The sequence below is a fragment of the Bacillus sp. YBWC18 genome, assembly GCF_002998775.1.
Classification (GTDB): domain Bacteria; phylum Bacillota; class Bacilli; order Bacillales; family Bacillaceae; genus Bacillus.
Genome location: NZ_PVRI01000007.1, coordinates 1 through 55,940 on the forward strand (window position 1 = coordinate 1; position 55,940 = coordinate 55,940).

The following is a 55,940-nucleotide window of genomic DNA, read 5'->3' on the forward strand; positions in this document are numbered from 1 at the left end:
AGAAATAACCGGTTCCTCCCTAGTGTGGAAGGAAAACCGGCTGACTTTAGAGCTCTAGCTCACCCATACGCAGAAGCTCGACGACGGCCTGTGAACGACCTTTGACTCCTAGCTTTTGCATGGCATTTGTTATGCATACCTTTTACAAACGAGTATAACTTACATGATCATTTAAATCTATAATGGAAATTCATTTTCCCGTTTGGATGGATCACAATATGATCAATGAGCTTATCAAACACATGCTTCAAATCGTTCTCTTTGTCTTCAAGCTCTCGAAGAACCGCTTGCATTTCCATCATTGAACTTTTCTCATCATGGACCTGCTGTAGGGAAAATAAACTCTGTTCAAGTTTTATTATTTTAGCTTGAATGTCATTTCGCTTCATTTGAAATTCTGATTTGGTAATCATTTGATCTTCTAAATAAAGTTCAAGTAACCTTTTATTTTTCGCTTCTAGAGATTTCAACTCTGCTTTAATAGACTTTATTTGTTTTTCTTTTTGCTCAAATGCATTTTTTTTGTAGTCGTGTGATATATCCCTAGAGAATTCGATGAGATTTTCAATCACTAAATCTCGGACCTCTTCATAAGTGATGGGAACATGGTTCACACAGCCTTCGGGACCAGATCTCCTGTAATTACTGCATTTAACATATTTCCAATAAGTTTTCTCTCCGTTTTTTTTAGCTCTGCTGGTTTGGATAATGACCATATTAGATCCGCATTTCCCGCAAATAAGCAGTTGTCTAAGCTCATTCCATGGTGTGAATTTAGTTTTTTTATTAACTGTTGGTTTATTATTTGCTTTCTCCCACTCTTCTCTTGAGACAATCGGCGGGCAAAAGTCTTCATAAATGTTCCATTTTTCAGGTGGATTTCTTATAAATTTTTTTCTGCCATCAACTTTGATCGTGGTATGTCTATTAGCAATGTGCACACCACAATAAATTGGGTTTTTTAATATGGTTTGAACTGTTGTAAGCTGCCAATTTCTTGTTGTTCTAGGAGGAGGTATTTCACCAATTTTGCACTTTTCTTGCAATGCATATGTAACTCTTTTCTGACCTAGCCCCTCGTTATTATAAAGGTGGAAAATCATCCTAATTACTTGAGCTTCACTTTCGTTAATTACAAGGTGTTTACCATCTTTCGTATAACCATATGGTACACGCCCAGAGTGCTCCCCACGGCGTGCTTTTGCTGCAAGTACACCGCTTATATTTACTGACATAGACTTAGGTAACTGCTCAGCAAAAAGAGCAGACATTTCAAATTTCATTGACGCTTTACTTTCATATAAGCTGTCGTAGTCCTCTTCAAGAGTCACTACTCGAACCCCATTAGACACCAAAATTTCTCTGATATATAAAGCATCTTTCAGATCGCGGGCAAGACGTGTGATGGACTTGAAAATGACCATTTTTATATCTTTCTTTTCCGCCAATGAAAAAATGTATTTCATTGCTGCCCTGTCTTCAAGGACGGTTCCACTGATACCATCGTCTAACAAAACAGAACGGTCATCCCATTCATAGTTGTGTTGCTCGATCCAATATCGACAAACGTCAATTTGGTTTTCCTTAGAACTTATTTGCTCGTCGCGGTCTGTCGAAACCCTTGTATAGACTTTATAAGGGTAATCGTCATATTTGATGATCTCTTCAACTGATGATTCTTTGCGGAAATGCATTTAACACACCCCAATTGTGAATTGTTCTTACTAAATTATAACATCTTGATTGTCAATTCCGTAATATTCTTAATTTGGAAAAAACATTATTTATCCTCTTTCCCATCGAATAATATGATAGACTTATTTGGAAAATATTTGTTTTGGAGGGTCTATATTGAATCTTATTAAAACTTTTCTCCTTTTAATTTTATGTACCTTATTCATATCTGCTTGTGGCAAAGCAGAAAACACATCCACAAATAACTCTAGTAAAAAAGAAGAAAGCATTGAAACTAAAGAAAAATTAAATGTAAAGATCACTTTGGATAAAGAGATCACAAACAATAAAATTATTATCCTTAGTGGGAAAAGTAACTTACCTAAAGATACGAAACTAAGGATTCGTCTTGAACAAAAAAATTCCCATAAAAACTCAATAGTTAATACAGCTGTTCAAAAGGATGGATCTTTCGAGTATAAATTCTTTAATGAAGATGACAAAGTATTTGATGATGGGAAATATTTTATATATGTCGAAACACTACCCGTTCTTGAACAAACTGAAGTTATTCAAGAAATTTTTGGAGATAAGGGATCTAACCTCACTGGTTCTCAGATTGGCGGTGACTCAGAACTAAAAGCTACTGCTGAAGTAAATTTAAAAATAAATAATTCTGAAGTTATATCTGAGGAGGAAACTTTGCCTAAAGATAAAGATGCAGAGGAAGAGAAAAATGAAGCTTATACCTCAGAAGAAGTTGAAGATAACAGTAAAGAAGATGAGATAGATATGTTAAAAAATGATGCAGAAATAGCAATCAAAACAATTATTGAAGAGAACTATAAAACCACATCGATTGAAAAAATTGAAATTAACGAAGATATGGGTTCGAGTGAGAAGAATAAGTTAATTGCTCTTGTTTACTTGTCTTTTGATGCATTGAACACAAGTAAGACAGCTTATAACATGGTTGAAATGTATAGTGATGACTTAGCTGCAAACATTGGCAAAGATAGTGATACAGTCAATCAGATAGCTGTATTTTGGAAAGTTCCTTATATAGATGAAGATGAAACAGTGGCTAAATTCTCGTATGAACGTTCTGGAGAACAAATGAAAATTACCGATAAAGTATCTTCTTTAAAATGACCCTTCAAGTTGAAGGGTTTTTTATTAACATTTATAATCGAACATATATTCTTTTTACAGGAGGTTACGCCGTGACCGATCTTGAAAGGAAGCTTTACCGAATCATCTACAATATGAGTAGATTTCGAAAGAATCCCTCGATGGATGACCTTAAAAGGAGAACGGGCAAGGATGAGCCGACGATCCGTAAGGCTGTTAAAAATCTAATGTCCCGAAAAGAGCTTGAATGGAATAAGGAGAAGAAGGAATGGCGTTTTAAATAAAAGATAAAAGCCGCCCGAATGGACGCCCACATTTTTCATCTGAGGTATTTACGTTATTAGATTGCTTTTTATGGGATATTTAGTAAAATGAAATTAATAATTACGGTAACAGGAGGGAAATCATGATTAATATTAAACCATGTGCAGACAAGACATTCTCTTATGTCATTGAATCATTAGATAGAGAAACAGGGGAAAGAAAAAGGATAGTTCGAAAAGGGTTTTCTTCAAAAGCCGAAGCGATGAAGGCAGCTGAAGCAAAAGCAAAAGAATTGTAGATTCACCGATTTTCAAACAATGATAAATAATGCTCAAATAAAAAGCCCCTCCCAACGGAAGGGCTTTTCATCAGCCAATTACAGTGCTATCTTGTACACCATAGGCATCAATTTGTATACGCCAAATGACGTCACCTTTGTAAAATTTACTTGACACCTTGTTTACTTGTCCAGTCCAAGTGAAAACATTTCTTGAACCTTTTTGTGATTTATAAGTTTTTGAATCGTAATCACTGGTTCCATCTGTAACAGCAGCAGTGAAGTATTCAGTTGACTTGTATTTCACTTTATTGTCTTTGCATTTTTCGTAAATAATGTTTGTTTTTAGTGTCAAAACTGTGGTTCCACCATAGTAAAAAGTAGCTCTAACGGCCTTCGCACCTGTACCACAGAAACTATCTGCTTTTGTACTAATAGGACTGGTGTCTTCCACAGTTGTAACCACTTTTACACCATTGCTGTATGTCTTTTCGGTTTTACCTTCAAAATCAGCTGATGGAATATCAGTAGTCATCACCTCTTCAGTAATCAGACTACTTAAAAATGGTACTTCTTCTTTTTTTGTTTCTTTCTGAGCTGCAAAACTAGACGATGGAGTGGCTAAACCTAAAATCAAAACAACGGCAGACAATAACATAAAGATTTTGGCTTTCATTTTGTTTCTCCTTTCCGTTTTACATTTAAATACATAGCAAGTATAATCATACATAAATAGATATGTAAATGTGTACAATGAGTTTTAAGGAAGAATTAAGAAAGGTGGGTTTAGTAATGAATGTCGAGGCAGATTTAATGCGGACTATTGCACCACTTATCGGTTTGGTATCTCTTGGAGTCACACTTCTTACTTTTGGTGCCTTTATTTTTTTGGGATCAAACATAGTGAAGAAGGTTTTCAGAAAAACGTCTCCTGAAAAATAAACATTAAAAAAAAGCCCCTCCATTTTGGAAGGGCTTTTGATTTTACTTTTGTTTTACCAGAACATATTTAGATGCAGCAGTGATATAAAGACCTGATTTCAGCTTGTACATTTTCGATCCGTTTACGTTGACGGTCTTATCAATCGTAAACGCTTCACCAGGCTTTACTTTTTTGTGCTTCGCTGACCAGTTTGGCTTATCATAGACCCATAGCCACCCGTCAGCATTCGGCTTCACTACAGCCATTTTAACGCCCTTTGGTGTCGTTTCTTTTTTCGGGCTTGTTTTAGATGAAGAAGATACCTTTTTTAAACCGACGGCCGCCGCGATCCCATCTGCGTGCCCCTCGGCCAATAGATTCAGAAACGAATCTTGTTTCAGCAGCGCAGCATCTTCTTTACGGTCGATGAAAAGGTTCTCTGTCAAAATTGCTGGCATTTTTGTTTCTCTTAAGACAGCTAGATTTTTAGACTTGGTTCCGCGGTCCCCTGCCTTACCCTTAATTTTTCTATAGATCGCATCATGTACGATCTTTTGCTGCTTGCCAGTGCTGGATGCTGCAGAGAGTTTATCAAAACGGAACGTCTCAAAACCCGTTCCTCCGCCAGCATTTATGTGAATAGATGCAAAATAAGCAGCGCCCCAATTATTTGCTAACCTTGCTCTTTGAGACAGATCAACGTAAACGTCAGTTGATCGTGTGAGTTTGACCGTTGCCCCGTACACCTTTTCAAGAATCGCTTTTGTTTTCTTTGCGATAGTTAGTACAAGATCTTTTTCTTTTAATCCGTTTGCTGCTGCACCCGGATCGTGTCCGCCGTGTCCCGGATCAAGCATAATTTTCTTTGTCATGTTCATCTACTCCTTAATTTGTTTTTATATAGAAAAAAGCCGCCGATTACTCAGCAGCTTTCTTTTCTGTTTCTTCTTCTTGACTGTCGGATTCGATCACGTGAAGTCGGTCTGTAATAGAAGCCGGGATTTTAACGCCGATCTGTGCAAGGTTTTCTGTGATAGAAAGCCCTTCATTTGCAATATAGAAAAGCACTGTCCCGAAGGTCAGCACTCCGTTTAGTCCCATGATCTGATCAATGATGTTGGCCACAATCACGACAACAAAACTAAGCATTTTTCGCACGTAACCAAACCAAGCCGTGCGACTGCGCAGCTTACCGATCTTCCATGCTTTAATGATTCCTGTTAAAACGTCGATGACGCTTAGCAGCAAGAGCAAGTCCAAAAATTTCACTCCGCCAAATAGGTATGTTCGTGCAAGGTCTAAAGTTTCAAAGTTTATAAACACTATCGTTTCCTCCATTTCTTTAATCACCTCCTTTCGAAGGCAAAATAAAAAGCACCTGTTAAGATGCTGTGGTTCCTAAATCTGCAGAAGCAGCTGGCTTGTCGAATGCGACGCCTGTGATCTGCTTAAACTCTTCTTTTGTTATTACTTCTAATGCGACATACTCCCGCATGATCTCAAGAGTGTAAACGCCCCAATCCCAAAATACTTTTATGTCGGCCGCCGTTGGATAAATCATGATGACCCGCCTCTCTGCAGCTGCGTAACTTGCAATGTGAGTAAAGCCGCCTGTTTTTTAAGAGTGGTTATATCATTAGGTAAAGGCGGTTTAGGCTGCAAGCTCTCTATATACTCTTCGGATGCTGATTCAAACCACATTCTTTTTTTCTCGTCATACACGGGAAGATATAACCCCTTTTGCGGTCGTACATCCGTAGCATTTTCCGGCAGCTCGTCATAATCAATTACATCTTCGCCTTGATATTTAAACTTCTCATCGAAGTAATAAATGTGCATATATCTTACCTCCTTTACCATAACGGAATAGATTCATTTATTTCAAACCTGCTTACAAAAGAATTATCGTTAGCGGACATCCCATCAAAACGTAAAGAACCGTCTTTCTCTAATGTAAATCTAGCAGACCCATAAGAACCTACCGTTGCGCCTAAAAACGCAGTTTTTGCTGACGGTTTTTGAGCAAAACGTGCAATGACAGTATCGTTCGCCGGGACTCCCTCAAACGATCCTCGAATGCGTAAGTCATTTTGACGTATGGAGAATTGGAGAGGGTTTCCCGCAAATTGTTTTACTGTTCCTGCGACTAACGTTACTTGATTCCATGTGCTGCTTAAATCATTATCCGTCAGCATCCGTCTCCATCCTCTAAATGATCCGTCCGTATGAATCGTGCCGAACCAATGTAAATTATCGCCACTTCTAACAATATGAAAGTATTTACGGTTGTTACTGTTATCAATAACGTAAATATTGAACCAAGATGAATCGGTTTTACTCGGCATATTGACGACATTTGTCCCAACGGCATAGTAACAACCGGAAGGCAGCGTTAAAATGTCCGTACCGTTAGGAAGCAACTGGCTTTGTCCAGTTTCAGACAACAAATTATGATTGGAGAGTCTAGCCCACCCACTCCACACATTGTTGTTTAAATAGTTGGTGTAGATGTTATTTACATAGTCTGTTGCGTAAACCCAACCAAACGTACCCTTTCCGTTTGTCGCATCCGTCATGTGGAAAAAGCCTCTGAATGAACGTTTATTCGGAAGGTCTTTTGAACCTGCTATAGCATAAAACGTTCCTTGTCCTAGCCCATTATTGATGACAGCGTCTAGGATGCTAACGGACGTGTCTTTAATTGAAATCAATGGCATACCTGAATCAGTTGTAATTTTCTTTTGCTGAAAACCCGCAACAAGGTCTTTAGCCATTTTCAAAGCGCCTACGGGAGTCTCCGCATAATCCTCCGTATATTTTTTAGCAGCTGCAAGCGCTTCGGCTACTTTAGCTTTTGCGCCTTGTTTTGTTTCGATCTTTTCCAAGTCCTCGAACTTGGCCTTCAATTCATCAATCGTTAGGATCGCTTCATCGTACATCTCATTTATCTTTGCTCTTAAAGTCTCGAACTCGTCCACATAGTATTCTGTGATTGGGACAATATCTTGATCAATGAGGGACTTTGAAATGTTAAAAGAGAACTGATGCACGGACAAAGATTGATCATTTGCATAGTACAAATTCAGCTCAGCTTGTACTATGCCGTAGTGCTTAATCTCTTTGTCTGACAAGATATACTCGGCGTGACCGTTCACTCTATCAACTATCGTTACGTCTCTAATGAATCGGCTGCCATCTGACATAACTAATACAAGTTTTCCCATGACAGCTGCTAGAGGCAAAGGGACTCCATCTTTAGTGAGTTTGAAAATGAGCCTTGCTGTCTGACGGTCCTGCGTCCAAAAATTTATGCTGGTTGATACGCTTGAACTGGTATATGCGTTTACATCAAAATCAAGTGGACCATTTTTGCGAATCATGTTATCACCTCTCTCATGTTACATTTTCAAATGATTTAATAGGATCAACGCTGTTGTCTTTCAAAGAACCTTCTGCGCCAGCTCCTTTTAGTCGATTGCCGAAATGCTGAATACGAGAACACTTGCTAGTAAAATACATCGCGTATCTGCATTTTTTTCCACGCACTTTGTTGAATCTTGCTGCCGAATCTGTGACTCCATCCATGAAGATAATTCCGTAATACGGGTTTGATGAAGAGGTTCTTTTACCTGCATTCTGAATATCGCTGAAATCAACGTTTATGTCCTCTGAATCTCCTGAAACAGAAATCCCCGAATATCCAACTTCACGTAAAGTTGTGTTTGTGACATCAATGTTCTTACACCCTAATTCTACGCGTACACCGTTCCCCTCGATGTCTCGTCCAACGCTTGATTCGACTTTGCCATTACTGCAGCGTGTTAAGAGCACCCCATGATGTTTAATGTCTCTAAATTGATTACGAGACACCAAAAAGCCATCCACATCTGATAAATGGATTGCGTGCTTGACCTTTACGCCATTGATTTTATTACCGGAAACATCCACATCGTCAATTCTTTGAATCCCTTTACGGCCATATACCTGAATGGCATGACGTTCTTTGATATTAGTGAAAGTGTTATCTTTGACTGAAAGACGCTTTACCTTGTTGACCCTGTTCGTAGGATTGCCGTTTGCGTCTTGCGTGTAGACCGATTCAACGCTTGGAATCATGAGTCTTACGCCGGATGCACAATTTTTAAATCGGTTTCGGCTTATTAAAACGTCTTCCCATTTGTTCCCTGAAATTGCGTACTCGGTCGTATCTTCAAAATCGTTGTTTTCGATACGAATATCAGAATACCAAAAGCCATCAGTGCTGGTGTGAGAATCTATCCCCCGCGCATATCCTCCTAAATTCTCGGATCTGCTAAAATAGCAGTCTCGAATAGTGACATGCTTGCTCACGGTTTGGTCATAAGCTCCAAATGCGCCGAAGTTGCCCGCCGATCTCATTAAGTCCAGCTGAATCGCAGCAGAAAACCATCTGTCGCCTTTATAATCAGCGAAACCTTTATACCAGACATTTTCAATTAAGACATGCTTATTACCTGCACAGTCAAAGGCATGACCGCCGCACACATCCTTGATAGTGATATCCCGTATGATAATGCGCTCAGCATGTGCAAAACCTATTACTGAACATTGTTCTTTGATCTCTCCCCCTGCGCTATCAAACACCCCTTGACCGTCAATCAGTATATTTCCGTGGCCGTCATAGCCCTTGGTTCGGTCGTCTTTATCACCATTTACAAGCATTGATCCTACAAATCCGCGCCTTATAACGGCACCAGCTTGTAAGGTTAAGTGAGTGTTTTTATAGATGCGTGCAGTCTCCATTAGTTTGTATTGTCCTTGAGGAACAACAATGTGCACAGGATATAATTTGGCAAGACTAAGAGCTGCCTTGAATCCTGCCGTAAAACTTCCGTACTTTTTAATAAACCTTTTTAGATTCAGGGAAACGGCAGCGTCTTCTATTTCTTGCTCAAGAATTTGAAAGTCATAGTCTAATCTATCTTTTGCTGTGGGATGAATAGATGCATCCCTAGCGACTCGAATGTCTACAACTTCTTTTACATCATTCCCGTCATGGTTGAGAATGAGGTTTGTCAATCTAGCCCACATGTTGTCAATCCTATTGGCAACGGTGAACAAACCGTGCATAATCTGACTAGACAAGTGAGCTTTTTTACTGCCCTTGTGAGACTGTAATTCAGTAGCATTTTTATTAAGTTCATTCTCGACCGTTTGCATATCCCCACGCAATTGGGATTCATAGACCGAGTTACGGGTTGTGTCATAATACTTTTTAAGCCGGACCAATCTATTCACTCCTTTCAATTCCAAAAGAAAAAACGCTCTTAATTGAGCGTTCTCATCAACTGATCTATATATCTTTTTTGCTGCTTAATCTGCCGCGCCTGGCTCACTTGATAGTCCTGGATGTCTTTCCTAAAGTTAGCGAAAGTCATTTTAGGGCTGTCATACGGGTTGAGGGGATTATAAGTGACAGACACTAGCCTTACATCGTCCTCAAACGTGATCCCGTTTGCCGTATCAGCAATGACATGTATCGTGTCACCCTTCCAAAAATCCTCTTCTATTCCTTGTAGTGCTGGTTCATAGATATACTGATACTCTGCCTCAACGACCACGTCAGGATATGGATTTACATGCTTTTTCAAAGCAGATACCATGTTGCTTGCTTTTTTTACTGTGTCATCTCTTATCGGCTCACCCCAGCGCGGCTTACCCTCAATCAAAAATTTATCTTCATCAGGATGAATGTATAGGATAGGCTCGAATTCATATTCAGGCTCTTTTTCCTTTTCATCCTCGTTCGTTTTTGTATCAGTTGATTTAGTATCACTTTTCTTAGCCTTCTTCTCTGCTCCGTAACCCCAAGCTCTTGTGGATGTGTTTTGGTCATTGATCTTCAATTTAAAGCCTGGCATATTGTATCGGCTGTCGAAAGTGTAATCTACTACTCTTCCCATCTTTTTATATACATAGATGACGTAGTTGTTTACATCAAGCTCTATTTCATAGTCATCAACGATCTGATCCATTAATTCGATTCTATTCTTTTCTCCGAAGCCGTCTTGATCGACGATATCAAATGCTGATTCTTTTTCTTTCAGGACATATTGAAAGGGTGTATCAGCAAGTGCAATGTCTAGGGCTTCTTTGATGTTGAGTTTCTTTGACGTTTTTTCCTCGACTCTGTTATTTACAAGAAGTACAGTATACACATGATTGGCCGTTACTTTTTTCTGCAGCACGTTTTTCCTGCTCTGATCAAGCTCAATATCTGTAATGTAATACTTTTGATGGTTGTATACTTTCTCGTCTAAATACAGTATGTTCCCTGGAACAAGCAAATCAAATTCCGCCCCATTATCCTCAGTCCGTAAAAGTGTGAATGTAAAACTCTTCTTACCTGTTGTATCGTCTTGCAGTTCCAACACAGCGCCTACAATCTCTACAAGGTCCTTGCCGTCCTTGGTTGAGACATGCAGCTGCCTGAAATCAATGTCAGTGGGCAGCCCGTCATTTAATTCTACGTCCTTACCTTGGTATTCCTTGCTTGGGTAGGACGGTTTAGCTGGTGTTTCAGGTGGTTCACTCGGTTCATCCGGCACATCATCTAAGGTGTCATATTGCGTAAGTTTGTAAGTAAAAATGATGCTGTTTAATTTTGTTGCATAATTTATGTCGGTAGCATATCCGGCTTTTGAAACTGATGCAGTAGCCTTTTTATAATCTTTTTCACCTACCACATCTTTATATCGACTCAAACGAGTGTACAAACTTCCTAAATCCGCGAGACTCTCAGCATATGATGGATACTTTCTAAATTTCGCTTGTATCCTAGTAACGTTTCCCTTTTTGTCCTGCTCACTAGTCCACATTAATACGTATTTGCCGTTATAAGTTCCTTTGATTCCAAATAGATTGTTGGCTTGTTGAGAAAGACCACTGGATCCGAAACCACTTTCTAGGCACCCCTGAGCGATGACTAGGCTCGCAAGGACATTATATTTTTTATAGACTTTCTGCGCCCCTGGTGCTAGTTTTTTTATAAAATCCGCTGCAGCCATGACATCCCCCTTTTACGGAAAATAAAATCTTGTATCGAATACAATTTCAAAATCATTGGTGTTCTGTATCTCAAACTCATTCATGCCTTTATCTAAGGAAGGTAGCCTTCCAGACGTTTTCAATCTTTTATTACCAACAACGGTATACTGTTTCAGGTTCCTGACTTGCTGTGACTTTTTCAGTTCAGCTTCAATTTTCAACCTCTCATTGTTCGTGTGGTTGATTATAGTCACGTTTTTTCCCTTTGCGTTTAGCAGCACATTGTAATCATGCTGCAGTGGGTTAATAGGTAAGCCAGGATTAAATACGCTGAAACGCTTTTTGTTTTTAAAACGGTATTGCAGATCGTCGCGCCTTTGAATTCCCATTCCTGAAAACCATCTTTCATTAGAAAAGTTCTGCGCGCTTAAAGACGTGCCTTTTGACTCTGCCAGCCCTGTGATATTGTTAAAATCCACTTGGAAGGATACCTGGTTTTTTTGCTTGTCTTTGGGTATTTGAAACCCTCCGTCACACGTAACCGCAAAACGCCTCCCAGGAAGCAGATCACATGAGATGTAATACCAGAAGGGCTGAACAACGAGATCATAAAACTCATGTCTGTACTGATAAAAGTTTGCCGCGATTTTAGCATCAAGCAATATCTCAACCTTGATAGACCTTTCTTTGTACACTATGTCGCGCGGATGCTGCGTCGGTACAAGTCCATTAAACCTGGTCATCTGTACTAGCTCCCTATCAGTGCTTGGCGCGTCAGGTGCAAAGCTAAGCAACTTAAAATAGGGCAGTAACCCCGATAAAGGCTGCTCCCCCATTCCGTCTCTGAAATCAAAATACAGATCCATTATCTTTTCAGCCCTCCTTTATAAGCATTCTGTTCGTATTTTTGAGCGCTCTTTTTATCCAGTATGGATGTGTCACCTTGTTCAAAAACGATGTCTGCTAAATGCTGGCCGCCAATAATGACAGGCGCAGGATGTATTCTGATTGTTTGTCCTGCAGCACTTACGCTTTCATTGTTCGTTTGTAAATTGTTTGATAGAAGACTAATAAGGGCATCTAGCTTTTGGTTTAATACAGGCGTATCAATCTCATTTCTCACAGTCAGTTCAGCGCGCATCGTATTTATTTCATCTGCTGCCCCCTGGATGTTAAACGCCATTCTATTAATTTCAGATTTAAAGGACGTCATAGCACCTTGCGCCATAGCTACTGTGCTCTTTTTCACGTCCTGCGCTTTTTCTCCAAGCCCAATGATAAACCCATCGCCAAAGTTCACACCTTCTGCAATGGTCTTCTTTGCAGGTGATTTTGATTGTATGGAATCTTTCAGCGAACGTATTGCAACTTTACCGATGGCCCAGGCAGCTTTCCATATCGTACCGCCAGTGCCTCCCATGCTGCGAATACCGTTAGCAAAACCTTTAGAAAAATCAGCACCTGTGCCAGTTGTTTTCACGCTTGATAAGCCTTGTTTTCCTGATTGTGCTACGGTGCTACCTGAATTACTAGCGTTCCCCGCTTGGCTACGAATGCCGGATGCGAATTGACTCCCTGCTTTTTGTCCGCCTCCGCCATCGGTTGTTTTAGCAAGCTGGGCTGTTGCTGTCGCGCTCACCGAAGATGCTGCAGACGTATTGGCGCCCTTTGTGCTTGTTATTCCCGCGCTATGGCTTTTACCTTTTGTTACACCTGCTTGTGTGGCTTGAGTGGTATTTTTGTTTAGGTTTGATAACGCTGTTTGGTTTACGCTGCTTGTTGCAGTGCTTGTGCTGCCTTTTGTTGAGCTTATACCCGCGCTAAATGATTGGCCTTTTTGTGAGCCGAATGTTTTAGCACCTGCATTGCCTTCACTTAACTTTTGTTTTAGTGCTTGCTGCAGAACTGTACCACTGTTAGATACGTTAACTTTTGTCGAACTAATACCATCGCTAAATGATTGACCTTTTTCACGTCCTGCAATTCTAGGGATGCCGTTTTCCTCTCGCAGTTTTTGATCAAGTGACTGCTTAAGGATCGTACCACTCGCTAACGTGTTAGGCGTGGCAGCTGTTAAGCCGTCTGCAAATTCATCGCCCATTTTCTTTCCTGATTCACGGGCAGATGTTGCGCGGTTGAATTCATTTTCAGCATTTATGATTGCTTCGTTTGCTTTGCTCGCCGATTCTTCTGCAGAAAAGCCTAGACCCTCGTTAAACTCAATGAGAGCTTGTTTCGTTTTTTCTAAGGCTTCTTCTTTGCTGTCTCCAAGTTTTTGTAAGAAAGCAACCTGTTTTTCAGCCCAGCGTGCTTGGTATTTTGCATCGCTCTCTTCCATTTCAATGAAGATCCCCATTGAATTACTGGAATACTCTTTTTGTTTTTCCAGGGCTTTTCCCGTTTCCAAGTCCAGCAACTTACCATCTTGCGACATCTGATCAAACAAAGCTTTGGAACTGTTTTTGTAAGCCTCTAGGTTTTCAGCAAGAGCCTTTTGATAATCGGCATTACTTTTAGCTTTTAGTGCTTTGTGCTGCGCTGCTGATATCGCTTCTTTTGCAAGGGCCTCGTCTAAAACTTTATTTCTGTAATCGCGATCTTCTTTAGCAGCCTTCTGTCCCTCTTTATAAATGCCGCTGATTTGATCGTTGTAGCTTTTGGCATTTTTGAAAGAGAGTTTTGTTTGACTCTCTGAAACTCTCTGTTGAATGGCTAAAGCGTCCTTTTGGTTTGCGGCAAATTTACTTGTTGACTGTTGAAAGAATGAAATTATATCCTCAAATGTTTTCTTTTGAGAAGCATTCATTTTTGATGTCATTAAACCTGTTTCATCTTTCAATTTTTCTAACTGCCGCATCTTCTCACGTACTTTTTGAACGTCTTTGTCAATGTCTCCGACCAGCTGATCGGACCAATCTTCTCCGATTTTCTTTGTTTCTTTTTCTTGGTCCTCAAAAAGACCTTTTAGAACGGCGATTGCATCTGTCTTAAATCCTTCCAGCTCTTTAATAAGAGAAGAAGACATTTTTTGATAAGTAGACAATAGATTACTGGCCATCTTCTCGGCTTCTTTTCCTGAAACCTGCGTCAGTTGGAACAGTTGTGATGTAGCTTTTTCACGAAGATTCACGTATGATCCGGCAGCTTTTTGAGTTGCCTTTGAAACGCCCTCACCATATAGAAGCGCTGATTCTTTTGCTTCCTCCTGGCGTTTCTTTTGATTTTTCAGCTGCTCATTATACGCATAGGTTGCTACGGCAATACCACCTAGTAAAGCTGTTCCCCCAACTATTGCAAGGCCCACTGGACCCGTAAATGCTAAAAGCGCACCAATACCCATTGTGAGCGTTGCGACTGCTGTTGTGGCGCCTAAAACACCCGTAGCAAACAATGCTGTTTTAGCAACCGTTTGGGCTGTGGCAGAATCCATTTTGTTAAACATGGAAACGATGTCTGCACCTTTTTCAGCAAGGTTACCAAGCGCAGGAAGTAAACTTTCAGTAAGCTTAATCTTTGCCCCTTCAACTGCAGACTGGAAAGCAATGATACTGCCCCGCGCATTATCAAGCATTGTGTCAGCCATTTTTTTAGCCGCACCGTCTGATTCTTTTAGCGCTTTAGTATTTTCTTTCAATGCCTTGCTGCCCTTTTGCAGAAGAACTGCCCAATGTTTATAAGATTCAGCGCCTACAATGGTTTTTAAGGTTGCGGCTTGTTGCTCTTTCGTCATGCCCTTCATGCCCCGCTCCATTTCGGCCACAACTTCGGGCATACTCTTCATGTTTCCTGCTGCATCAAAAAATGAAAATCCTAACTTATCAATTACCTTCTGCGCCTTTCTAGCTGGCGTCGCTAACCTGATCAAAGACGTACCAAACGCCTGACCCGCGATTGAACCTTGTAAACCTGCGTCACCAAACGCCATGACTGCGGCCGCTGACTCTTCTAGTCCCCATCCTAATGAATTGGCGTTAGGCGCAAGGAACTTCATGGCCTCTCCCATTTGCTCCACGTTCGTGTTTGCGTTTGCTGCTCCGTATGCAATTACGTCCGATGCGTGCCCAGCTTCCGATGCTTTCATAGCAAAAGCCTGCATCATATTAGAAGAAATGTCGGCGGCGGCGGCTAAATCTAGTTGACCTGCAGCTGCTAAATTCAGCATGCCTGGCATAGCTGCGTAAATGTCGTTTGCTTTAAATCCGGCCATTGCCAGGAAGCTTTGTGCGTCTGCTGCTTGACTAGCAGTAAATACGGTTGTTGCCCCCAACTCTTTAGCCTGGTTTTTCAGCTTTTCGACTTCTGCAGCTGTTCCCCCTGAAATAGCTTTAACTTTGCTCATTTGTGTTTCAAATGACATACCAACTTCTACGGCATCTTTCAGTGGGAGGGCCAAGCTAGCAAAAGCAACTCCTGAAGTCATCGCTACCGAAGCACCCGTACTTCTCATTTTGTTGCCAACTGTATTCATTCTTTGGCCCATCTTATAAAGCGATGAGGATGTTCTTTTTATCTCAGCTTCCATCCTCTGAATTTTGTTGGTCGTTTGTGTTAACGCATTTTGCGTCTTATTCATTTCAGCTGTTGCATAGTTCAACCGGCGGGCTAGGGTTTGCGTTGATTCCGCATCCTTTCCCTTCTTGATGGCTGAATCTGCATAAGCTCTTTCAAGTGCTTTGACCTTCATTTTATGCTGGTCTAATTGCTGTGAAAGGGTTCTGACTTTCGTTTGTGAGGTTTTCAGCTCATTACCCCACACACCAACTGCAGTCCGATTCTTTTCAAATTCAGACTTTATGTTCTTCATTTGAACGGCGATTGCTTTCATTTCCCCGTTAAATTGGGACGAATTAGAATACAGCTTTACTTTAATGTCTTTGCTCAATCCCTCACCACCTTTTTACAGTCCAGGTATCTGATCAATGTATAAAGGCTTATCCGATGCTGCAGCGTTCTTACTTGGCTTTTCCTTGCTTGCTTCTTTCCTGCGTGCAAGACGTTTTAGATGATAGACAATGTCCATTTCGTCTATCTGATTTTGAGTAAAGCCAATGTCCTCTAATGCGTTATACATATCAAGGACAGCATCGGACAAACTTACTCCCCCGGCTCTGCTTCCTCTCCGGTTTCAGGATTCAGGATTTTGCTCGCTTCAACGATATTCCCAATGACATAGTTTGCGGTTGCGTAGATTGTTCTATATAAAAGTCGTGAATCAATGCCTTGTTCAAATTCTTCTGCAGTGAATTTGTTTCCGAACACTTCACAAATAAACTCTGATTGTCTACTTGTATAAATTCTTTCAGGATCATTCGATTCAAGGTCTTCTGTTATTTCTGCCGCGGTCCTAAATAAAGCTCCAGTGATAAAGCTAGGTGTGGAAAATTTCTTTTTCTTACCGTTTAAATGCAAGGTGATTGTCAATGCTTCCATGTTATTGCCTCCCGATTACAAAATAAAAAAGAGCGTTATTAAACGCCCTTTCCGATGTCTACTGAACTTGTGGAATCCTCTGTATCTTTTCCTTTTGCAAACGACGCCCCGTCGTATACAACTTGTTTAAACCATTCATCCGGGTCAAAGCCTTCGTCGAATTCAGCTTGAGCCTTCCAGCGGTTTTTCCCCTTCTTATTTTGTAAAGTCATAAAGCCCGCCTTGAATTTTGCTGTTTCAGGGTCTGCTTTACCCTCTGTCGTTTTGTTTTCATTGGCCATCAATTCAGGAAGTCCCTTTAAAAACCAATAAAACCTATGTCCGCCTGTAGATGTTTTCGCTCTAAACCCGAAAGCCAAGAAAATGGCCTTGTCATCAGAACTGGCAAAAGAAATCCCATTTTCGACCTTGTGGCCGAAAATCTTGTTTTGCACCTCTATAGGTAAATCTGCTAGTTCAGCTTCAAGGTCAATGTCACCCATGTTGTTAAATGAATCAAACACGCCGTTATCAGCCCAAAATTTAGACTGCTCTGATTTAGGATCGACTTTGACGTTTACAGCTCCTGGCAGTCTTTCAGGCTTTGCATATTCAAGTCCTTTATCGTCGTCTTGAATCAGCTCAGCATAATGGAACATGTCTAATCCGTAGATTGTTTTACCCATCTGTTTTCCTCCTAGAAAAATGTTTTGACGTACCTCATGCCCCGATGAAAGATTTTTGTATCTGTTTCGTAAAGGTCGACGGAATCATATCTTCCGTAACCTAAATCTTTCATAAGACGGTCTATTTGTTTCGCTATTTCTGTTTCGTTTTTCCGTGTGTCTGCTTTTGAAAATATGCTTAACTGGAATCGAACCTCACTTGCTGCCGAATGGTTGTCTCTGTACTCTTGATCCCTATTTGTAATCTCTGAAAATACAACCCTGGGGAATGCGGCCACATCATCGGCCACAAGATTATGAAAACCACCCGTGACAAGCTGCTTTAATTCATTGTTTTTTAATAACGCTGCACTCAATTCCTTCTTTGCATCAAAGCTCATTTAATAGGCGCCGTGATAATTCTTTCCATGATCTTCACAGCTTGTCCCTCCCCTTCAATTGCGCTTTTTTCAATGAATGGATGCGGCGGCATTTTAGACGTGCCCCACTCTAAAAATCGCCCTCTGTAAGCGACTTTTCTATTCGGCCCAACCGAAACAAACAGCTCACCGTCTTTGGATTCTCTTGCAGCTGAAACCGTGATGTTATCCACCATATGAGGTTGATTCTTTGAACTCTTATTCACGTTACGTTTTTGATGCTCGGCTATTACCTCGCCCCCAGCTTTAAGGGCAATCTTTTCAGCTTTTTCGACGTCGTCACCTATCTTGTTGAAAAATCTCGTTAGATCATCAAATCCTTCAATATCCATATCAGCCATTTATGCCAACCTCATTGCATGTGACTTCAAGCCGCTTCTTTTTATTTTCAACGTCGTTAAAATCCATTACGTCGAAAGTGCGGTATATTGGCTCTCCTGCATCATCGGTTCCCGTTTGATGAAGGATTCGCATGTCTTGTTTAACGTCTTCACGATATCTAATTGTAATTTTCTTCGGTGACTTGACTCCTAGCGCGCCAGCCACAAGCGTGTCTGACTTTGAGCCGGAAAATCCTTCAATTGAACCCCATGTCTCAAAAACATTTTCATAAGATTCATTCCATTTCATCTCATCGTCCTGCACCCTTTTCTTTACTTGAAAAGTTAAACGACGATTCAACTCGCTTATCTTCTTCATCCTCTTCTACCTCCACATAGCGAAGTTGAGTTAGTTGATCCCGAATAGTAAAAGGGATGGATGAGCCGGAAACGCCTGACTCATACACCCCTCGATTTTCGTACCAATGAGCAACAAGCATGCCTGTTACCAGTGCATACTGCTCGTTACCTTCAACATAACGCCCTATACCATTTTTGATATATCCCTTTGCTGCAGTAATTAAGGATTTAAGCAAGGCGTCATCTTGGTCGGTATCAACCTTTAAATATTCATCTTTCAGCATTTTTAAATCCATAGAAGACCGCCTACTTATTCAGTTTTTGGTTTTTCTAAAGCTTCGACTCTAGTTTGTAATTCGGTAATCGTTTCTTTTACAGCTGAATTGAGATTTTCCCACATGACGCTGCCAGTACCGATAGTACGAGAGTTGACAGATTTATCAGCTAAATGATCATTTTTAATAGACCCCGTTTCAATTACTGCAGGATCTCCTTTGTCACCTTTTGGGCCTTGCTCTCCTGGATCGCCTTTTTTTCCTTTCGGACCTTGTGGGCCTTGTTCACCTGGATCACCCTTTAATCCCTTCACATAAAGTGGATTTTCTTCGCTATTGTCTTTCACCGTAACTGCTGTGATAGGTTTACCATCAGGGCCCGCCTCCGCGGACGTGAATACTCCATTACTTTCGTTTAGATAATCTTTTGCCATGTTAGATCAATTCCTTTCCAATGTTTATTCTTTGCTCATTTTGCTTTGCAGCTCTTTTATTTCGTCTTCCATTCCCTTGAGTCTAGTTTCAATAGACGAATTAAGATGCTCCGGCATAACGCTTCCCGTCCCGATGTTTACCGAACGAACCGCTTTTTCGGCCAGTATTTCATGTGTCACGCTTCCTGGTGCAGCTGATCCGCCGCCACCTAGACTCACTTCCTCGCCGTCTTTGACGATTTTTCCGCCTGCAAACTCTAATACACCACCGATGACAGTTCGATCCCCGCCATCAGTGGTGTAATTTTTCGTCACTCTCATGACTTTTTCACCTCTTCTTCTTTTACTTCTTTTACTTCTTTTATTGATAATTGGCCGTATACTACGGCTTCTTCGTCCCATTTCCGGACGTCTTCTCGTTCAATTGCACGCACTTTTGTTGTGTTCGTTTCAAATGATCCTGCTGCAAGATTCGTATAGTCGATAGACTGTTGCTGTCGATCAAATAAAACAACTGCCTCTTTTAAATCCCCAACGATTACAGGTGCTTTCCCTGCTTTTGTTTTCAAGACTTTGTTTGAGATCACCACCACGCGGCGACCAAACAGCATTTTATTTGTCGGTTCGGAAGGAATATCCTTGAGTAGATATTTACCGTCCGCATCTTTCAATTGATCAAGATAGTTAAACCCGTCTTGGTTTGTCATGATGATCGCACCAGCTGAAATGGCGGTATCTAGCGTAACGTTTAAAGTCTTTTTAATGTCATCCAGGCCTTTAAATTCTACCTTTTTCAAATCGTCAAGGATTTTCAGGATGAGTGCATTTCTTGTTGCGACTGATTTTTTAACGAACCATTTCGCGACATATGTCATGATCGCTTGATCTGTATCTTGCAGCAATGTATTGGAAAGTGGCAAAAGCCCAGCATAGTCAGTAATGCTATATGATAGTTTTGTAAACTTAGGCTGGTCTGTTTCTGGAATGTTTCCCATTTCCTCGATGTCTTGGAATGGTGTCATGTCTCCGTTTTTTTCAAGCATACGGCTACCTGATCTTGTTGCCACAGGCTCGACTGTTACATATTGCTCAAGTTGATGTAGTTGCTCCCGCTTTAACTCTTTAATAGTTCTTGAAATATCTTCGGGGATCAGGATTCCGCCATCTTCTTCATTTTTTCCTGACATCGCTCTGAATTCAGGGTTTTCTAGGAATTCACGTTCTTCATGTGTTAAGGATTTACCTCGAAGAGACTTCATGAACAACTTGGTGAATTTCTTTTGACGTTCTTCCTTATCCCCTTCGGCTCCTTTTCGTCCCTCCGGGTTACGTTCTAGCTCCGGCACAAAATTTTCACCGCCAGGTAAATCAGGCACGTTCAGTGAGCGTCCTTCTACCATCAATTCAATTTGATTCTTAAGCTCTTTCACTTCATCGAGTAGCTGGCGCGCTTCCTCTGTTTTTCCTTCTGCTAGTGCTTTATCAGCATCTTCTTTCTTTCGTGTAAACTGCTGACGCAGTTCAATTTCTTTTTTTGTCATCTTTATTTTTCCTCCTCATAGAACGCAAAAAAGCCTTATTCGGGAAGATCAAGGCTTAATAGTTCCAATTCAATTTTTAAATTTTCATCTGTTGGTGCACTTCGTTGTTCTTTCATTTCTTCTACTTTCTCTAAGCTGCGGGCTCCTACCACAGCTTCGGTATCGCTATATGCTGGTGTCGTTACTAGAGATATGTCATAAATGCGGTGAATTCTGTTTATTCTTCGTTCGTATATATCCTCGTTTTCGTTAATTCTCCATTCGTCGGGTTCGTCTCCGTTGTAATCCAACGAAAAGGCAAAAGAACATTGATTAATAACGCCGCTGCGTATATTCTCCTTGAGATCGCGCGCATATGACGTGTCTGACGGTTTAAATCTGAATTTAAGACCTATGCCATCTATTTCTAATTCAAGCCGTCCTGATTCCCCTGAAACGGTGTTTCTTGCTAGAGGAAAATCTTCTCGATGATTGAACAGTGCAACGACGTTTGATAGATCGGTAGATTCTAAAGCGTTCCTGCTTATGATTTCCTTGAACCACCCCAAACGCTCGGACCATTTTTCAAATTTCAAGGCATATCCTTCCACATATTCGGCTTGTCCTTCACCGTCGGAACGTATCTCAATTGGCGTCGTGAGCAGCCGCACTTCTTTTTCTTTACTCATTCTTGCTGTCACCTCCCTTCATGGCTGAACCAGCTTTAAGCCGCTGGTATTCTTCCATAAAGTCAAGGAACACATAGTTCAAGCTAGATAGATATTTTTCACCATGTTCAATAGGGTTTCTTTCAATCAAGTCGCGAATCTCATTTTTATTTAAAAGACCCGCTTCACTCATCGTCTTAAAATACTCTGCTTGAGTTTTACTGTCGCCGCGCAGCTCACTATCAACATTGAATTTTACATAATGGCCCGCTTTTTGATCATTGTCAGTAAACAATTTAATATTTAACTCCTGTTCAAAATTCACGATCCACGGTTGCAATGTGTTTTTTACGTATTCCAGGGATTGATGCTCAATGTTTGAAAATGTGGCTTTATCAAGCTCATTGAGTTTATGCAACGGAACTTTATAAATCATTGCAATTTGTGCTTTATTGAATTTCATAGATTCTACAAACTGCGCTTCTTGCAAAGGCATAGCAATTGATTGATATTCAAGACCATTATCAATAATCGCTATGTTTTCACCCTGGTTGACCCGCAGCCATTCTTTTCTTACGTTCTCTTTTGGTTTTTCATCCAAGAAAGAAGGTACTTTTAGAATGCCTCGCGGCGTGGCTTCGTTTTTATATAGTTTTGCGTTATATTTTGTTGCAGCTGCTTGAGCGCCTATATGCTCTCTCACTACCCCAATAGGCGACTTACCGTGAATGCCATCCGTTGATAAACCTTTAAAATGCAACACTTGGTGTTCATATAGTTCCATCGTTCTTCCGTTAACGGTGGTTTGGTACCATAGCCTCCCTGAGTCGGGATGGATGTATGCTTTTGTTGCATCCGGCCGCAACGGGTAAAGATTTTCAGGGAAACCGTGAGCCCCAAACTCAATCATTGAATAGGCATTTCCCCATGTGAGTACATGCGTCATCATCAGCTTTTTCCACACATAAGCAGTCATGTATGGATTCGGCCTTGCGTAGATTGCATAGGCAGATGGATGATTAGGGTTTCTGTTGACTCCTTGACTCTCTTTTTTAAAAGTGTGTATCGGTAGCTTTGCGATGTCATCAGACAGTACGTTGACACATGCGAAAATGTCAGGCTGCTCAAATGAATTACTTTCACTGACTCTTTCACCACTTGCCGTTTCTCTACCTCCAAACAGATTGATCAACTGGCTGAAACCGTCTAACGTTTTTGAGCCGGATCGTTTTTCAAAAAACTTGTCTATAAACATTTATTTTCACCTCTCTTTCTGCCGCACGTGACTAGACAGCAGGTAGGCATAAAACATAAAAAATACACCCGTCAGAAATAGACCGATGTTTGTATTTACCCGATACGCTGCCAGCAGAATAAAGGTGCACCCTCCAATAAACAGCAAGTCGTTTAGTATTGATTTCAGAAGTACAATAAATTTTTTCACTCTCTCACATCCTAAAAACTGAAATTTCCTGAAAAATGTTTGTTTAAGTCAACGTTTGCGCCCGTATCGTGATACATGGCCCTAGCAAAAGCATTCATCACCGCTGCAGCTGGATCTATTCTTTGAGGTGATTTCGCTTTGTCTAGCATGATGTTTTCTTGCGGATCTTGTTTAAGGATTGCATTATTATACGCAAAAGTGAGCAATGGGTCATTCGCATGAATGACCTTGCCCTCGTATACCTTTTGTCTGTAGTCTTTTGTTGGTAAAGAAAGATGCTGAATCTTTTGCGGCATCTCAACCATATTAAATCCCTTACTCTCAAGCCGTTGTGCAAGGTGCAGCGCATTCCATTTGTCGTAAGCAGCTTCAATGACCCTTAATTTGTTGACGTGTGCAAATTCAATGATCCACCTTTCGACAAATTGATAGTCAACTGCCTCCCCTGGTGTGAATGTCATCCAACCTTGATCGCGCCATAAATCATAAGGCACTTTATCAGTAGCCATTTTCTCTTTTGCTTTTTCCTCTGGAATGAAAGAATGCTGGCCGACATAATAAAAGCCATCAAGGACGCCAACCCACCCGACAGAAGTCAAATCCGTTGTCATTGATAAATCTATGCCAAGATAGATGGCCATTTCTTTTAGATCGGGTATTTCACCATGACAGGCCCGCCATTTTGACATTTTCATATAGCCATTGTCTTTTTGGTCGACCCAGCGATCCATATTTTTTGTAAGAAAACTTCGCATTTTTTCAGGGACTTCGAGAGCCGTTTCTAAATCTGATCTTAGAGACGTCATGCCTTCTTCATAAGTTGCAACGATTGGGTTTGCTTTAATCCAGTTAGATTCATCTTTAACATCATCGCTAGTATCAAGCTCACAAATCAATGCAAAATAATCATCTTTTTTTGTATCTACATCAGGGTCAAGTATTTTACTTGTATATTGATACTCTTTAAAACAGGGGCCGTTTAAGTTATACCCAGCAGTTGTAATAATTACCATAAGGGGGCTTCGTCTCGCTACCATTCCACTATTGAGCACGTCATAAATCTCACTTGTTTCATGTGCGTGATATTCGTCTACAATTCCTAAAGATGGGTTTTTCCCGTCTCCTACCTTTCGGGCTTCCCTTGAAAGAGGTTGAATAATGGAATTTGTTTTGTGTTTCTTAATCTTTCCGTTGGCATCCGTATATTTCCCCTCTAAAATTGGCGCGTGATTTAGTTGTTCAAGAATTGCTTGATAGACTTCATCTGATTGATCTCGCGACCAACCTGCAATAAACACACGATGTTTTTCTTGAGTTGGGAAGATCTCATACGAAGCCATTATAGCCAGTAGTTGCGATTTTGCATTTTTCCTAGCTAACTGAATATATACTTTTCTGAATCGTCTAGCGTCATTCTCTTTTCTGTAAAAGCCGTAGATATTAGCAGCAATGAATAATTGAAAGTCTGTAAGTTCAATTGGCTTACCTGCTAATATCCCTTCGACATGATTAAATTGCTTGGCCCATTCATAGAAATCAAGGACTGCTTCCGCGTCAAAATAATACGGACAGTCTTCATCTGCTAACCGCTCTACGTCTTTAATGAACCTCTGAACAGCCCACTTGTGCTTCTTTCCTGCTTTTATTTCGCCCGCTTGGATCTTTTCGCAATATGACCAAACTCGCTCAATTAAAAGCTCCGCGGTCATTTCTTGCGTTAGCATTACATGCGCCCTCCAAAGCGTTCTTCTTCTTTTGTCTTAGGCTTGTCATCTTTCTTTGGGATAACGAGTTTACAGCGTGAGGAAATGGTTAAGCCTAAATCACTTGATGCTTGTCTGCATTGTTTAAATAACTTATCTTGATTTATAAGAAGATCACTGTAGGCAGCATTCGCAATTTCAAACTTTTCTCCCTCTGAATTTTCAGCAAGGGTTGTGATCGGTGTCTCTAATATGATTTCTGTTATTTCTAAATATTGTTTTCTTGCAAATAAAAAACGGGCAAGCGCGTCTACATCTAAATTTGTGATAATTCCGATGTTTTTGAGCTCGTCCGCTATCTTTTTGAATTCTCTTTTTAAGTCTTTTGGTAAGTAAGAAGGAGCTTTCACTTTGTCATCTGGTGCCTTTATTTCTTGCTCTCTTCTTTCTTTAATCTCTTTCTTGGTAAGGTTTTTCTTACCCTTTACCAACAATAAATCTACAGGTTGTCTAGGCCTCGCCATCCTCTCACCTCCTTTCAAAATTTCATTTAGGGAATTTCTCGCGATGTTGAGGGAGACGCGGTCTACAACAAATCGTTTCTAGGGATTTAAGGTAGGGGGGCCTTCAACTTCAATGCGAAGCTGATTCATGTCTCTTTCTAAATCTGCTCGTATCGAATCTACTTTCTTATAATGTTGATCAAGTAGGCTTTTGTTCGTCGTCATTCGAATCGCAGTGTAATCCTACTGATTTTACTTTGCTGCTTTCTGATTTCCGCGTTTGTGTAGTAAGATGTGTACTCAGCCTTACACCTCGGACACACTAGCAGATGACGTTTGATTCCGCGTCCGATCTTCATAATCCTAGAACAGTATTTAACTATGAAGATTGTTCCGCATTGATCACATGTACATTTTTTATAATCCATTTCCAAACCCTCCATCTTCTTTAGCGGTCTTCCTACTGTGACAGGACGCACACAACGGCTGCCAGTTAGAAGAATCCCAAAATAATTTTTTATCTCCCTTATGCGGTTTGATGTGATCCACTACCGTAGCAGCAATTCGTTTGCCTTGTAACATACAAGACTGACACAAAGGATGTTTTGCTAGATAACCTTCACGCGCTTTACGCCATTGGCTGTTATACCCACGGCGTGACGATGAATCACGGAACAGATCATATGAAGGCTTCGATGTCTTATGCTGCTGGCAATACCCTTCACGCGTTAGTTGAGGACATCCAGGTTCATTGCATGGTTTCAATGGCTTTTTCATTCACGTTCTTTCTCCCCTCTAAAAAATAAAAAACCTTTCTTAAAAGAAAGGTTAATGATAAACGTTTTGTAGCTTAAAAATATATGTGGTGTTCTCACTTAATTTGATATTAATTCATTTGCTTTTTCAGTATATATTGCTTCAACTTCTTTATCGGTCAAAACTTTTCCATTCTGTATTTCTTGCTTAGTTCGACTCCATTCTGATTTTAATATTACTTGCTGAAGCGATATTATTTTTTTTTGATTTTGCTGTGCAACACTTTTATCAAATTCATCATGTTTTACAAGAAACAAGAGAACATTATTGACTTCATCAATAAGTTTTTTCGCATACTCCTCTGACGGATTGACCAGTAAACTAATATTATTTTGTAATCTCCTTATTGTTGCGATACTCTCAACAAAGTTGAAATCATCCTTCCATTCTTTCTCTTCTTGTGTACGCCTCAAGAATGAATTCAGTTTAACAATATGTATAAATATTAAGTCATTAAATTCCACAAAATTATCTCTCATTTTATTAACCCATTCAATTCTTTGACTACTTATAGTGTCCACTATAGACGTCCTTCTTGCATTCTTCACTTGAATCACAATGGTTATAATACCAGTAACAACTGAAACAAAACCTGCAATAATTGCAGCGGTTATAACTTCATTCATTAAATCTCTCCCCCTTTATACAATATTTCAAATTCTATTTCTTATATTAATCAAGTATTAATTTGCTGTTGTACTACTTTATCATAATCTACTATACACTCTTCCAATAAAACCAAGGTCGCATATAACCTTCCAATGGATTTATGCCGTTTTGTATAAATACAAGTCCAAAAAATCATCAAAACCAAAAAAGGCACAGCAGCACTTACTAACACATATTGAATTACAGGTTTAAAACTAGATAGAGAGTTAAACAACTCGTTAAAATTAATCTTTTTAATATCTTGACTGTCTAAATATTTACCAAAGATATTACTCATAAGTGACATAAAACTTGATACCATTGCCATTGATGCTGACACCATAACAGTTATCATAACAAGTATTATTGAAAAAGGCTGACTGTATAAAGTTTGAGTGTCTTTCTCTACTTCTATAGAAGCTTCAATTCTTTTTAACATCATGTTTAATTCATCTTTATCATGATCTAAGATAATGTCTTTTTGTAATTTAACATCTTCGTTATAAGTTGTTTTTAATATTTTTTTATACTTTTTTTTATAACGACCTTTTAAATATTTTGTAACATCTTTAGATTCTCCAAGTTTCCTAGTCATATATGATCACCTCAGATGATATATCGACCTGTCATGTGAAAATTTTATTATTCGCAAATTTTGTCGAACGAAAAAACGACCTCCGTAATGGAAGTCGCCCCCAATTTATCACCTAATACCATATTAACCGCTCTCAGACAAAACGCTTTGCCAAGATTCTGCCAAAAGTGTGCCAAATTAAAAATATTGTGGTGGAACTCCCTTAATATAGTTTACGTCGACTAATTTTACTTCATTATCTGTAATAGTAGCTCCACTTTCTCTTAAGTAAGATAAAATATACTTTATTTCATTCATATTGAAAGAATCGTAAACACTATCGAGAAAGATACTAAATTCTATCCTAGCATTCTTTGGAAATGTTCTTTTAACCCACTTCCTAAATTCATAAATAGCTTTCTTTTTTTCATTACTACTACCTTCTATTAATCTTTTAGTATCTAAGTCTATCAACTGACCGTTAAGTTCTTTTAATTTCTCATTTAATTTTAAGTTAAATTCTTCTAGTTTTTCTTGAGTCATCGTGCCCTGTGTTTCAGAATTTTCTTTTATTAGCCTCTCTGTATAGTTTTGTAATTCAACTGTATTATTTTTCATAATACTTTTGATTTCGTCAAGTTCACTCATAGCTCTTAACAATTCCGTTATTTTGTCTTGCGCTAATTCTTGAAATTCCATTAATTTCTCAGCAGTTTCTTTGATTTCAATAATTGATTGCCTTTGACCAGCAACATCTACTAGAGTCATTAATATTGCAATTACAGCTAGAACAACAGAAATACCAGTAGCCATAACATTCATCTGGTTCCCAGCATCTTTATTCCCACCAAATGCAATTGCCAATGTAAACGTAATAATTAAGAGTGCAATAATACAACCATATACTAAATGTACAACACCTATTTTTTTATCTTTCACCATAAATCTCCAATCCGTTTTTAAGAACATTATATATCTAGTATAGTTATTTATCCACATAATCCACCAATTCACCATATCTATTATTGTGTCTAACTCAGGGAATTGCTAAATCCTTTGCCCCTGTTGCTGTTCAGTCATTTCCTTAAAATGAGTTGGACATTTTCTCGTTATGGTGAGTTGATGAAAATAATCTCAAAAAAAGCCCACGTTTAATATCGAGGACTTTCAACTAACTCTATACACCTATTTCAATTTGATATGGTGCTTAGAATCCCATTCTCAAAATATAAATACTTATTCCCTTTATAAATCCACTGCTCCATAGTATGATCTGCTGTTTGAGTTTTGTTTATCTTTTCAGGCTTCCCCCATCCTTCAATTAATACTTCTTCTTTAGACATACCAACAGAAACACTTTGATGACTATTAGTTCTCTCTTCTATCACAGTTGCTCTTTCCCTTATAGCAGAATACTTTTCTGCTTCTTCTATTTCCTTAATATTTTCTTGAATTTGATCATCTTTATCATTTTGCAAAGCATCTATGTGTTTTTTATTATTTTCTTGAGTTTGAAGAAAATCTAAATCTGCATGACTGTTTTTGTATTTTACTTTATCTAACATTGCATCAACATAAGTATAATCATCATAATTATCTAAACTCACTTTAGCACCTTTTAACTGTTCTAACTTTTTGTAAGCAGAAGCTATAAAGTAATAATCTTTTTTAAATTCATTTTGTAATTCCCCAGTCTCTTTAATAACATGATCAAATTCTTTATTTTTAATAAGATTAATGATTTTTTTGTCTTCACTAGAAAGATTATGCTGCTTTTTAGTCTCTTTTTCTTCACTTGATACTTCTTTTTTGTTATTACTACTAGACTTAGAACTACTCGAAACACTTTGATTAGAGCAACCAAATAATGTAACTATAAGTACAGATAAAACAAGAAATAATCTTTTCATTTGAAATCTCCCTATTATTTAAATTCAATTAAAACTAAATAAACCTTATTTAAAACTGGTTTTAGCTGCCGATAAATATTTAACACACAGATAAGATCGTTAGAAAAAGTATAACGATGGATGCTTTATTTCGTGAATATAAATCTATAAATCATTTATATATTACCTCCATCTTTCTATCGACAGAAAACAAATAAATGAAATGGTTTGCAAAATTTGTCGAACAAAAAACGCGCTTTCGTTTGAACAGATGAGCCTATAAGCCGAAATCGTCCATTGTTTTATCCATTGTGTCTTGTGTGATCCCGATATATCTCAGTGTAATATCCGGGCTTGAATGGTTGAATATTTCTTGCAGCAAGGCTACATCCTTGAATTTCTTATAATGCCAGTAACCGAAGGTTTTTCGAAGTGTATGCGTCCCTATACTATCAAGTCCAACATACTCCGCCGCCTCTCTCAAAATAATGTATGCACTGCTGCGACTGATGGGCTTGTTTAGTCCCTCTCTGCTTCTAAATACATACTCTTGATCATCACGATCTTTAATATATTGATCTAGTGCTTTCCGAAGTGTCTTGTTTATCTTGATTCTTTTTTCTTTGCCTGTCTTCTTCTCCCTTAAAGACACATATTGTTTCTTAACATCTTTAACACGTAATTGAAGAAGATCAGATATTCTCAAGCCTAAATTGATTCCGGCCACAAAAAGTAGTAAGTTCCTTTTGTTCCGCTCTCCAAGATATTTCTTTATATAATGGATCTGATCAAGATCCCTTATCGGCTGAACAAAATTCATGATTTATCCCCCTGCTTGTACACTTCTTCTCTCAAAGCAAAGGCTAGTCTATAATATGCTTTATTTTTAACACGATAATAATTCCTTTGGCTGAGGCCCATTTCAGCGTAAATCTCGTAATCATACATTTCTTCATCTTGCATATAGAGCATAACTAAAATACGGCGCTCTTTTTGCGTAAGACGATTGATTGCACGCTGAATCCGTTTCATGAATTGATCACGCTTGATTTCCCAGTCCATTTTTTTAAGGGCTGCATCCTCGGTCGATGAATGAAACTGATTGGAGAAACTCGGCGGCGTTATGGTATATGTTGTTGTGATCTTTGGAAGAAAGTCTTCCGGCGTTTGCAACCTAAGTATTTTATATTTTTCCATCATTTTTTCCATTTTGAATCTTGTTTTTTCTTCGTCGATCTGCGGAATGTCTAAAAGTGTTTGATTCAAGATAATTCCCCCTTTATTTTCTGCGCATTGCCCCGCCTTTGACTCGCTTTAATCGTTGCATGTTTTGCCCCATAAGCTCTCTTAAATCTCTGTCAGTGAGCTTCTGCGGCTGTTTTTTTGGTTTATCCTTCTTCATGTTCATCCTCCGTTCAGACAAATAAAAAACGGACACCAACCAGCACCCTTAAAAGGTGTTGATCAGTGTCCGCAGGCTCTCCGTCTTGGACTTATTTTTTCCTAAGAAGAAATTTTATCACTATCATTATCATGAGAGAAATCACAGCAGATGTTGTTAAGAAAATTAATAAATTAATAGGAGTATCATCCTTAATAAAGTTAAGGTTTTGATTTAGAATATCTAAAACAATCGTTGTAAAAAGAAAAGCGATAGCTGAACCAGTTACAAAACTAAAAAGTGAATGAATACTTTTTTCATTCTCATCACTAGCTTCATTATTGGAATTATTCGAAAGGTTCGAATTCAGACTAGATTCTTTTAAATCTAATAACTCTTCGGATATTTTTGATTTTTGAGAACTCGGTAGAAAACTCGTTTCAAAAATCTCTCTAATGAGACGATTAATTACATTCTCTAAATTATTAATATCTTTACTCTTTATTTTGTATGATTTTGAATATGCCATACACAGTGTTTTTATAAGGGAAACACTCGGGATTTCGCCTTCTGAGATATAATTTTTCAGCGTCTTGTTTAACTCTGAATTTGCAATTTCAACTCTGTTTTTATATTCTTTTCGATCTAACAATCTCATAATAAGGCTATTAATTACTGTAAAAATTAAACCAAAAATAAAAGTAGTCAACCAGTACATCCAAAACAATCCTTTTTGATTTAATTATATAACATTCACAAAATAAATGCTTTTTATTTCACCTCGAAAGCTGGTGTATAGATATGCCCCTTAACGCCTGTCCAATTACTGTTTTTGTAGATTGTCATTTTGATCCGATGCGTGCCGGATGTGTGATTGACGATGTAAAACTCTTTTGCAGGTGTGGCGGTCTTAAACGATCCAACGAGACTAAACCGTTGATCTTTCCATTTGCCGCTCACCTTCTTTTGTAACGTGAAGCGGTAGTATACTGTCTCATTGCCCGTTTTACGTGCTGTCACGTCGATTGATTTAGCTCTCGGCGTGTAAGAATTAGCATCCGTTGATACGCTGACTGTATGCCCTCCGATTGTTTTATATCCGCTAGTTACCGCTTGAGCAGACGGCGCATAAAGCACCGCCGCAATAATAATAGTTAGTGTGATTAGTAGTTTTTTCACTTCATTGGCCCCTTTTTAATTTAATGAGAATGATGGAACTGCTTCAAACGCTATTTCTTTACGCTGTCTTGACCAACCGTTTATAAATGGTTTTGAATTTCTGTAAAGTATCTCCCATTTTTCCTTGCAAATATCTCTATGAAACTTCCATACCATTACATCCTCATTGAGTGATCCTTCAATATCGTCACGTTCCCACAAGCCCCAATTGTCCCAAGCATCACTTTCTAGCCAATGTTCTATATCATAATCTGATCCAAAAACGAAGAAAGGACCGTCATCAATCGAATACAATAAAAACAATTCATCGTTCCAGTTATCTTCCTCCATAGATTCTAATACTCTACCAGGATTAATTTTCAATGAGATTTCTCTTGCTTCTGTTCTTTCAGCATCAGTTTTTTTCAGTTCGTCTTTTATAAATTCAACCGCTTCCCTAAGCGTTTCAAATTCCTTTAACACATGTTCACTCATTCCGTTTCCTCCTGCTTAACATATTGGTTAAACTCAGATAGCTTCTTGAAACAATCCTTACAAAAGCGTGTGCTGGTTTGATTTCCCTTAACTTCGATAACTTCATCGTAAGGATATTGAACCCAACTTCTTCCGTAGATTGTGGCTCTGTCGCAATAATTACAAGAACCTGCTTCTTTTCTTTTTTCAATTCGAATTTCCACAGATATTCCTCCTAAGCCGCTAGGCTTGTTAGTTTGCTTTGCTATAATATTTGTTCATGTGTTCAGGTACACATAATTCAGGTAAATTCGCCCTGACCAGCTGCTCTGCGAATTGCGGCGGAACACTATTCCCCACCCTGCGTATTTGATCCGATTTATTACCGATGTTAAATGTATACCCAGGCGGGAAACCCTGCCCTGCAAATAGTTCGTTAGGTTGCAACATACGCAATCCGATGTCTGCAATCCTCTGACCATTTGTGCAAACTGTTGTTAATGCGAAACGGTCTTTGGTTGTAATTGTATGCAATGGCTCGTCTAATCGCTGTCCTACTCCTTGACCGTAATACTTAGTCAAAAATGCAACGGTCACTAACCCGAATCTATTGCCGCCAGCTGTGATTGTGTGTAATGGACGATCAAGCGAAAGGCCTCTTACATCCTTTTCTGATTGCTCTGTGTAATAGCTGATTAAGAATGCCACTTTGCTCTTATCCGGCACCATTACAGGACTTGGATTGTTCACAATGAATTTATCAATGCCTCGTTTGATTCGCTTCATTGTATTTTCAACTAGTGGCCGTTTCCTACTGAATATACTAGGGACCCCTATGGACCAATCTATAATTTCGTAAGACGATCGCCACGGCTTGAGCTTTCCTGTTTGAACAAGAAGACTTTTAGGATCACCATGTGTTGGCTTCGGCCATACGATTTCTTTTCCGTCACATCTTGCAACCATGAAGAATCTTTTTCTTATGGTTGGCGCTCCATAGTCGCAGGCTGTTAACTCTCTGAACTGCACTTCATATCCAAGTGATTCAAGCGTTTTAACGAATGATTGAAATGTTTGCCCCTTTTGCTCTTTGATCGGTTTACCTTCTTTAGAGATAGGCCCCCAATCTTTGAATTCCTCAACGTTCTCAAGCATGATGACGCGTGGCTTAACTGCTATCGCCCATCTAACAGCAATCCACGCAAGCCCTCTGATGCTCTGTTTTACAGGCTTGCCGCCTTTAGCTTTTGAATGGTGTGTACAGTCAGGCGAAAACCATGCTAGACCGACTTTTCTACCCTTGACTGCTTGTTTAGGATCAACATCCCACACACTTTCGCAATAATGTTCCGTGTCAGGATGGTTCACCTCGTGCATTGCAATGGCAGCAGGATCATGATTGATAGCTATATCAACTGATAAGCCTGTCGCAAGCTCAATGCCTGTGCTTGCTCCGCCGCCTCCTGCAAAGTTGTCTACAATGATTTCACGGAATAGATTGAGCTGGTTCATTGCATCAACCCAGCGACAGCAATAATCCCCATGAAAAACAGTAGAGTGAAAATGACAGGTCCGTTTGACTCACGCTTTGCCATGACTACATTTCCTTCGATAACCAAGTCAGGGCAACTATCAGCCAGCACTGGTACGAAAAATTTCGGTACACCTAGATGAGTAGCTGCATCATCTATTGTCATCGCTTTGTTTTTGCAGGCTTTGACTGCCTGTGAAAGCTCGACATGTTTAGGTAAATTCATGGTATTTCCTCCCCCGCAGGGGATAAACCCCTGCTATCGTTTAGTTTTATAACTGAAATCAAATCTAACTCGGTCAAAACTCCCTTTAATCGTTTCAATGATTGTGTGACCGTGTTCGGGAGCCTCTATGTAATGCGCTGTGTTGTTTATCCCGTCCAGCACGATCACTTGTACTTTTCCTTGTTCAACTAATATTGTGAAAGGCTCGTTTTTTGTTAATGAGATAGTCTGTGGTCTATTCACAATCTTCACTCCAATGTGATATAATTAAGGTTCATAAGTTTAATCACTCACATTGAACTGATGTGAATTCTACCGCTGAGACTCGACGGATTGATCTGTGCGCTGCCAACGCCAGTCTTTACGTTTGAGTCTCTTTTTATATGGTTTTGGTGGATGTTGCTGCCTATATACTGCTAGTTCATCCTCTCTCATCACCCAAGTTGTGACTGGACCCGATTTGTATGGATTCGTTACCTTTTCCAATATGCTCACCTCCCTATTCGTCACGCTGCGGAACATTGAGGTTATAGATTCTTTCGAGTTCTTCGTCTGATAGTTTTTCGCAATATTCGCGACCAACATTAGTGAGGCTCAACCACTCGATCATTAACGCTCTATCTTCACTGGTCATCACTCGATGCCTCCCCTCTTTTTTTGAGGTGGCGCACGGCTGCTGTCTTTAGCTGTTTTGGACAAACCTCATACCGCGCAATCACTTCCAGCTGCCGTGCTGTCGCTTTCTCAAATGGCAACAAGATGCTTTTCTTTTTCATACTGCTTGTCTCCCTTTTCAAAAACTCCGTCTTTACGTGGTTGAATCTTTCCCAACTCTGCTTGATCTATAATCAGCAGCAGAATTTCAACGACATTGCGGGCCAAACGGTTTGCAATGTGTCTGATAGGCTCATGGTCCTGCCACATTTGTCTAAATAAAATGATGTCTTTTTCATCCCATATGAAATCGCTGTGCGGACAAGCGTAGTAAACCGGTTGTTGTTCGAACAGCCTGCGTAAATCTCTTTTTTTGTAGCTCATTGCGCTTTTTTTGATATATATAGGCTCGTTTGCGCCGACACCGTTCGGACGCTCTTTGATCTTTCCTCGTTTGCTGAAATCAATCATCAAAAGCAAAACTTCTTCTGACGGTCGGTTAAATAACTCCGCCATCTCTTCGATTGACCTGCCTTCGTACCAGTAATCCAAAAATCGCTTGAGGCCAACAATCGTCCATTCGAAATTGACATGATTCAAAATGATTCTAGTGACACTCATTTCGCAATTTCCTTTCTGCGACCGACCTCTTTGTGTACAACATGCACAGATGTCGTCAGATTCTTTTCTACGAGCCAATAAAGTGGGTTCAACCCATTCACTATTAAAATCTTCCTTTCGGCTCTTGTGGGCTTTCTACCGCCTTTTTTCATGTGGTTCCTCCTTGTGTTTTTCAGTCAATCAGACTTACTGCCAGCTGATCTATTAAACTATCAACCTTCCCATTTACACTCCCTTAGAACGGCAATACTTCTTTACGCTTGTCCGATGTGTCTTTAAAAATGATGTACTGCTGCTTTTGGGTGATACGTGATACTAGCTTGCTGTCATACATTTGATACAGCTTTTCGCTAGTAAGGTTGGTTGTATAAATTGTCACTTTATCTTGCCGAGCAGATGTTACTTTGTAGATGAGACGATGAATGAAATCGCTGGCTTTACTATCCGAATGTTCAGACCCTGTTTCTGCACCTATGTCATCTATCACAAGATAATCGGCTTCACCCATCAACTGAGTCACATATGCTTCTGTGTACTTGCTCTCTTTGTTGCTAAATGAATCTTTAATTGCCGTAGCAGCATCTTCCATATTGATAAATAAACATGATTGACCTTTGTCTTCAGGATTGTCGGGATCAGGAGGCACATTAAGTTCTCTAAGTGCTGCATATGCAAGGTGACTCTTCCCCACTCCTGGATGTCCCTGCAAAAAGATGTTGAACACTTCACCTTGTTGCAAATGTTTAACAAGATCCATCATGCGACTTTTATTCTTGGTCTCTTCTGGCTCAGCAACATTGTAATTATCAAATGTTGCTTGTGAGACAGTTCGATCCCTGAACATGCTTCGTTTTTCCAACGTGTTAAATTTTTTCTGCCGCTGGCTATATTCAATTTGACTTTCTAAGTCTTTTTGCAATTTCTTTGACTCTTCTTCCAGTTCACATCGAGGGCAAATAACTTTCCCATTCATCACCATCATTCGGACAGGTTTTACAACATCTTCACTGCCACGAATGTATGTATGCTTATTACAGTAATCAGAATGGAAGGTCATTTTGTCGGTTACTTCGGCTGCCACCGCCTTTATGCTGTGCACGCTTTATCACCTCATCACTGTTGTTTAAGTAACCTTCGAATTTTGTTCCGAAAAGTGTTTCGGGACGAAGGAATTTACTCATTTCAGGGTTATCACGCCATTCAAAGCATTTTGCTAAGATGACCTTTTTAAAATCATCGAATCTGAATCCCTCGTTCCATCTTGCTTTTATTAGTTGCTGTGTCTTTGGTGTGGTGTGACGGTAATTTTTCTCTGACATTTGATTGAGAAGATCCGTTATGAGTTTGAATGGAATTTCTAATTCATCCGCAGTCGGGTTTCCCGACAATATATCTTTATTATTCTTCTTATTATTATTCTTCTTATTGTCCACTTGTCGTCGGCGTATCGTTGACGAGTCGTCGGCGTATCGTTCAAACAACACCTTGATACTGTCATTTTTCACGTATTCATAAACCAGTCGGAGTAGCGATTTATCTTTGATTTCTCTTAACTCCTTTGCAACACAATCCAGTACTGGTTTTCCACCTTTATTCAGGTTGTATTTAGCCCAATTTTTTATAGCTAATTCTCTTGTTTCGTTGTTATAAACAATTAGTTTATGGTGGTTTTCGAATCGATCCATAAGGCTGTTTATTGATTCGATGGAATACCCTAAATCAAAAGCCATTTGTTTTTTCGTAATTGAGTACACACCAATTTGAGTAGTATTTGGATTAGTAATAAGATACAAATAAAAGTACCTGTCCTCTGGTGTCATTTCCTCAGTAACCTTCGGATCATTCCAAAATGTTGTATAGACTTGGCGAAATTTTGCCACGAGTTACTCACCTCTTTTTATGATTAGGCTTGTCCTTCAAAAAAAGGTGAAACAAATGTTTCAAGCCTCTTTAGTTTTTTTGTTCTTTTCTTTTTTTACTGGTGTGTAATAAGGCGCCACAGCCTCAGTAAAAAGTTTTTCTCTGTCTTCTGTTCCAAAGAAAACTTCTCCGAGAAACAGGTTGCTTTTTCTCTTTTGCTTTTTCTTAGCCATAAAGATCACCTCGAAACATAATATGCAATGTGGACAATAGGACTGCCCTTCGAATTTTGATCACTATAGGAAGCACTTGTTTTAAAAAAAATAAGCCGGTGGCAAATTTAATTTTTCACTTAGTTGAACTAAAGAAGAGTGCGACGGATTAGCTTTCCCTTTTTCCAACTTACAAATATAAGAGCTAGAAAACCCTGTAACCAAGCCAAATTGCCGTTGAGTTTCATTTCTTTCTGACCTTAGTTTTTTAATCTTTTCTGCAAAAGTAGAAGTTTCATGGACCATCGTTTTCACCTCCCAAACGCTTCTTATAGGAAGCACAAATAAAATATATCATCCTTCTGCTTTTAGTGCAACCATAAATTTCATAAATGTTTCTTATAGGAATCTTAAACATGATATAATTAATATGTTGTTACTAATCAGTGGCGTTAAATCGAGGTGACTTTATTTTATGGATAACAAGAAAAATGAGTTAATCGGAATAAACTTAAAAAGACTAAGGCAAGAGTATAAACCCAAACTGTCTATTAGAAAGCTTGCTCAAGAAGTTGGTTTAAGTAACGGCTATCTATCAAAACTTGAAACGGGTAAAATCAAAAGTCCTTCTTTGGAAGCTTTGACAAAACTTGCAGATTTTTTCAATGTTGATCCCACTTACTTTGTGACTGATCCGAGCGAACTTGAAAAAATGGGTAAAGAAGCTGAGATAGTAGTTTTCGCGAAAGAACTAACTCTTGAGAATATCAAAAATGCAAACATTATAGATGCAGATGGCAAACAAATAACAGATGATGAGCGTAATTTCATGTTAGATGCCCTTAAAAATTACAGAGCTTCTAAGGCTAAATTTTTTGAAGACGATTCACCTGAAGAGGATTGATTTTGATCTTCTTTTTTTATTGCTTCTAAGATTTCCATTAATTCTTCATATTTTATAGCCATTTCTCTTCCCTCCAAGGAACGTTTGTTCTGTTTATATTTTAATCCATATTAGAAATATTTAAAATAATTTCCTGTTTTCGTTATTTTTGAAAACAGGAAACTTCCCCAGAAAACACGAAAGACGATACCTGATTATAGGTAGCGTCTTTTTCATATCTTATATTTACATTCCAGGTCTTACGTCTTTTGTTTCATATACTGTCTCTGGGTTGTTAGTGATAAGTGAGTGAATTTCCGAAACAACTATTGTTGCTCCTAGTGTAAGTGTTAAAACAATTACATTGAAACGTTTAGTCATGTATAGCACCCCCTAACTCTTAGAGTGTATACTTAAATCCAATTCTATTCAATTCATTTTTTGGGAAACTTGCCCTAAAATAATCTTTGGTTTTTGAAAAATAATGATGTGATAATAGCAATTTTTCTGTTGAAGATTCTTTTATTCCATCAAAAAAAAGCGCATATTTATTATATCTCTCATCTTTGTAATATTTGCTTAAATCCCCATCATGTTTTAATAACATGGAGAATTCACTTACTGCGAATTCGTCATGAATTCTTTTATTCCAGTACTTTTGAAGAAACGATATTTCTTCTTTATTTTCCAGAATTTCAGCCTGTCTATCAGGAAATTTCGAATAAAGTTCAATACATTTAAGATAATAAGAAATTGACTGTTCATAGGATTCTGGAAAATACGAAAGACCTAAAATGTGATAAGCAGTAATGTTGTGAGCTGTGCTGAAATTCCTATCCAAAATTCTGTTAGCAATTTTTCGTGATTGTATTAATTCTGTTTTTTGCTTCAAGTAAATATTGACTTGAATTTCATCTACCCTAGCACCGTATGCCATTTTTAGAAACGGATCATTAACCTGAAACAACAAGTCATTTATTTGATCAATCGTATAAATAGTTAAATCATAATGGCCGTTCAAATAATAGTAATAGACTTGTAAGACCTTCACCATAATTTCAGTTTCCAAAAAGGTGGTTTTGAAATTTCTCAGGTTATCTAAAAAAGTATTACTTTCGAATATAAATCTTGACTCTAACATTAACGAATATAAAGAACATAATTCCTGAGTTTTTGAATTTCTTTTATTTTTGTACTCCTGTGCAAGAACACTTGTATAATCGTACAATTGCTTGGAATAACAATATTCTAAAGCAGCAGGAAAATTTTTGGAACTAATGCCTTCTCTAAAATAATTAAAAATAAGTTCAACTTCGTTCTCTTTGTCAATGTAATTAATGATCTTATGAACAATCCAGAACGAGACATCCTTGCCATTTAAAAATTTGCTTAAATAACTACTGCTTATACCCAGTTTTGTAGCAACTTGTTTTTGACTTTCTTTAGACATTTCGATTGAGTTCCGTAAATACGTCCGTAAGTCTTTCGCGATTGTACTTGTCATATATGATCACCTTACCATTGTTAAATTTAACATATAGTACAAAAAAATGTTGTCGGAAATTGTCGCAGAAGTATGAATTTTTGCTCTAATATATAAGTAATTATTTCTCATAGTACAATTATAATCCTTTTGTGTAACTTATTAACAGATGACTTTTGGAGTTATTTTAATTGATCGAGGAATTAATTTGCAAAAGGTATGCTTAGCATTTGTTATGCATACCTTTTACAAACGAGTATAACTTACATGATCATTTAAATCTATAATGGAAATTCATTTTCCCGTTTGGATGGATCACAATATGATCAATGAGCTTATCAAACACATGCTTCAAATCGTTCTCTTTGTCTTCAAGCTCTCGAAGAACCGCTTGCATTTCCATCATTGAACTTTTCTCATCATGGACCTGCTGTAGGGAAAATAAACTCTGTTCAAGTTTTATTATTTTAGCTTGAATGTCATTTCGCTTCATTTGAAATTCTGATTTGGTAATCATTTGATCTTCTAAATAAAGTTCAAGTAACCTTTTATTTTTCGCTTCTAGAGATTTCAACTCTGCTTTAATAGACTTTATTTGTTTTTCTTTTTGCTCAAATGCATTTTTTTTGTAGTCGTGTGATATATCCCTAGAGAATTCGATGAGATTTTCAATCACTAAATCTCGGACCTCTTCATAAGTGATGGGAACATGGTTCACACAGCCTTCGGGACCAGATCTCCTGTAATTACTGCATTTAACATATTTCCAATAAGTTTTCTCTCCGTTTTTTTTAGCTCTGCTGGTTTGGATAATGACCATATTAGATCCGCATTTCCCGCAAATAAGCAGTTGTCTAAGCTCATTCCATGGTGTGAATTTAGTTTTTTTATTAACTGTTGGTTTATTATTTGCTTTCTCCCACTCTTCTCTTGAGACAATCGGCGGGCAAAAGTCTTCATAAATGTTCCATTTTTCAGGTGGATTTCTTATAAATTTTTTTCTGCCATCAACTTTGATCGTGGTATGTCTATTAGCAATGTGCACACCACAATAAATTGGGTTTTTTAATATGGTTTGAACTGTTGTAAGCTGCCAATTTCTTGTTGTTCTAGGAGGAGGTATTTCACCAATTTTGCACTTTTCTTGCAATGCATATGTAACTCTTTTCTGACCTAGCCCCTCGTTATTATAAAGGTGGAAAATCATCCTAATTACTTGAGCTTCACTTTCGTTAATTACAAGGTGTTTACCATCTTTCGTATAACCATATGGTACACGCCCAGAGTGCTCCCCACGGCGTGCTTTTGCTGCAAGTACACCGCTTATATTTACTGACATAGACTTAGGTAACTGCTCAGCAAAAAGAGCAGACATTTCAAATTTCATTGACGCTTTACTTTCATATAAGCTGTCGTAGTCCTCTTCAAGAGTCACTACTCGAACCCCATTAGACACCAAAATTTCTCTGATATATAAAGCATCTTTCAGATCGCGGGCAAGACGTGTGATGGACTTGAAAATGACCATTTTTATATCTTTCTTTTCCGCCAATGAAAAAATGTATTTCATTGCTGCCCTGTCTTCAAGGACGGTTCCACTGATACCATCGTCTAACAAAACAGAACGGTCATCCCATTCATAGTTGTGTTGCTCGATCCAATATCGACAAACGTCAATTTGGTTTTCCTTAGAACTTATTTGCTCGTCGCGGTCTGTCGAAACCCTTGTATAGACTTTATAAGGGTAATCGTCATATTTGATGATCTCTTCAACTGATGATTCTTTGCGGAAATGCATTTAACACACCCCAATTGTGAATTGTTCTTACTAAATTATAACATCTTGATTGTCAATTCCGTAATATTCTTAATTTGGAAAAAACATTATTTATCCTCTTTCCCATCGAATAATATGATAGACTTATTTGGAAAATATTTGTTTTGGAGGGTCTATATTGAATCTTATTAAAACTTTTCTCCTTTTAATTTTATGTACCTTATTCATATCTGCTTGTGGCAAAGCAGAAAACACATCCACAAATAACTCTAGTAAAAAAGAAGAAAGCATTGAAACTAAAGAAAAATTAAATGTAAAGATCACTTTGGATAAAGAGATCACAAACAATAAAATTATTATCCTTAGTGGGAAAAGTAACTTACCTAAAGATACGAAACTAAGGATTCGTCTTGAACAAAAAAATTCCCATAAAAACTCAATAGTTAATACAGCTGTTCAAAAGGATGGATCTTTCGAGTATAAATTCTTTAATGAAGATGACAAAGTATTTGATGATGGGAAATATTTTATATATGTCGAAACACTACCCGTTCTTGAACAAACTGAAGTTATTCAAGAAATTTTTGGAGATAAGGGATCTAACCTCACTGGTTCTCAGATTGGCGGTGACTCAGAACTAAAAGCTACTGCTGAAGTAAATTTAAAAATAAATAATTCTGAAGTTATATCTGAGGAGGAAACTTTGCCTAAAGATAAAGATGCAGAGGAAGAGAAAAATGAAGCTTATACCTCAGAAGAAGTTGAAGATAACAGTAAAGAAGATGAGATAGATATGTTAAAAAATGATGCAGAAATAGCAATCAAAACAATTATTGAAGAGAACTATAAAACCACATCGATTGAAAAAATTGAAATTAACGAAGATATGGGTTCGAGTGAGAAGAATAAGTTAATTGCTCTTGTTTACTTGTCTTTTGATGCATTGAACACAAGTAAGACAGCTTATAACATGGTTGAAATGTATAGTGATGACTTAGCTGCAAACATTGGCAAAGATAGTGATACAGTCAATCAGATAGCTGTATTTTGGAAAGTTCCTTATATAGATGAAGATGAAACAGTGGCTAAATTCTCGTATGAACGTTCTGGAGAACAAATGAAAATTACCGATAAAGTATCTTCTTTAAAATGACCCTTCAAGTTGAAGGGTTTTTTATTAACATTTATAATCGAACATATATTCTTTTTACAGGAGGTTACGCCGTGACCGATCTTGAAAGGAAGCTTTACCGAATCATCTACAATATGAGTAGATTTCGAAAGAATCCCTCGATGGATGACCTTAAAAGGAGAACGGGCAAGGATGAGCCGACGATCCGTAAGGCTGTTAAAAATCTAATGTCCCGAAAAGAGCTTGAATGGAATAAGGAGAAGAAGGAATGGCGTTTTAAATAAAAGATAAAAGCCGCCCGAATGGACGCCCACATTTTTCATCTGAGGTATTTACGTTATTAGATTGCTTTTTATGGGATATTTAGTAAAATGAAATTAATAATTACGGTAACAGGAGGGAAATCATGATTAATATTAAACCATGTGCAGACAAGACATTCTCTTATGTCATTGAATCATTAGATAGAGAAACAGGGGAAAGAAAAAGGATAGTTCGAAAAGGGTTTTCTTCAAAAGCCGAAGCGATGAAGGCAGCTGAAGCAAAAGCAAAAGAATTGTAGATTCACCGATTTTCAAACAATGATAAATAATGCTCAAATAAAAAGCCCCTCCCAACGGAAGGGCTTTTCATCAGCCAATTACAGTGCTATCTTGTACACCATAGGCATCAATTTGTATACGCCAAATGACGTCACCTTTGTAAAATTTACTTGACACCTTGTTTACTTGTCCAGTCCAAGTGAAAACATTTCTTGAACCTTTTTGTGATTTATAAGTTTTTGAATCGTAATCACTGGTTCCATCTGTAACAGCAGCAGTGAAGTATTCAGTTGACTTGTATTTCACTTTATTGTCTTTGCATTTTTCGTAAATAATGTTTGTTTTTAGTGTCAAAACTGTGGTTCCACCATAGTAAAAAGTAGCTCTAACGGCCTTCGCACCTGTACCACAGAAACTATCTGCTTTTGTACTAATAGGACTGGTGTCTTCCACAGTTGTAACCACTTTTACACCATTGCTGTATGTCTTTTCGGTTTTACCTTCAAAATCAGCTGATGGAATATCAGTAGTCATCACCTCTTCAGTAATCAGACTACTTAAAAATGGTACTTCTTCTTTTTTTGTTTCTTTCTGAGCTGCAAAACTAGACGATGGAGTGGCTAAACCTAAAATCAAAACAACGGCAGACAATAACATAAAGATTTTGGCTTTCATTTTGTTTCTCCTTTCCGTTTTACATTTAAATACATAGCAAGTATAATCATACATAAATAGATATGTAAATGTGTACAATGAGTTTTAAGGAAGAATTAAGAAAGGTGGGTTTAGTAATGAATGTCGAGGCAGATTTAATGCGGACTATTGCACCACTTATCGGTTTGGTATCTCTTGGAGTCACACTTCTTACTTTTGGTGCCTTTATTTTTTTGGGATCAAACATAGTGAAGAAGGTTTTCAGAAAAACGTCTCCTGAAAAATAAACATTAAAAAAAAGCCCCTCCATTTTGGAAGGGCTTTTGATTTTACTTTTGTTTTACCAGAACATATTTAGATGCAGCAGTGATATAAAGACCTGATTTCAGCTTGTACATTTTCGATCCGTTTACGTTGACGGTCTTATCAATCGTAAACGCTTCACCAGGCTTTACTTTTTTGTGCTTCGCTGACCAGTTTGGCTTATCATAGACCCATAGCCACCCGTCAGCATTCGGCTTCACTACAGCCATTTTAACGCCCTTTGGTGTCGTTTCTTTTTTCGGGCTTGTTTTAGATGAAGAAGATACCTTTTTTAAACCGACGGCCGCCGCGATCCCATCTGCGTGCCCCTCGGCCAATAGATTCAGAAACGAATCTTGTTTCAGCAGCGCAGCATCTTCTTTACGGTCGATGAAAAGGTTCTCTGTCAAAATTGCTGGCATTTTTGTTTCTCTTAAGACAGCTAGATTTTTAGACTTGGTTCCGCGGTCCCCTGCCTTACCCTTAATTTTTCTATAGATCGCATCATGTACGATCTTTTGCTGCTTGCCAGTGCTGGATGCTGCAGAGAGTTTATCAAAACGGAACGTCTCAAAACCCGTTCCTCCGCCAGCATTTATGTGAATAGATGCAAAATAAGCAGCGCCCCAATTATTTGCTAACCTTGCTCTTTGAGACAGATCAACGTAAACGTCAGTTGATCGTGTGAGTTTGACCGTTGCCCCGTACACCTTTTCAAGAATCGCTTTTGTTTTCTTTGCGATAGTTAGTACAAGATCTTTTTCTTTTAATCCGTTTGCTGCTGCACCCGGATCGTGTCCGCCGTGTCCCGGATCAAGCATAATTTTCTTTGTCATGTTCATCTACTCCTTAATTTGTTTTTATATAGAAAAAAGCCGCCGATTACTCAGCAGCTTTCTTTTCTGTTTCTTCTTCTTGACTGTCGGATTCGATCACGTGAAGTCGGTCTGTAATAGAAGCCGGGATTTTAACGCCGATCTGTGCAAGGTTTTCTGTGATAGAAAGCCCTTCATTTGCAATATAGAAAAGCACTGTCCCGAAGGTCAGCACTCCGTTTAGTCCCATGATCTGATCAATGATGTTGGCCACAATCACGACAACAAAACTAAGCATTTTTCGCACGTAACCAAACCAAGCCGTGCGACTGCGCAGCTTACCGATCTTCCATGCTTTAATGATTCCTGTTAAAACGTCGATGACGCTTAGCAGCAAGAGCAAGTCCAAAAATTTCACTCCGCCAAATAGGTATGTTCGTGCAAGGTCTAAAGTTTCAAAGTTTATAAACACTATCGTTTCCTCCATTTCTTTAATCACCTCCTTTCGAAGGCAAAATAAAAAGCACCTGTTAAGATGCTGTGGTTCCTAAATCTGCAGAAGCAGCTGGCTTGTCGAATGCGACGCCTGTGATCTGCTTAAACTCTTCTTTTGTTATTACTTCTAATGCGACATACTCCCGCATGATCTCAAGAGTGTAAACGCCCCAATCCCAAAATACTTTTATGTCGGCCGCCGTTGGATAAATCATGATGACCCGCCTCTCTGCAGCTGCGTAACTTGCAATGTGAGTAAAGCCGCCTGTTTTTTAAGAGTGGTTATATCATTAGGTAAAGGCGGTTTAGGCTGCAAGCTCTCTATATACTCTTCGGATGCTGATTCAAACCACATTCTTTTTTTCTCGTCATACACGGGAAGATATAACCCCTTTTGCGGTCGTACATCCGTAGCATTTTCCGGCAGCTCGTCATAATCAATTACATCTTCGCCTTGATATTTAAACTTCTCATCGAAGTAATAAATGTGCATATATCTTACCTCCTTTACCATAACGGAATAGATTCATTTATTTCAAACCTGCTTACAAAAGAATTATCGTTAGCGGACATCCCATCAAAACGTAAAGAACCGTCTTTCTCTAATGTAAATCTAGCAGACCCATAAGAACCTACCGTTGCGCCTAAAAACGCAGTTTTTGCTGACGGTTTTTGAGCAAAACGTGCAATGACAGTATCGTTCGCCGGGACTCCCTCAAACGATCCTCGAATGCGTAAGTCATTTTGACGTATGGAGAATTGGAGAGGGTTTCCCGCAAATTGTTTTACTGTTCCTGCGACTAACGTTACTTGATTCCATGTGCTGCTTAAATCATTATCCGTCAGCATCCGTCTCCATCCTCTAAATGATCCGTCCGTATGAATCGTGCCGAACCAATGTAAATTATCGCCACTTCTAACAATATGAAAGTATTTACGGTTGTTACTGTTATCAATAACGTAAATATTGAACCAAGATGAATCGGTTTTACTCGGCATATTGACGACATTTGTCCCAACGGCATAGTAACAACCGGAAGGCAGCGTTAAAATGTCCGTACCGTTAGGAAGCAACTGGCTTTGTCCAGTTTCAGACAACAAATTATGATTGGAGAGTCTAGCCCACCCACTCCACACATTGTTGTTTAAATAGTTGGTGTAGATGTTATTTACATAGTCTGTTGCGTAAACCCAACCAAACGTACCCTTTCCGTTTGTCGCATCCGTCATGTGGAAAAAGCCTCTGAATGAACGTTTATTCGGAAGGTCTTTTGAACCTGCTATAGCATAAAACGTTCCTTGTCCTAGCCCATTATTGATGACAGCGTCTAGGATGCTAACGGACGTGTCTTTAATTGAAATCAATGGCATACCTGAATCAGTTGTAATTTTCTTTTGCTGAAAACCCGCAACAAGGTCTTTAGCCATTTTCAAAGCGCCTACGGGAGTCTCCGCATAATCCTCCGTATATTTTTTAGCAGCTGCAAGCGCTTCGGCTACTTTAGCTTTTGCGCCTTGTTTTGTTTCGATCTTTTCCAAGTCCTCGAACTTGGCCTTCAATTCATCAATCGTTAGGATCGCTTCATCGTACATCTCATTTATCTTTGCTCTTAAAGTCTCGAACTCGTCCACATAGTATTCTGTGATTGGGACAATATCTTGATCAATGAGGGACTTTGAAATGTTAAAAGAGAACTGATGCACGGACAAAGATTGATCATTTGCATAGTACAAATTCAGCTCAGCTTGTACTATGCCGTAGTGCTTAATCTCTTTGTCTGACAAGATATACTCGGCGTGACCGTTCACTCTATCAACTATCGTTACGTCTCTAATGAATCGGCTGCCATCTGACATAACTAATACAAGTTTTCCCATGACAGCTGCTAGAGGCAAAGGGACTCCATCTTTAGTGAGTTTGAAAATGAGCCTTGCTGTCTGACGGTCCTGCGTCCAAAAATTTATGCTGGTTGATACGCTTGAACTGGTATATGCGTTTACATCAAAATCAAGTGGACCATTTTTGCGAATCATGTTATCACCTCTCTCATGTTACATTTTCAAATGATTTAATAGGATCAACGCTGTTGTCTTTCAAAGAACCTTCTGCGCCAGCTCCTTTTAGTCGATTGCCGAAATGCTGAATACGAGAACACTTGCTAGTAAAATACATCGCGTATCTGCATTTTTTTCCACGCACTTTGTTGAATCTTGCTGCCGAATCTGTGACTCCATCCATGAAGATAATTCCGTAATACGGGTTTGATGAAGAGGTTCTTTTACCTGCATTCTGAATATCGCTGAAATCAACGTTTATGTCCTCTGAATCTCCTGAAACAGAAATCCCCGAATATCCAACTTCACGTAAAGTTGTGTTTGTGACATCAATGTTCTTACACCCTAATTCTACGCGTACACCGTTCCCCTCGATGTCTCGTCCAACGCTTGATTCGACTTTGCCATTACTGCAGCGTGTTAAGAGCACCCCATGATGTTTAATGTCTCTAAATTGATTACGAGACACCAAAAAGCCATCCACATCTGATAAATGGATTGCGTGCTTGACCTTTACGCCATTGATTTTATTACCGGAAACATCCACATCGTCAATTCTTTGAATCCCTTTACGGCCATATACCTGAATGGCATGACGTTCTTTGATATTAGTGAAAGTGTTATCTTTGACTGAAAGACGCTTTACCTTGTTGACCCTGTTCGTAGGATTGCCGTTTGCGTCTTGCGTGTAGACCGATTCAACGCTTGGAATCATGAGTCTTACGCCGGATGCACAATTTTTAAATCGGTTTCGGCTTATTAAAACGTCTTCCCATTTGTTCCCTGAAATTGCGTACTCGGTCGTATCTTCAAAATCGTTGTTTTCGATACGAATATCAGAATACCAAAAGCCATCAGTGCTGGTGTGAGAATCTATCCCCCGCGCATATCCTCCTAAATTCTCGGATCTGCTAAAATAGCAGTCTCGAATAGTGACATGCTTGCTCACGGTTTGGTCATAAGCTCCAAATGCGCCGAAGTTGCCCGCCGATCTCATTAAGTCCAGCTGAATCGCAGCAGAAAACCATCTGTCGCCTTTATAATCAGCGAAACCTTTATACCAGACATTTTCAATTAAGACATGCTTATTACCTGCACAGTCAAAGGCATGACCGCCGCACACATCCTTGATAGTGATATCCCGTATGATAATGCGCTCAGCATGTGCAAAACCTATTACTGAACATTGTTCTTTGATCTCTCCCCCTGCGCTATCAAACACCCCTTGACCGTCAATCAGTATATTTCCGTGGCCGTCATAGCCCTTGGTTCGGTCGTCTTTATCACCATTTACAAGCATTGATCCTACAAATCCGCGCCTTATAACGGCACCAGCTTGTAAGGTTAAGTGAGTGTTTTTATAGATGCGTGCAGTCTCCATTAGTTTGTATTGTCCTTGAGGAACAACAATGTGCACAGGATATAATTTGGCAAGACTAAGAGCTGCCTTGAATCCTGCCGTAAAACTTCCGTACTTTTTAATAAACCTTTTTAGATTCAGGGAAACGGCAGCGTCTTCTATTTCTTGCTCAAGAATTTGAAAGTCATAGTCTAATCTATCTTTTGCTGTGGGATGAATAGATGCATCCCTAGCGACTCGAATGTCTACAACTTCTTTTACATCATTCCCGTCATGGTTGAGAATGAGGTTTGTCAATCTAGCCCACATGTTGTCAATCCTATTGGCAACGGTGAACAAACCGTGCATAATCTGACTAGACAAGTGAGCTTTTTTACTGCCCTTGTGAGACTGTAATTCAGTAGCATTTTTATTAAGTTCATTCTCGACCGTTTGCATATCCCCACGCAATTGGGATTCATAGACCGAGTTACGGGTTGTGTCATAATACTTTTTAAGCCGGACCAATCTATTCACTCCTTTCAATTCCAAAAGAAAAAACGCTCTTAATTGAGCGTTCTCATCAACTGATCTATATATCTTTTTTGCTGCTTAATCTGCCGCGCCTGGCTCACTTGATAGTCCTGGATGTCTTTCCTAAAGTTAGCGAAAGTCATTTTAGGGCTGTCATACGGGTTGAGGGGATTATAAGTGACAGACACTAGCCTTACATCGTCCTCAAACGTGATCCCGTTTGCCGTATCAGCAATGACATGTATCGTGTCACCCTTCCAAAAATCCTCTTCTATTCCTTGTAGTGCTGGTTCATAGATATACTGATACTCTGCCTCAACGACCACGTCAGGATATGGATTTACATGCTTTTTCAAAGCAGATACCATGTTGCTTGCTTTTTTTACTGTGTCATCTCTTATCGGCTCACCCCAGCGCGGCTTACCCTCAATCAAAAATTTATCTTCATCAGGATGAATGTATAGGATAGGCTCGAATTCATATTCAGGCTCTTTTTCCTTTTCATCCTCGTTCGTTTTTGTATCAGTTGATTTAGTATCACTTTTCTTAGCCTTCTTCTCTGCTCCGTAACCCCAAGCTCTTGTGGATGTGTTTTGGTCATTGATCTTCAATTTAAAGCCTGGCATATTGTATCGGCTGTCGAAAGTGTAATCTACTACTCTTCCCATCTTTTTATATACATAGATGACGTAGTTGTTTACATCAAGCTCTATTTCATAGTCATCAACGATCTGATCCATTAATTCGATTCTATTCTTTTCTCCGAAGCCGTCTTGATCGACGATATCAAATGCTGATTCTTTTTCTTTCAGGACATATTGAAAGGGTGTATCAGCAAGTGCAATGTCTAGGGCTTCTTTGATGTTGAGTTTCTTTGACGTTTTTTCCTCGACTCTGTTATTTACAAGAAGTACAGTATACACATGATTGGCCGTTACTTTTTTCTGCAGCACGTTTTTCCTGCTCTGATCAAGCTCAATATCTGTAATGTAATACTTTTGATGGTTGTATACTTTCTCGTCTAAATACAGTATGTTCCCTGGAACAAGCAAATCAAATTCCGCCCCATTATCCTCAGTCCGTAAAAGTGTGAATGTAAAACTCTTCTTACCTGTTGTATCGTCTTGCAGTTCCAACACAGCGCCTACAATCTCTACAAGGTCCTTGCCGTCCTTGGTTGAGACATGCAGCTGCCTGAAATCAATGTCAGTGGGCAGCCCGTCATTTAATTCTACGTCCTTACCTTGGTATTCCTTGCTTGGGTAGGACGGTTTAGCTGGTGTTTCAGGTGGTTCACTCGGTTCATCCGGCACATCATCTAAGGTGTCATATTGCGTAAGTTTGTAAGTAAAAATGATGCTGTTTAATTTTGTTGCATAATTTATGTCGGTAGCATATCCGGCTTTTGAAACTGATGCAGTAGCCTTTTTATAATCTTTTTCACCTACCACATCTTTATATCGACTCAAACGAGTGTACAAACTTCCTAAATCCGCGAGACTCTCAGCATATGATGGATACTTTCTAAATTTCGCTTGTATCCTAGTAACGTTTCCCTTTTTGTCCTGCTCACTAGTCCACATTAATACGTATTTGCCGTTATAAGTTCCTTTGATTCCAAATAGATTGTTGGCTTGTTGAGAAAGACCACTGGATCCGAAACCACTTTCTAGGCACCCCTGAGCGATGACTAGGCTCGCAAGGACATTATATTTTTTATAGACTTTCTGCGCCCCTGGTGCTAGTTTTTTTATAAAATCCGCTGCAGCCATGACATCCCCCTTTTACGGAAAATAAAATCTTGTATCGAATACAATTTCAAAATCATTGGTGTTCTGTATCTCAAACTCATTCATGCCTTTATCTAAGGAAGGTAGCCTTCCAGACGTTTTCAATCTTTTATTACCAACAACGGTATACTGTTTCAGGTTCCTGACTTGCTGTGACTTTTTCAGTTCAGCTTCAATTTTCAACCTCTCATTGTTCGTGTGGTTGATTATAGTCACGTTTTTTCCCTTTGCGTTTAGCAGCACATTGTAATCATGCTGCAGTGGGTTAATAGGTAAGCCAGGATTAAATACGCTGAAACGCTTTTTGTTTTTAAAACGGTATTGCAGATCGTCGCGCCTTTGAATTCCCATTCCTGAAAACCATCTTTCATTAGAAAAGTTCTGCGCGCTTAAAGACGTGCCTTTTGACTCTGCCAGCCCTGTGATATTGTTAAAATCCACTTGGAAGGATACCTGGTTTTTTTGCTTGTCTTTGGGTATTTGAAACCCTCCGTCACACGTAACCGCAAAACGCCTCCCAGGAAGCAGATCACATGAGATGTAATACCAGAAGGGCTGAACAACGAGATCATAAAACTCATGTCTGTACTGATAAAAGTTTGCCGCGATTTTAGCATCAAGCAATATCTCAACCTTGATAGACCTTTCTTTGTACACTATGTCGCGCGGATGCTGCGTCGGTACAAGTCCATTAAACCTGGTCATCTGTACTAGCTCCCTATCAGTGCTTGGCGCGTCAGGTGCAAAGCTAAGCAACTTAAAATAGGGCAGTAACCCCGATAAAGGCTGCTCCCCCATTCCGTCTCTGAAATCAAAATACAGATCCATTATCTTTTCAGCCCTCCTTTATAAGCATTCTGTTCGTATTTTTGAGCGCTCTTTTTATCCAGTATGGATGTGTCACCTTGTTCAAAAACGATGTCTGCTAAATGCTGGCCGCCAATAATGACAGGCGCAGGATGTATTCTGATTGTTTGTCCTGCAGCACTTACGCTTTCATTGTTCGTTTGTAAATTGTTTGATAGAAGACTAATAAGGGCATCTAGCTTTTGGTTTAATACAGGCGTATCAATCTCATTTCTCACAGTCAGTTCAGCGCGCATCGTATTTATTTCATCTGCTGCCCCCTGGATGTTAAACGCCATTCTATTAATTTCAGATTTAAAGGACGTCATAGCACCTTGCGCCATAGCTACTGTGCTCTTTTTCACGTCCTGCGCTTTTTCTCCAAGCCCAATGATAAACCCATCGCCAAAGTTCACACCTTCTGCAATGGTCTTCTTTGCAGGTGATTTTGATTGTATGGAATCTTTCAGCGAACGTATTGCAACTTTACCGATGGCCCAGGCAGCTTTCCATATCGTACCGCCAGTGCCTCCCATGCTGCGAATACCGTTAGCAAAACCTTTAGAAAAATCAGCACCTGTGCCAGTTGTTTTCACGCTTGATAAGCCTTGTTTTCCTGATTGTGCTACGGTGCTACCTGAATTACTAGCGTTCCCCGCTTGGCTACGAATGCCGGATGCGAATTGACTCCCTGCTTTTTGTCCGCCTCCGCCATCGGTTGTTTTAGCAAGCTGGGCTGTTGCTGTCGCGCTCACCGAAGATGCTGCAGACGTATTGGCGCCCTTTGTGCTTGTTATTCCCGCGCTATGGCTTTTACCTTTTGTTACACCTGCTTGTGTGGCTTGAGTGGTATTTTTGTTTAGGTTTGATAACGCTGTTTGGTTTACGCTGCTTGTTGCAGTGCTTGTGCTGCCTTTTGTTGAGCTTATACCCGCGCTAAATGATTGGCCTTTTTGTGAGCCGAATGTTTTAGCACCTGCATTGCCTTCACTTAACTTTTGTTTTAGTGCTTGCTGCAGAACTGTACCACTGTTAGATACGTTAACTTTTGTCGAACTAATACCATCGCTAAATGATTGACCTTTTTCACGTCCTGCAATTCTAGGGATGCCGTTTTCCTCTCGCAGTTTTTGATCAAGTGACTGCTTAAGGATCGTACCACTCGCTAACGTGTTAGGCGTGGCAGCTGTTAAGCCGTCTGCAAATTCATCGCCCATTTTCTTTCCTGATTCACGGGCAGATGTTGCGCGGTTGAATTCATTTTCAGCATTTATGATTGCTTCGTTTGCTTTGCTCGCCGATTCTTCTGCAGAAAAGCCTAGACCCTCGTTAAACTCAATGAGAGCTTGTTTCGTTTTTTCTAAGGCTTCTTCTTTGCTGTCTCCAAGTTTTTGTAAGAAAGCAACCTGTTTTTCAGCCCAGCGTGCTTGGTATTTTGCATCGCTCTCTTCCATTTCAATGAAGATCCCCATTGAATTACTGGAATACTCTTTTTGTTTTTCCAGGGCTTTTCCCGTTTCCAAGTCCAGCAACTTACCATCTTGCGACATCTGATCAAACAAAGCTTTGGAACTGTTTTTGTAAGCCTCTAGGTTTTCAGCAAGAGCCTTTTGATAATCGGCATTACTTTTAGCTTTTAGTGCTTTGTGCTGCGCTGCTGATATCGCTTCTTTTGCAAGGGCCTCGTCTAAAACTTTATTTCTGTAATCGCGATCTTCTTTAGCAGCCTTCTGTCCCTCTTTATAAATGCCGCTGATTTGATCGTTGTAGCTTTTGGCATTTTTGAAAGAGAGTTTTGTTTGACTCTCTGAAACTCTCTGTTGAATGGCTAAAGCGTCCTTTTGGTTTGCGGCAAATTTACTTGTTGACTGTTGAAAGAATGAAATTATATCCTCAAATGTTTTCTTTTGAGAAGCATTCATTTTTGATGTCATTAAACCTGTTTCATCTTTCAATTTTTCTAACTGCCGCATCTTCTCACGTACTTTTTGAACGTCTTTGTCAATGTCTCCGACCAGCTGATCGGACCAATCTTCTCCGATTTTCTTTGTTTCTTTTTCTTGGTCCTCAAAAAGACCTTTTAGAACGGCGATTGCATCTGTCTTAAATCCTTCCAGCTCTTTAATAAGAGAAGAAGACATTTTTTGATAAGTAGACAATAGATTACTGGCCATCTTCTCGGCTTCTTTTCCTGAAACCTGCGTCAGTTGGAACAGTTGTGATGTAGCTTTTTCACGAAGATTCACGTATGATCCGGCAGCTTTTTGAGTTGCCTTTGAAACGCCCTCACCATATAGAAGCGCTGATTCTTTTGCTTCCTCCTGGCGTTTCTTTTGATTTTTCAGCTGCTCATTATACGCATAGGTTGCTACGGCAATACCACCTAGTAAAGCTGTTCCCCCAACTATTGCAAGGCCCACTGGACCCGTAAATGCTAAAAGCGCACCAATACCCATTGTGAGCGTTGCGACTGCTGTTGTGGCGCCTAAAACACCCGTAGCAAACAATGCTGTTTTAGCAACCGTTTGGGCTGTGGCAGAATCCATTTTGTTAAACATGGAAACGATGTCTGCACCTTTTTCAGCAAGGTTACCAAGCGCAGGAAGTAAACTTTCAGTAAGCTTAATCTTTGCCCCTTCAACTGCAGACTGGAAAGCAATGATACTGCCCCGCGCATTATCAAGCATTGTGTCAGCCATTTTTTTAGCCGCACCGTCTGATTCTTTTAGCGCTTTAGTATTTTCTTTCAATGCCTTGCTGCCCTTTTGCAGAAGAACTGCCCAATGTTTATAAGATTCAGCGCCTACAATGGTTTTTAAGGTTGCGGCTTGTTGCTCTTTCGTCATGCCCTTCATGCCCCGCTCCATTTCGGCCACAACTTCGGGCATACTCTTCATGTTTCCTGCTGCATCAAAAAATGAAAATCCTAACTTATCAATTACCTTCTGCGCCTTTCTAGCTGGCGTCGCTAACCTGATCAAAGACGTACCAAACGCCTGACCCGCGATTGAACCTTGTAAACCTGCGTCACCAAACGCCATGACTGCGGCCGCTGACTCTTCTAGTCCCCATCCTAATGAATTGGCGTTAGGCGCAAGGAACTTCATGGCCTCTCCCATTTGCTCCACGTTCGTGTTTGCGTTTGCTGCTCCGTATGCAATTACGTCCGATGCGTGCCCAGCTTCCGATGCTTTCATAGCAAAAGCCTGCATCATATTAGAAGAAATGTCGGCGGCGGCGGCTAAATCTAGTTGACCTGCAGCTGCTAAATTCAGCATGCCTGGCATAGCTGCGTAAATGTCGTTTGCTTTAAATCCGGCCATTGCCAGGAAGCTTTGTGCGTCTGCTGCTTGACTAGCAGTAAATACGGTTGTTGCCCCCAACTCTTTAGCCTGGTTTTTCAGCTTTTCGACTTCTGCAGCTGTTCCCCCTGAAATAGCTTTAACTTTGCTCATTTGTGTTTCAAATGACATACCAACTTCTACGGCATCTTTCAGTGGGAGGGCCAAGCTAGCAAAAGCAACTCCTGAAGTCATCGCTACCGAAGCACCCGTACTTCTCATTTTGTTGCCAACTGTATTCATTCTTTGGCCCATCTTATAAAGCGATGAGGATGTTCTTTTTATCTCAGCTTCCATCCTCTGAATTTTGTTGGTCGTTTGTGTTAACGCATTTTGCGTCTTATTCATTTCAGCTGTTGCATAGTTCAACCGGCGGGCTAGGGTTTGCGTTGATTCCGCATCCTTTCCCTTCTTGATGGCTGAATCTGCATAAGCTCTTTCAAGTGCTTTGACCTTCATTTTATGCTGGTCTAATTGCTGTGAAAGGGTTCTGACTTTCGTTTGTGAGGTTTTCAGCTCATTACCCCACACACCAACTGCAGTCCGATTCTTTTCAAATTCAGACTTTATGTTCTTCATTTGAACGGCGATTGCTTTCATTTCCCCGTTAAATTGGGACGAATTAGAATACAGCTTTACTTTAATGTCTTTGCTCAATCCCTCACCACCTTTTTACAGTCCAGGTATCTGATCAATGTATAAAGGCTTATCCGATGCTGCAGCGTTCTTACTTGGCTTTTCCTTGCTTGCTTCTTTCCTGCGTGCAAGACGTTTTAGATGATAGACAATGTCCATTTCGTCTATCTGATTTTGAGTAAAGCCAATGTCCTCTAATGCGTTATACATATCAAGGACAGCATCGGACAAACTTA

At 39.3% G+C, this 55,940-nt stretch carries 73 protein-coding genes and 1 pseudogene (1 of these 74 running past the window's edge); 9 read left to right on the forward strand and 65 right to left on the reverse strand.

Translation table 11 applies throughout. From position 1 onward, the window contains the following. Window positions 1-46: 46 nt before the first annotated feature. Both gerE and C6348_RS17065 read right to left on the reverse strand, forming a co-directional pair. Window positions 47-133 (reverse strand): annotated as a pseudogene (gene gerE, locus C6348_RS17060) (spore germination transcription factor GerE); the annotation flags it as partial. A 34-nt stretch (window positions 134-167) separates the two neighbouring features. Next, window positions 168-1,694 (reverse strand): recombinase family protein, encoded by a 1,527-nt coding sequence (locus C6348_RS17065; RefSeq protein ID WP_106043820.1) that lies wholly within the window; start codon window positions 1,692-1,694, stop codon window positions 168-170. A 157-nt stretch (window positions 1,695-1,851) separates the two neighbouring features. On the opposite strand from C6348_RS17065, the gene C6348_RS17070 reads away from it, so the two are divergent. The 3 genes from C6348_RS17070 to C6348_RS17080 all read left to right on the forward strand — a co-directional run bounded on the left by C6348_RS17070 (window position 1,852) and on the right by C6348_RS17080 (window position 3,367). Further along, window positions 1,852-2,826, forward strand: a complete 975-nt coding sequence (locus tag C6348_RS17070) for a hypothetical protein (protein WP_106043821.1) — start codon at window positions 1,852-1,854, stop codon at window positions 2,824-2,826. 71 nt (window positions 2,827-2,897) lie between these two features. Beyond that, the gene (locus tag C6348_RS19100) at window positions 2,898-3,089 is read left to right on the forward strand and encodes a helix-turn-helix domain-containing protein (protein WP_106043822.1); all 192 of its coding nucleotides are present in this window, start codon (window positions 2,898-2,900) and stop codon (window positions 3,087-3,089) included. Between the two features lie 122 nt (window positions 3,090-3,211). Then, window positions 3,212-3,367: an Arm DNA-binding domain-containing protein gene (locus C6348_RS17080; RefSeq protein ID WP_106043823.1), complete on the forward strand. Its 156-nt coding sequence runs from the start codon at window positions 3,212-3,214 to the stop codon at window positions 3,365-3,367. Window positions 3,368-3,437: 70 nt separating this feature from the next. Here the strand turns inward: C6348_RS17080 and C6348_RS17085 are convergent, their stop codons facing one another. Continuing rightward, the gene (locus C6348_RS17085) at window positions 3,438-4,022 is read right to left on the reverse strand and encodes a hypothetical protein (protein WP_106043824.1); all 585 of its coding nucleotides are present in this window, start codon (window positions 4,020-4,022) and stop codon (window positions 3,438-3,440) included. A gap of 116 nt (window positions 4,023-4,138) precedes the next feature. On the opposite strand from C6348_RS17085, the gene C6348_RS18940 reads away from it, so the two are divergent. Next, window positions 4,139-4,288, forward strand: coding sequence for a hypothetical protein (locus C6348_RS18940; protein WP_189293930.1), 150 nt, complete (start codon window positions 4,139-4,141; stop codon window positions 4,286-4,288). 42 nt (window positions 4,289-4,330) lie between these two features. On the opposite strand, the gene C6348_RS17090 is transcribed toward C6348_RS18940, so the two are convergent. From C6348_RS17090 to C6348_RS17300, 47 genes are all read right to left on the reverse strand, one after another. Beyond that, window positions 4,331-5,140, reverse strand: coding sequence for an N-acetylmuramoyl-L-alanine amidase (locus tag C6348_RS17090; protein WP_106043825.1), 810 nt, complete (start codon window positions 5,138-5,140; stop codon window positions 4,331-4,333). Between the two features lie 46 nt (window positions 5,141-5,186). Further along, window positions 5,187-5,606, reverse strand: a complete 420-nt coding sequence (locus C6348_RS17095; protein ID WP_106043826.1) for a phage holin family protein — start codon at window positions 5,604-5,606, stop codon at window positions 5,187-5,189. A 43-nt stretch (window positions 5,607-5,649) separates the two neighbouring features. Next, window positions 5,650-5,829, reverse strand: coding sequence for an XkdX family protein (locus tag C6348_RS17100; RefSeq protein WP_106043828.1), 180 nt, complete (start codon window positions 5,827-5,829; stop codon window positions 5,650-5,652). Continuing rightward, window positions 5,826-6,107, reverse strand: a complete 282-nt coding sequence (locus C6348_RS17105; RefSeq protein ID WP_106043829.1) for a hypothetical protein — start codon at window positions 6,105-6,107, stop codon at window positions 5,826-5,828. The genes C6348_RS17100 and C6348_RS17105 overlap by 4 nt, the downstream gene beginning before the upstream one ends. Before the next feature lie 14 nt (window positions 6,108-6,121). Beyond that, window positions 6,122-7,648, reverse strand: coding sequence for a BppU family phage baseplate upper protein (locus tag C6348_RS19105; RefSeq protein WP_223251596.1), 1,527 nt, complete (start codon window positions 7,646-7,648; stop codon window positions 6,122-6,124). A 13-nt stretch (window positions 7,649-7,661) separates the two neighbouring features. Beyond that, window positions 7,662-9,536, reverse strand: coding sequence for a right-handed parallel beta-helix repeat-containing protein (locus tag C6348_RS17115; RefSeq protein WP_106043830.1), 1,875 nt, complete (start codon window positions 9,534-9,536; stop codon window positions 7,662-7,664). 38 nt (window positions 9,537-9,574) lie between these two features. Continuing rightward, window positions 9,575-11,314, reverse strand: a complete 1,740-nt coding sequence (locus C6348_RS17120; protein ID WP_106043831.1) for a phage tail protein — start codon at window positions 11,312-11,314, stop codon at window positions 9,575-9,577. A 12-nt stretch (window positions 11,315-11,326) separates the two neighbouring features. Then, window positions 11,327-12,160, reverse strand: coding sequence for a phage tail domain-containing protein (locus tag C6348_RS17125; RefSeq protein ID WP_106043832.1), 834 nt, complete (start codon window positions 12,158-12,160; stop codon window positions 11,327-11,329). Continuing rightward, entirely contained in the window at window positions 12,160-16,176 is a 4,017-nt protein-coding gene (locus C6348_RS17130; RefSeq protein WP_106043834.1) for a phage tail tape measure protein, read from the reverse strand. Before C6348_RS17130 ends, C6348_RS17125 begins: the two co-directional genes overlap by 1 nt. Window positions 16,177-16,191: 15 nt before the next feature. Further along, window positions 16,192-16,386: a hypothetical protein gene (locus tag C6348_RS17135; RefSeq protein ID WP_017367766.1), complete on the reverse strand. Its 195-nt coding sequence runs from the start codon at window positions 16,384-16,386 to the stop codon at window positions 16,192-16,194. A 2-nt stretch (window positions 16,387-16,388) separates the two neighbouring features. Continuing rightward, window positions 16,389-16,724, reverse strand: a complete 336-nt coding sequence (gene gpG / locus C6348_RS17140) for a phage tail assembly chaperone G (protein WP_106043835.1) — start codon at window positions 16,722-16,724, stop codon at window positions 16,389-16,391. Window positions 16,725-16,762: 38 nt separating this feature from the next. Then, window positions 16,763-17,389: a major tail protein gene (locus tag C6348_RS17145; RefSeq protein WP_075622175.1), complete on the reverse strand. Its 627-nt coding sequence runs from the start codon at window positions 17,387-17,389 to the stop codon at window positions 16,763-16,765. A gap of 11 nt (window positions 17,390-17,400) precedes the next feature. Next, entirely contained in the window at window positions 17,401-17,769 is a 369-nt protein-coding gene (gene gp17 / locus C6348_RS17150; RefSeq protein WP_106043837.1) for a tail completion protein gp17, read from the reverse strand. Continuing rightward, on the reverse strand, window positions 17,766-18,149 hold the full coding sequence (locus C6348_RS17155; RefSeq protein WP_106043839.1) for an HK97-gp10 family putative phage morphogenesis protein: 384 nt from the start codon (window positions 18,147-18,149) through the stop codon (window positions 17,766-17,768). Before C6348_RS17155 ends, gp17 begins: the two co-directional genes overlap by 4 nt. Next, window positions 18,142-18,507 (reverse strand): phage head closure protein, encoded by a 366-nt coding sequence (locus tag C6348_RS17160; RefSeq protein ID WP_106043840.1) that lies wholly within the window; start codon window positions 18,505-18,507, stop codon window positions 18,142-18,144. The genes C6348_RS17155 and C6348_RS17160 overlap by 8 nt, the downstream gene beginning before the upstream one ends. Next, window positions 18,440-18,784 (reverse strand): head-tail connector protein, encoded by a 345-nt coding sequence (locus tag C6348_RS17165; protein WP_106043842.1) that lies wholly within the window; start codon window positions 18,782-18,784, stop codon window positions 18,440-18,442. The genes C6348_RS17160 and C6348_RS17165 overlap by 68 nt, the downstream gene beginning before the upstream one ends. A gap of 14 nt (window positions 18,785-18,798) precedes the next feature. Next, window positions 18,799-19,197 carry a collagen-like protein gene (locus tag C6348_RS17170; RefSeq protein WP_106043844.1) on the reverse strand — a complete coding sequence of 133 codons (399 nt, stop codon included), beginning with the start codon at window positions 19,195-19,197 and terminating at the stop codon, window positions 18,799-18,801. A 24-nt stretch (window positions 19,198-19,221) separates the two neighbouring features. After that, window positions 19,222-19,518: a hypothetical protein gene (locus tag C6348_RS17175; protein ID WP_106043846.1), complete on the reverse strand. Its 297-nt coding sequence runs from the start codon at window positions 19,516-19,518 to the stop codon at window positions 19,222-19,224. After that, entirely contained in the window at window positions 19,515-20,738 is a 1,224-nt protein-coding gene (locus C6348_RS17180; RefSeq protein ID WP_106043848.1) for a phage major capsid protein, read from the reverse strand. Before C6348_RS17180 ends, C6348_RS17175 begins: the two co-directional genes overlap by 4 nt. 35 nt (window positions 20,739-20,773) lie before the next feature. After that, window positions 20,774-21,406, reverse strand: a complete 633-nt coding sequence (locus tag C6348_RS17185) for an HK97 family phage prohead protease (RefSeq protein ID WP_106043850.1) — start codon at window positions 21,404-21,406, stop codon at window positions 20,774-20,776. Further along, window positions 21,399-22,640, reverse strand: coding sequence for a phage portal protein (locus C6348_RS17190; protein ID WP_106043852.1), 1,242 nt, complete (start codon window positions 22,638-22,640; stop codon window positions 21,399-21,401). The genes C6348_RS17185 and C6348_RS17190 overlap by 8 nt, the downstream gene beginning before the upstream one ends. A gap of 6 nt (window positions 22,641-22,646) precedes the next feature. Continuing rightward, complete coding sequence (locus tag C6348_RS19110) at window positions 22,647-22,829, reverse strand: hypothetical protein (protein ID WP_106043854.1); 183 nt, start codon at window positions 22,827-22,829, stop codon at window positions 22,647-22,649. 11 nt (window positions 22,830-22,840) lie between these two features. Beyond that, entirely contained in the window at window positions 22,841-24,553 is a 1,713-nt protein-coding gene (locus tag C6348_RS17200; protein WP_106043855.1) for a terminase large subunit, read from the reverse strand. Further along, window positions 24,553-25,056: a phage terminase small subunit P27 family gene (locus C6348_RS17205; protein WP_106043857.1), complete on the reverse strand. Its 504-nt coding sequence runs from the start codon at window positions 25,054-25,056 to the stop codon at window positions 24,553-24,555. Before C6348_RS17205 ends, C6348_RS17200 begins: the two co-directional genes overlap by 1 nt. Before the next feature lie 396 nt (window positions 25,057-25,452). After that, the gene (locus tag C6348_RS17215; protein ID WP_106043861.1) at window positions 25,453-25,812 is read right to left on the reverse strand and encodes an HNH endonuclease; all 360 of its coding nucleotides are present in this window, start codon (window positions 25,810-25,812) and stop codon (window positions 25,453-25,455) included. Window positions 25,813-25,910: 98 nt separating this feature from the next. Next, window positions 25,911-26,477 carry a hypothetical protein gene (locus tag C6348_RS17220; RefSeq protein WP_106043863.1) on the reverse strand — a complete coding sequence of 189 codons (567 nt, stop codon included), beginning with the start codon at window positions 26,475-26,477 and terminating at the stop codon, window positions 25,911-25,913. Between the two features lie 50 nt (window positions 26,478-26,527). After that, window positions 26,528-27,094 carry a hypothetical protein gene (locus tag C6348_RS17225; RefSeq protein ID WP_106043866.1) on the reverse strand — a complete coding sequence of 189 codons (567 nt, stop codon included), beginning with the start codon at window positions 27,092-27,094 and terminating at the stop codon, window positions 26,528-26,530. A 177-nt stretch (window positions 27,095-27,271) separates the two neighbouring features. Then, a complete protein-coding gene (locus C6348_RS17230; protein WP_142394262.1) occupies window positions 27,272-28,012 on the reverse strand; it encodes a hypothetical protein in 741 nt (246 codons plus the stop codon). Between the two features lie 251 nt (window positions 28,013-28,263). Further along, a complete protein-coding gene (locus C6348_RS17235) occupies window positions 28,264-28,983 on the reverse strand; it encodes a hypothetical protein (RefSeq protein WP_106043870.1) in 720 nt (239 codons plus the stop codon). Between the two features lie 256 nt (window positions 28,984-29,239). Further along, window positions 29,240-29,782, reverse strand: a complete 543-nt coding sequence (locus C6348_RS17240; protein WP_106043872.1) for a site-specific integrase — start codon at window positions 29,780-29,782, stop codon at window positions 29,240-29,242. Continuing rightward, window positions 29,779-30,228, reverse strand: coding sequence for an ArpU family phage packaging/lysis transcriptional regulator (locus C6348_RS17245; RefSeq protein ID WP_106043874.1), 450 nt, complete (start codon window positions 30,226-30,228; stop codon window positions 29,779-29,781). Before C6348_RS17245 ends, C6348_RS17240 begins: the two co-directional genes overlap by 4 nt. Before the next feature lie 13 nt (window positions 30,229-30,241). Beyond that, window positions 30,242-30,364 (reverse strand): hypothetical protein, encoded by a 123-nt coding sequence (locus C6348_RS19190; RefSeq protein WP_262982740.1) that lies wholly within the window; start codon window positions 30,362-30,364, stop codon window positions 30,242-30,244. Between the two features lie 91 nt (window positions 30,365-30,455). After that, window positions 30,456-31,061, reverse strand: coding sequence for a hypothetical protein (locus C6348_RS17250; protein ID WP_003216268.1), 606 nt, complete (start codon window positions 31,059-31,061; stop codon window positions 30,456-30,458). 53 nt (window positions 31,062-31,114) lie between these two features. Further along, window positions 31,115-31,522, reverse strand: a complete 408-nt coding sequence (locus C6348_RS17255; protein WP_106043876.1) for a hypothetical protein — start codon at window positions 31,520-31,522, stop codon at window positions 31,115-31,117. A 15-nt stretch (window positions 31,523-31,537) separates the two neighbouring features. Then, entirely contained in the window at window positions 31,538-31,996 is a 459-nt protein-coding gene (locus C6348_RS17260; RefSeq protein ID WP_106043878.1) for a hypothetical protein, read from the reverse strand. Beyond that, on the reverse strand, window positions 31,993-32,199 hold the full coding sequence (locus C6348_RS17265) for a hypothetical protein (protein WP_106043880.1): 207 nt from the start codon (window positions 32,197-32,199) through the stop codon (window positions 31,993-31,995). Before C6348_RS17265 ends, C6348_RS17260 begins: the two co-directional genes overlap by 4 nt. Window positions 32,200-32,227: 28 nt before the next feature. Then, window positions 32,228-33,487, reverse strand: a complete 1,260-nt coding sequence (locus tag C6348_RS17270; protein WP_106043882.1) for a DNA cytosine methyltransferase — start codon at window positions 33,485-33,487, stop codon at window positions 32,228-32,230. Continuing rightward, window positions 33,484-33,732 carry a hypothetical protein gene (locus C6348_RS17275; protein WP_106043884.1) on the reverse strand — a complete coding sequence of 83 codons (249 nt, stop codon included), beginning with the start codon at window positions 33,730-33,732 and terminating at the stop codon, window positions 33,484-33,486. Before C6348_RS17275 ends, C6348_RS17270 begins: the two co-directional genes overlap by 4 nt. 33 nt (window positions 33,733-33,765) lie before the next feature. Continuing rightward, the gene (locus C6348_RS17280) at window positions 33,766-33,984 is read right to left on the reverse strand and encodes an XtrA/YqaO family protein (RefSeq protein WP_411266113.1); all 219 of its coding nucleotides are present in this window, start codon (window positions 33,982-33,984) and stop codon (window positions 33,766-33,768) included. A 60-nt stretch (window positions 33,985-34,044) separates the two neighbouring features. Further along, on the reverse strand, window positions 34,045-34,218 hold the full coding sequence (locus tag C6348_RS18945; protein ID WP_189293931.1) for a hypothetical protein: 174 nt from the start codon (window positions 34,216-34,218) through the stop codon (window positions 34,045-34,047). A 13-nt stretch (window positions 34,219-34,231) separates the two neighbouring features. Further along, window positions 34,232-34,366: a BH0509 family protein gene (locus tag C6348_RS18800; RefSeq protein WP_140356209.1), complete on the reverse strand. Its 135-nt coding sequence runs from the start codon at window positions 34,364-34,366 to the stop codon at window positions 34,232-34,234. Between the two features lie 110 nt (window positions 34,367-34,476). Then, window positions 34,477-35,007, reverse strand: coding sequence for a hypothetical protein (locus tag C6348_RS17285; RefSeq protein ID WP_106043886.1), 531 nt, complete (start codon window positions 35,005-35,007; stop codon window positions 34,477-34,479). Next, the gene (locus C6348_RS18950; RefSeq protein WP_189293933.1) at window positions 35,004-35,159 is read right to left on the reverse strand and encodes a DUF6906 family protein; all 156 of its coding nucleotides are present in this window, start codon (window positions 35,157-35,159) and stop codon (window positions 35,004-35,006) included. Before C6348_RS18950 ends, C6348_RS17285 begins: the two co-directional genes overlap by 4 nt. Window positions 35,160-35,242: 83 nt before the next feature. Further along, window positions 35,243-36,088, reverse strand: a complete 846-nt coding sequence (locus C6348_RS17290; protein WP_223251597.1) for an AAA family ATPase — start codon at window positions 36,086-36,088, stop codon at window positions 35,243-35,245. Continuing rightward, window positions 36,048-36,887, reverse strand: coding sequence for a conserved phage C-terminal domain-containing protein (locus C6348_RS17295; RefSeq protein WP_106043888.1), 840 nt, complete (start codon window positions 36,885-36,887; stop codon window positions 36,048-36,050). Before C6348_RS17295 ends, C6348_RS17290 begins: the two co-directional genes overlap by 41 nt. Window positions 36,888-36,947: 60 nt before the next feature. Next, window positions 36,948-37,100, reverse strand: coding sequence for a hypothetical protein (locus C6348_RS18955; protein WP_017367805.1), 153 nt, complete (start codon window positions 37,098-37,100; stop codon window positions 36,948-36,950). Window positions 37,101-37,181: 81 nt separating this feature from the next. After that, the gene (locus tag C6348_RS17300) at window positions 37,182-37,385 is read right to left on the reverse strand and encodes a helix-turn-helix domain-containing protein (protein ID WP_105926218.1); all 204 of its coding nucleotides are present in this window, start codon (window positions 37,383-37,385) and stop codon (window positions 37,182-37,184) included. 169 nt (window positions 37,386-37,554) lie between these two features. Between C6348_RS17300 and C6348_RS17305 the strand changes: the two genes are divergently transcribed. Beyond that, window positions 37,555-37,983 (forward strand): helix-turn-helix domain-containing protein, encoded by a 429-nt coding sequence (locus tag C6348_RS17305; RefSeq protein ID WP_106043889.1) that lies wholly within the window; start codon window positions 37,555-37,557, stop codon window positions 37,981-37,983. Window positions 37,984-38,208: 225 nt separating this feature from the next. Here the strand turns inward: C6348_RS17305 and C6348_RS19195 are convergent, their stop codons facing one another. The 3 genes from C6348_RS19195 to C6348_RS17315 all read right to left on the reverse strand — a co-directional run bounded on the left by C6348_RS19195 (window position 38,209) and on the right by C6348_RS17315 (window position 41,243). Continuing rightward, the gene (locus tag C6348_RS19195) at window positions 38,209-38,343 is read right to left on the reverse strand and encodes a hypothetical protein (protein WP_255222349.1); all 135 of its coding nucleotides are present in this window, start codon (window positions 38,341-38,343) and stop codon (window positions 38,209-38,211) included. 19 nt (window positions 38,344-38,362) lie between these two features. Then, window positions 38,363-39,466: an AimR family lysis-lysogeny pheromone receptor gene (locus C6348_RS17310; RefSeq protein WP_105926222.1), complete on the reverse strand. Its 1,104-nt coding sequence runs from the start codon at window positions 39,464-39,466 to the stop codon at window positions 38,363-38,365. A 250-nt stretch (window positions 39,467-39,716) separates the two neighbouring features. Then, window positions 39,717-41,243: a recombinase family protein gene (locus C6348_RS17315; protein WP_106043820.1), complete on the reverse strand. Its 1,527-nt coding sequence runs from the start codon at window positions 41,241-41,243 to the stop codon at window positions 39,717-39,719. 157 nt (window positions 41,244-41,400) lie between these two features. Between C6348_RS17315 and C6348_RS17320 the strand changes: the two genes are divergently transcribed. The 3 genes from C6348_RS17320 (at window position 41,401) to C6348_RS17330 (ending at window position 42,916) form a co-directional block, all read left to right on the forward strand. Next, window positions 41,401-42,375 (forward strand): hypothetical protein, encoded by a 975-nt coding sequence (locus tag C6348_RS17320; protein WP_106043821.1) that lies wholly within the window; start codon window positions 41,401-41,403, stop codon window positions 42,373-42,375. Between the two features lie 71 nt (window positions 42,376-42,446). Further along, window positions 42,447-42,638, forward strand: coding sequence for a helix-turn-helix domain-containing protein (locus C6348_RS19115; protein ID WP_106043822.1), 192 nt, complete (start codon window positions 42,447-42,449; stop codon window positions 42,636-42,638). Window positions 42,639-42,760: 122 nt separating this feature from the next. Continuing rightward, window positions 42,761-42,916 carry an Arm DNA-binding domain-containing protein gene (locus C6348_RS17330; RefSeq protein WP_106043823.1) on the forward strand — a complete coding sequence of 52 codons (156 nt, stop codon included), beginning with the start codon at window positions 42,761-42,763 and terminating at the stop codon, window positions 42,914-42,916. A gap of 70 nt (window positions 42,917-42,986) precedes the next feature. On the opposite strand, the gene C6348_RS17335 is transcribed toward C6348_RS17330, so the two are convergent. Further along, entirely contained in the window at window positions 42,987-43,571 is a 585-nt protein-coding gene (locus C6348_RS17335; RefSeq protein WP_106043824.1) for a hypothetical protein, read from the reverse strand. Window positions 43,572-43,687: 116 nt separating this feature from the next. Between C6348_RS17335 and C6348_RS18960 the strand changes: the two genes are divergently transcribed. Next, complete coding sequence (locus tag C6348_RS18960; protein WP_189293930.1) at window positions 43,688-43,837, forward strand: hypothetical protein; 150 nt, start codon at window positions 43,688-43,690, stop codon at window positions 43,835-43,837. Window positions 43,838-43,879: 42 nt separating this feature from the next. Here C6348_RS18960 and C6348_RS17340 read toward each other — a convergent pair whose 3' ends face one another. The 11 genes in view from C6348_RS17340 to gpG (C6348_RS17390) are tightly spaced (at most 46 nt apart) and all read right to left on the reverse strand, a layout consistent with a single transcriptional unit that may run on beyond the window. Then, complete coding sequence (locus tag C6348_RS17340) at window positions 43,880-44,689, reverse strand: N-acetylmuramoyl-L-alanine amidase (RefSeq protein ID WP_106043825.1); 810 nt, start codon at window positions 44,687-44,689, stop codon at window positions 43,880-43,882. A 46-nt stretch (window positions 44,690-44,735) separates the two neighbouring features. Next, a complete protein-coding gene (locus tag C6348_RS17345; protein ID WP_106043826.1) occupies window positions 44,736-45,155 on the reverse strand; it encodes a phage holin family protein in 420 nt (139 codons plus the stop codon). Window positions 45,156-45,198: 43 nt separating this feature from the next. Then, window positions 45,199-45,378: an XkdX family protein gene (locus tag C6348_RS17350; protein ID WP_106043828.1), complete on the reverse strand. Its 180-nt coding sequence runs from the start codon at window positions 45,376-45,378 to the stop codon at window positions 45,199-45,201. Further along, on the reverse strand, window positions 45,375-45,656 hold the full coding sequence (locus C6348_RS17355; protein ID WP_106043829.1) for a hypothetical protein: 282 nt from the start codon (window positions 45,654-45,656) through the stop codon (window positions 45,375-45,377). Before C6348_RS17355 ends, C6348_RS17350 begins: the two co-directional genes overlap by 4 nt. A 14-nt stretch (window positions 45,657-45,670) precedes the next feature. Continuing rightward, complete coding sequence (locus tag C6348_RS19120) at window positions 45,671-47,197, reverse strand: BppU family phage baseplate upper protein (protein ID WP_223251596.1); 1,527 nt, start codon at window positions 47,195-47,197, stop codon at window positions 45,671-45,673. A gap of 13 nt (window positions 47,198-47,210) precedes the next feature. Further along, window positions 47,211-49,085 (reverse strand): right-handed parallel beta-helix repeat-containing protein, encoded by a 1,875-nt coding sequence (locus tag C6348_RS17365; protein ID WP_106043830.1) that lies wholly within the window; start codon window positions 49,083-49,085, stop codon window positions 47,211-47,213. Between the two features lie 38 nt (window positions 49,086-49,123). Beyond that, window positions 49,124-50,863, reverse strand: coding sequence for a phage tail protein (locus tag C6348_RS17370; protein ID WP_106043831.1), 1,740 nt, complete (start codon window positions 50,861-50,863; stop codon window positions 49,124-49,126). A 12-nt stretch (window positions 50,864-50,875) separates the two neighbouring features. Further along, complete coding sequence (locus C6348_RS17375; protein ID WP_106043832.1) at window positions 50,876-51,709, reverse strand: phage tail domain-containing protein; 834 nt, start codon at window positions 51,707-51,709, stop codon at window positions 50,876-50,878. Then, complete coding sequence (locus C6348_RS17380) at window positions 51,709-55,725, reverse strand: phage tail tape measure protein (protein WP_106043834.1); 4,017 nt, start codon at window positions 55,723-55,725, stop codon at window positions 51,709-51,711. Before C6348_RS17380 ends, C6348_RS17375 begins: the two co-directional genes overlap by 1 nt. 15 nt (window positions 55,726-55,740) lie before the next feature. Then, entirely contained in the window at window positions 55,741-55,935 is a 195-nt protein-coding gene (locus tag C6348_RS17385) for a hypothetical protein (protein ID WP_017367766.1), read from the reverse strand. A gap of 2 nt (window positions 55,936-55,937) precedes the next feature. After that, window positions 55,938-55,940, reverse strand: partial view of a phage tail assembly chaperone G gene (gene gpG / locus C6348_RS17390; protein WP_106043835.1) — the final stretch only. The gene runs 333 nt beyond the window's last position; the window shows 3 of its 336 coding nt (coding positions 334-336); the start codon falls outside the window, past its right edge — the gene reads right to left on this strand; it ends in the stop codon at window positions 55,938-55,940.

Bases quoted from the DNA above. Each gene is read 5' to 3' on its own strand.
- C6348_RS17335 (WP_106043824.1), bottom strand. From the start codon at position 43,571: ATGAAAGCCAAAATCTTTATGTTATTGTCTGCCGTTGTTTTGATTTTA.
- C6348_RS17235 (WP_106043870.1), bottom strand. From the start codon at position 28,983: ATGAAAAGATTATTTCTTGTTTTATCTGTACTTATAGTTACATTATTT.
- C6348_RS17355 (WP_106043829.1), bottom strand. From the start codon at position 45,656: ATGCACATTTATTACTTCGATGAGAAGTTTAAATATCAAGGCGAAGAT.
- C6348_RS17215 (WP_106043861.1), bottom strand. From the start codon at position 25,812: ATGAAAAAGCCATTGAAACCATGCAATGAACCTGGATGTCCTCAACTA.
- C6348_RS17185 (WP_106043850.1), bottom strand. From the start codon at position 21,406: ATGAGTAAAGAAAAAGAAGTGCGGCTGCTCACGACGCCAATTGAGATA.
- C6348_RS17300 (WP_105926218.1), bottom strand. From the start codon at position 37,385: ATGGTCCATGAAACTTCTACTTTTGCAGAAAAGATTAAAAAACTAAGG.
- C6348_RS17080 (WP_106043823.1), top strand. From the start codon at position 3,212: ATGATTAATATTAAACCATGTGCAGACAAGACATTCTCTTATGTCATT.
- C6348_RS17165 (WP_106043842.1), bottom strand. From the start codon at position 18,784: ATGGATTTAAAAATGCTGAAAGATGAATATTTAAAGGTTGATACCGAC.
- C6348_RS17085 (WP_106043824.1), bottom strand. From the start codon at position 4,022: ATGAAAGCCAAAATCTTTATGTTATTGTCTGCCGTTGTTTTGATTTTA.
- C6348_RS19195 (WP_255222349.1), bottom strand. From the start codon at position 38,343: ATGACTAAACGTTTCAATGTAATTGTTTTAACACTTACACTAGGAGCA.
- C6348_RS17225 (WP_106043866.1), bottom strand. From the start codon at position 27,094: ATGACTAGGAAACTTGGAGAATCTAAAGATGTTACAAAATATTTAAAA.
- C6348_RS17065 (WP_106043820.1), bottom strand. From the start codon at position 1,694: ATGCATTTCCGCAAAGAATCATCAGTTGAAGAGATCATCAAATATGAC.
- C6348_RS18955 (WP_017367805.1), bottom strand. From the start codon at position 37,100: ATGGCTAAGAAAAAGCAAAAGAGAAAAAGCAACCTGTTTCTCGGAGAA.
- C6348_RS17120 (WP_106043831.1), bottom strand. From the start codon at position 11,314: ATGGCTGCAGCGGATTTTATAAAAAAACTAGCACCAGGGGCGCAGAAA.
- C6348_RS17345 (WP_106043826.1), bottom strand. From the start codon at position 45,155: ATGGAGGAAACGATAGTGTTTATAAACTTTGAAACTTTAGACCTTGCA.
- C6348_RS19190 (WP_262982740.1), bottom strand. From the start codon at position 30,364: ATGAAGAAGGATAAACCAAAAAAACAGCCGCAGAAGCTCACTGACAGA.
- C6348_RS17350 (WP_106043828.1), bottom strand. From the start codon at position 45,378: ATGATTTATCCAACGGCGGCCGACATAAAAGTATTTTGGGATTGGGGC.
- C6348_RS17100 (WP_106043828.1), bottom strand. From the start codon at position 5,829: ATGATTTATCCAACGGCGGCCGACATAAAAGTATTTTGGGATTGGGGC.
- C6348_RS17175 (WP_106043846.1), bottom strand. From the start codon at position 19,518: ATGAGAGTGACGAAAAATTACACCACTGATGGCGGGGATCGAACTGTC.
- gpG (WP_106043835.1), bottom strand. From the start codon at position 16,724: ATGGAAGCATTGACAATCACCTTGCATTTAAACGGTAAGAAAAAGAAA.
- C6348_RS18960 (WP_189293930.1), top strand. From the start codon at position 43,688: ATGAATGTCGAGGCAGATTTAATGCGGACTATTGCACCACTTATCGGT.
- C6348_RS17155 (WP_106043839.1), bottom strand. From the start codon at position 18,149: ATGGCTGATATGGATATTGAAGGATTTGATGATCTAACGAGATTTTTC.
- C6348_RS17315 (WP_106043820.1), bottom strand. From the start codon at position 41,243: ATGCATTTCCGCAAAGAATCATCAGTTGAAGAGATCATCAAATATGAC.
- C6348_RS17340 (WP_106043825.1), bottom strand. From the start codon at position 44,689: ATGACAAAGAAAATTATGCTTGATCCGGGACACGGCGGACACGATCCG.
- C6348_RS17105 (WP_106043829.1), bottom strand. From the start codon at position 6,107: ATGCACATTTATTACTTCGATGAGAAGTTTAAATATCAAGGCGAAGAT.
- C6348_RS17370 (WP_106043831.1), bottom strand. From the start codon at position 50,863: ATGGCTGCAGCGGATTTTATAAAAAAACTAGCACCAGGGGCGCAGAAA.
- C6348_RS17275 (WP_106043884.1), bottom strand. From the start codon at position 33,732: ATGAATTTACCTAAACATGTCGAGCTTTCACAGGCAGTCAAAGCCTGC.
- C6348_RS17220 (WP_106043863.1), bottom strand. From the start codon at position 26,477: ATGAATGAAGTTATAACCGCTGCAATTATTGCAGGTTTTGTTTCAGTT.
- C6348_RS19105 (WP_223251596.1), bottom strand. From the start codon at position 7,648: ATGATTCGCAAAAATGGTCCACTTGATTTTGATGTAAACGCATATACC.
- C6348_RS18940 (WP_189293930.1), top strand. From the start codon at position 4,139: ATGAATGTCGAGGCAGATTTAATGCGGACTATTGCACCACTTATCGGT.
- C6348_RS17200 (WP_106043855.1), bottom strand. From the start codon at position 24,553: ATGCTAACGCAAGAAATGACCGCGGAGCTTTTAATTGAGCGAGTTTGG.
- C6348_RS17310 (WP_105926222.1), bottom strand. From the start codon at position 39,466: ATGACAAGTACAATCGCGAAAGACTTACGGACGTATTTACGGAACTCA.
- C6348_RS17260 (WP_106043878.1), bottom strand. From the start codon at position 31,996: ATGAGTGAACATGTGTTAAAGGAATTTGAAACGCTTAGGGAAGCGGTT.
- C6348_RS17270 (WP_106043882.1), bottom strand. From the start codon at position 33,487: ATGAACCAGCTCAATCTATTCCGTGAAATCATTGTAGACAACTTTGCA.
- C6348_RS17285 (WP_106043886.1), bottom strand. From the start codon at position 35,007: ATGAGTGTCACTAGAATCATTTTGAATCATGTCAATTTCGAATGGACG.
- C6348_RS17125 (WP_106043832.1), bottom strand. From the start codon at position 12,160: ATGGATCTGTATTTTGATTTCAGAGACGGAATGGGGGAGCAGCCTTTA.
- C6348_RS17250 (WP_003216268.1), bottom strand. From the start codon at position 31,061: ATGTACTGGTTGACTACTTTTATTTTTGGTTTAATTTTTACAGTAATT.
- C6348_RS17090 (WP_106043825.1), bottom strand. From the start codon at position 5,140: ATGACAAAGAAAATTATGCTTGATCCGGGACACGGCGGACACGATCCG.
- C6348_RS17190 (WP_106043852.1), bottom strand. From the start codon at position 22,640: ATGTTTATAGACAAGTTTTTTGAAAAACGATCCGGCTCAAAAACGTTA.
- C6348_RS18950 (WP_189293933.1), bottom strand. From the start codon at position 35,159: ATGAAAAAAGGCGGTAGAAAGCCCACAAGAGCCGAAAGGAAGATTTTA.
- C6348_RS17095 (WP_106043826.1), bottom strand. From the start codon at position 5,606: ATGGAGGAAACGATAGTGTTTATAAACTTTGAAACTTTAGACCTTGCA.
- C6348_RS17180 (WP_106043848.1), bottom strand. From the start codon at position 20,738: ATGACAAAAAAAGAAATTGAACTGCGTCAGCAGTTTACACGAAAGAAA.
- C6348_RS17305 (WP_106043889.1), top strand. From the start codon at position 37,555: ATGGATAACAAGAAAAATGAGTTAATCGGAATAAACTTAAAAAGACTA.
- C6348_RS17145 (WP_075622175.1), bottom strand. From the start codon at position 17,389: ATGGGTAAAACAATCTACGGATTAGACATGTTCCATTATGCTGAGCTG.
- C6348_RS17330 (WP_106043823.1), top strand. From the start codon at position 42,761: ATGATTAATATTAAACCATGTGCAGACAAGACATTCTCTTATGTCATT.
- C6348_RS17170 (WP_106043844.1), bottom strand. From the start codon at position 19,197: ATGGCAAAAGATTATCTAAACGAAAGTAATGGAGTATTCACGTCCGCG.
- gp17 (WP_106043837.1), bottom strand. From the start codon at position 17,769: ATGAGCTTTGATGCAAAGAAGGAATTGAGTGCAGCGTTATTAAAAAAC.
- C6348_RS19120 (WP_223251596.1), bottom strand. From the start codon at position 47,197: ATGATTCGCAAAAATGGTCCACTTGATTTTGATGTAAACGCATATACC.
- C6348_RS17240 (WP_106043872.1), bottom strand. From the start codon at position 29,782: ATGAATTTTGTTCAGCCGATAAGGGATCTTGATCAGATCCATTATATA.
- C6348_RS17160 (WP_106043840.1), bottom strand. From the start codon at position 18,507: ATGAAGAAGATAAGCGAGTTGAATCGTCGTTTAACTTTTCAAGTAAAG.
- C6348_RS18800 (WP_140356209.1), bottom strand. From the start codon at position 34,366: ATGACCAGTGAAGATAGAGCGTTAATGATCGAGTGGTTGAGCCTCACT.
- C6348_RS17205 (WP_106043857.1), bottom strand. From the start codon at position 25,056: ATGGCGAGGCCTAGACAACCTGTAGATTTATTGTTGGTAAAGGGTAAG.
- C6348_RS17375 (WP_106043832.1), bottom strand. From the start codon at position 51,709: ATGGATCTGTATTTTGATTTCAGAGACGGAATGGGGGAGCAGCCTTTA.